55 protein-coding genes, 1 tRNA gene and 2 pseudogenes (2 of these 58 only partly in view) are annotated in these 55,497 nt (G+C 58.5%); 30 read left to right on the forward strand and 28 right to left on the reverse strand.

Translation table 11 applies throughout. The features are described from left to right. From recJ to ACL2XM_RS26595, 5 genes and pseudogenes are all read left to right on the forward strand, one after another. On the forward strand, positions 1-1,145 hold the 3' portion of the coding sequence (gene recJ / locus ACL2XM_RS26575) for a single-stranded-DNA-specific exonuclease RecJ (protein ID WP_413731982.1). It extends 592 nt beyond the left edge of the window; 1,145 of the gene's 1,737 nt are visible here — the last part of the coding sequence; its start codon lies off the left edge, out of view; it ends in the stop codon at positions 1,143-1,145. Positions 1,146-1,230: 85 nt separating this feature from the next. After that, a protein-coding gene (gene prfB / locus ACL2XM_RS26580) for a peptide chain release factor 2 (RefSeq protein WP_410013617.1) occupies positions 1,231-2,329 on the forward strand; the annotation gives its coding sequence in 2 pieces (ribosomal slippage) (positions 1,231-1,305 and positions 1,307-2,329; 1,098 coding nt in all). A gap of 9 nt (positions 2,330-2,338) precedes the next feature. Continuing rightward, complete coding sequence (gene lysS / locus ACL2XM_RS26585; RefSeq protein WP_413731983.1) at positions 2,339-3,859, forward strand: lysine--tRNA ligase; 1,521 nt, start codon at positions 2,339-2,341, stop codon at positions 3,857-3,859. Positions 3,860-4,082: 223 nt separating this feature from the next. Beyond that, positions 4,083-4,156, forward strand: a tRNA-Gly gene (locus tag ACL2XM_RS26590). An 87-nt stretch (positions 4,157-4,243) separates the two neighbouring features. Then, positions 4,244-4,435 (forward strand): annotated as a pseudogene (locus ACL2XM_RS26595) (DUF6538 domain-containing protein); the annotation flags it as partial. A gap of 43 nt (positions 4,436-4,478) precedes the next feature. Here ACL2XM_RS26595 and ACL2XM_RS26600 read toward each other — a convergent pair. Then, a complete protein-coding gene (locus ACL2XM_RS26600; RefSeq protein WP_413731984.1) occupies positions 4,479-4,796 on the reverse strand; it encodes a hypothetical protein in 318 nt (105 codons plus the stop codon). 411 nt (positions 4,797-5,207) lie between these two features. Next, positions 5,208-5,426: a hypothetical protein gene (locus tag ACL2XM_RS26605; RefSeq protein WP_413731986.1), complete on the reverse strand. Its 219-nt coding sequence runs from the start codon at positions 5,424-5,426 to the stop codon at positions 5,208-5,210. An 82-nt stretch (positions 5,427-5,508) separates the two neighbouring features. Here ACL2XM_RS26605 and ACL2XM_RS26610 point away from each other — a divergent pair, with 82 nt between their 5' ends. After that, positions 5,509-5,703 (forward strand): damage-inducible protein J, encoded by a 195-nt coding sequence (locus tag ACL2XM_RS26610; RefSeq protein WP_413731987.1) that lies wholly within the window; start codon positions 5,509-5,511, stop codon positions 5,701-5,703. Between the two features lie 2 nt (positions 5,704-5,705). On the opposite strand, the gene ACL2XM_RS26615 is transcribed toward ACL2XM_RS26610, so the two are convergent. The 7 genes from ACL2XM_RS26615 to ACL2XM_RS26645 all read right to left on the reverse strand — a co-directional run bounded on the left by ACL2XM_RS26615 (position 5,706) and on the right by ACL2XM_RS26645 (position 10,666). Continuing rightward, positions 5,706-5,966, reverse strand: coding sequence for a hypothetical protein (locus ACL2XM_RS26615; protein ID WP_413731988.1), 261 nt, complete (start codon positions 5,964-5,966; stop codon positions 5,706-5,708). Positions 5,967-6,229: 263 nt separating this feature from the next. Further along, positions 6,230-6,745 carry a ClbS/DfsB family four-helix bundle protein gene (locus ACL2XM_RS26620; RefSeq protein ID WP_410013622.1) on the reverse strand — a complete coding sequence of 172 codons (516 nt, stop codon included), beginning with the start codon at positions 6,743-6,745 and terminating at the stop codon, positions 6,230-6,232. Between the two features lie 152 nt (positions 6,746-6,897). After that, positions 6,898-8,070, reverse strand: coding sequence for a TCR/Tet family MFS transporter (locus ACL2XM_RS26625; protein WP_413731991.1), 1,173 nt, complete (start codon positions 8,068-8,070; stop codon positions 6,898-6,900). Positions 8,071-8,109: 39 nt separating this feature from the next. Next, the gene (locus ACL2XM_RS26630; RefSeq protein ID WP_413731992.1) at positions 8,110-8,751 is read right to left on the reverse strand and encodes a TetR/AcrR family transcriptional regulator; all 642 of its coding nucleotides are present in this window, start codon (positions 8,749-8,751) and stop codon (positions 8,110-8,112) included. A 232-nt stretch (positions 8,752-8,983) separates the two neighbouring features. Beyond that, positions 8,984-9,616 carry a TetR/AcrR family transcriptional regulator gene (locus ACL2XM_RS26635; protein ID WP_410013625.1) on the reverse strand — a complete coding sequence of 211 codons (633 nt, stop codon included), beginning with the start codon at positions 9,614-9,616 and terminating at the stop codon, positions 8,984-8,986. 124 nt (positions 9,617-9,740) lie between these two features. After that, positions 9,741-10,301: an RNA polymerase sigma factor gene (locus ACL2XM_RS26640; protein WP_410013626.1), complete on the reverse strand. Its 561-nt coding sequence runs from the start codon at positions 10,299-10,301 to the stop codon at positions 9,741-9,743. Then, on the reverse strand, positions 10,301-10,666 hold the full coding sequence (locus ACL2XM_RS26645; protein WP_410013627.1) for a hypothetical protein: 366 nt from the start codon (positions 10,664-10,666) through the stop codon (positions 10,301-10,303). Before ACL2XM_RS26645 ends, ACL2XM_RS26640 begins: the two co-directional genes overlap by 1 nt. Positions 10,667-10,814: 148 nt before the next feature. Here ACL2XM_RS26645 and ACL2XM_RS26650 point away from each other — a divergent pair, with 148 nt between their 5' ends. Then, positions 10,815-11,300: an RcnB family protein gene (locus ACL2XM_RS26650; protein WP_413721383.1), complete on the forward strand. Its 486-nt coding sequence runs from the start codon at positions 10,815-10,817 to the stop codon at positions 11,298-11,300. On the opposite strand, the gene ACL2XM_RS26655 is transcribed toward ACL2XM_RS26650, so the two are convergent. After that, a complete protein-coding gene (locus ACL2XM_RS26655) occupies positions 11,301-12,209 on the reverse strand; it encodes a cupin domain-containing protein (protein ID WP_413731993.1) in 909 nt (302 codons plus the stop codon). A 141-nt stretch (positions 12,210-12,350) separates the two neighbouring features. Here ACL2XM_RS26655 and ACL2XM_RS26660 point away from each other — a divergent pair. Then, positions 12,351-13,089: pseudogene (locus tag ACL2XM_RS26660) on the forward strand (SDR family oxidoreductase). A 15-nt stretch (positions 13,090-13,104) separates the two neighbouring features. On the opposite strand, the gene ACL2XM_RS26665 reads toward ACL2XM_RS26660, so the two are convergent. Beyond that, entirely contained in the window at positions 13,105-14,931 is a 1,827-nt protein-coding gene (locus ACL2XM_RS26665) for a methyl-accepting chemotaxis protein (protein WP_413731995.1), read from the reverse strand. A 570-nt stretch (positions 14,932-15,501) separates the two neighbouring features. On the opposite strand from ACL2XM_RS26665, the gene ACL2XM_RS26670 reads away from it, so the two are divergent. Together ACL2XM_RS26670 and psiE are read left to right on the forward strand one after the other, a co-directional pair. Then, entirely contained in the window at positions 15,502-15,933 is a 432-nt protein-coding gene (locus tag ACL2XM_RS26670; protein WP_413721380.1) for an OsmC family protein, read from the forward strand. Between the two features lie 248 nt (positions 15,934-16,181). Further along, positions 16,182-16,580 carry a phosphate-starvation-inducible protein PsiE gene (psiE, locus tag ACL2XM_RS26675; RefSeq protein WP_410013632.1) on the forward strand — a complete coding sequence of 133 codons (399 nt, stop codon included), beginning with the start codon at positions 16,182-16,184 and terminating at the stop codon, positions 16,578-16,580. A gap of 160 nt (positions 16,581-16,740) precedes the next feature. Here psiE and ACL2XM_RS26680 read toward each other — a convergent pair whose 3' ends face one another. Further along, complete coding sequence (locus tag ACL2XM_RS26680; protein WP_413731996.1) at positions 16,741-17,589, reverse strand: hypothetical protein; 849 nt, start codon at positions 17,587-17,589, stop codon at positions 16,741-16,743. A gap of 204 nt (positions 17,590-17,793) precedes the next feature. Beyond that, on the reverse strand, positions 17,794-18,759 hold the full coding sequence (locus ACL2XM_RS26685; RefSeq protein ID WP_413731997.1) for a GlxA family transcriptional regulator: 966 nt from the start codon (positions 18,757-18,759) through the stop codon (positions 17,794-17,796). 135 nt (positions 18,760-18,894) lie between these two features. Here ACL2XM_RS26685 and ACL2XM_RS26690 point away from each other — a divergent pair, with 135 nt between their 5' ends. Then, positions 18,895-19,536 (forward strand): HD domain-containing protein, encoded by a 642-nt coding sequence (locus ACL2XM_RS26690; RefSeq protein ID WP_410013635.1) that lies wholly within the window; start codon positions 18,895-18,897, stop codon positions 19,534-19,536. A gap of 24 nt (positions 19,537-19,560) precedes the next feature. Here ACL2XM_RS26690 and ACL2XM_RS26695 read toward each other — a convergent pair whose 3' ends face one another. From ACL2XM_RS26695 to ACL2XM_RS26720, 6 genes are all read right to left on the reverse strand, one after another. After that, positions 19,561-20,877, reverse strand: a complete 1,317-nt coding sequence (locus ACL2XM_RS26695) for an acyl-CoA thioester hydrolase/BAAT C-terminal domain-containing protein (RefSeq protein ID WP_413731998.1) — start codon at positions 20,875-20,877, stop codon at positions 19,561-19,563. Next, complete coding sequence (locus ACL2XM_RS26700; protein WP_413732000.1) at positions 20,877-21,962, reverse strand: ABC transporter substrate-binding protein; 1,086 nt, start codon at positions 21,960-21,962, stop codon at positions 20,877-20,879. The genes ACL2XM_RS26695 and ACL2XM_RS26700 overlap by 1 nt, the downstream gene beginning before the upstream one ends. Positions 21,963-21,999: 37 nt before the next feature. Next, entirely contained in the window at positions 22,000-22,782 is a 783-nt protein-coding gene (locus ACL2XM_RS26705; protein WP_410013638.1) for an ABC transporter permease, read from the reverse strand. Further along, positions 22,779-23,630 (reverse strand): ABC transporter ATP-binding protein, encoded by an 852-nt coding sequence (locus ACL2XM_RS26710; RefSeq protein WP_413732001.1) that lies wholly within the window; start codon positions 23,628-23,630, stop codon positions 22,779-22,781. Before ACL2XM_RS26710 ends, ACL2XM_RS26705 begins: the two co-directional genes overlap by 4 nt. Positions 23,631-23,835: 205 nt before the next feature. Further along, complete coding sequence (locus tag ACL2XM_RS26715) at positions 23,836-24,720, reverse strand: hypothetical protein (protein ID WP_413732002.1); 885 nt, start codon at positions 24,718-24,720, stop codon at positions 23,836-23,838. A 363-nt stretch (positions 24,721-25,083) separates the two neighbouring features. Beyond that, positions 25,084-25,974 (reverse strand): LysR family transcriptional regulator, encoded by an 891-nt coding sequence (locus ACL2XM_RS26720; protein WP_413721373.1) that lies wholly within the window; start codon positions 25,972-25,974, stop codon positions 25,084-25,086. A 117-nt stretch (positions 25,975-26,091) separates the two neighbouring features. Between ACL2XM_RS26720 and ACL2XM_RS26725 the strand changes: the two genes are divergently transcribed. The 3 genes from ACL2XM_RS26725 to ACL2XM_RS26735 all read left to right on the forward strand — a co-directional run bounded on the left by ACL2XM_RS26725 (position 26,092) and on the right by ACL2XM_RS26735 (position 28,052). Next, on the forward strand, positions 26,092-26,922 hold the full coding sequence (locus tag ACL2XM_RS26725) for an SDR family oxidoreductase (protein ID WP_410013642.1): 831 nt from the start codon (positions 26,092-26,094) through the stop codon (positions 26,920-26,922). A 262-nt stretch (positions 26,923-27,184) separates the two neighbouring features. Beyond that, positions 27,185-27,361: a DUF3606 domain-containing protein gene (locus ACL2XM_RS26730; protein ID WP_410013643.1), complete on the forward strand. Its 177-nt coding sequence runs from the start codon at positions 27,185-27,187 to the stop codon at positions 27,359-27,361. A gap of 145 nt (positions 27,362-27,506) precedes the next feature. Further along, positions 27,507-28,052, forward strand: coding sequence for a YfaZ family outer membrane protein (locus ACL2XM_RS26735; protein WP_410013644.1), 546 nt, complete (start codon positions 27,507-27,509; stop codon positions 28,050-28,052). 210 nt (positions 28,053-28,262) lie between these two features. Here the strand turns inward: ACL2XM_RS26735 and ACL2XM_RS26740 are convergent, their stop codons facing one another. The 4 genes from ACL2XM_RS26740 to umuD all read right to left on the reverse strand — a co-directional run bounded on the left by ACL2XM_RS26740 (position 28,263) and on the right by umuD (position 33,328). Further along, positions 28,263-30,113 carry a DUF3413 domain-containing protein gene (locus ACL2XM_RS26740; RefSeq protein WP_413732004.1) on the reverse strand — a complete coding sequence of 617 codons (1,851 nt, stop codon included), beginning with the start codon at positions 30,111-30,113 and terminating at the stop codon, positions 28,263-28,265. Between the two features lie 396 nt (positions 30,114-30,509). Further along, positions 30,510-31,436, reverse strand: coding sequence for a ketopantoate/pantoate/pantothenate transporter PanS (gene panS, locus ACL2XM_RS26745; protein ID WP_413732006.1), 927 nt, complete (start codon positions 31,434-31,436; stop codon positions 30,510-30,512). Positions 31,437-31,625: 189 nt separating this feature from the next. Continuing rightward, positions 31,626-32,894, reverse strand: a complete 1,269-nt coding sequence (gene umuC / locus ACL2XM_RS26750) for a translesion error-prone DNA polymerase V subunit UmuC (protein ID WP_413732008.1) — start codon at positions 32,892-32,894, stop codon at positions 31,626-31,628. Positions 32,895-32,896: 2 nt separating this feature from the next. Further along, complete coding sequence (umuD, locus tag ACL2XM_RS26755; RefSeq protein ID WP_410013648.1) at positions 32,897-33,328, reverse strand: translesion error-prone DNA polymerase V autoproteolytic subunit; 432 nt, start codon at positions 33,326-33,328, stop codon at positions 32,897-32,899. Positions 33,329-33,904: 576 nt separating this feature from the next. On the opposite strand from umuD, the gene ACL2XM_RS26760 reads away from it, so the two are divergent. The 4 genes from ACL2XM_RS26760 to ACL2XM_RS26775 all read left to right on the forward strand — a co-directional run bounded on the left by ACL2XM_RS26760 (position 33,905) and on the right by ACL2XM_RS26775 (position 37,602). After that, positions 33,905-34,570: a GntR family transcriptional regulator gene (locus ACL2XM_RS26760; protein ID WP_413721367.1), complete on the forward strand. Its 666-nt coding sequence runs from the start codon at positions 33,905-33,907 to the stop codon at positions 34,568-34,570. A gap of 47 nt (positions 34,571-34,617) precedes the next feature. Then, positions 34,618-35,319, forward strand: a complete 702-nt coding sequence (locus ACL2XM_RS26765; protein ID WP_413721366.1) for a type 1 glutamine amidotransferase — start codon at positions 34,618-34,620, stop codon at positions 35,317-35,319. Between the two features lie 72 nt (positions 35,320-35,391). Then, positions 35,392-36,450 carry an ABC transporter substrate-binding protein gene (locus ACL2XM_RS26770; RefSeq protein WP_410013651.1) on the forward strand — a complete coding sequence of 353 codons (1,059 nt, stop codon included), beginning with the start codon at positions 35,392-35,394 and terminating at the stop codon, positions 36,448-36,450. An 18-nt stretch (positions 36,451-36,468) separates the two neighbouring features. After that, a complete protein-coding gene (locus ACL2XM_RS26775) occupies positions 36,469-37,602 on the forward strand; it encodes a M24 family metallopeptidase (protein WP_413732010.1) in 1,134 nt (377 codons plus the stop codon). Here the strand turns inward: ACL2XM_RS26775 and ACL2XM_RS26780 are convergent. Beyond that, positions 37,599-38,807, reverse strand: coding sequence for a pyridoxal phosphate-dependent aminotransferase (locus ACL2XM_RS26780; RefSeq protein WP_413732011.1), 1,209 nt, complete (start codon positions 38,805-38,807; stop codon positions 37,599-37,601). The two genes, ACL2XM_RS26775 and ACL2XM_RS26780, sit on opposite strands and share 4 nt — an antisense overlap. Positions 38,808-39,301: 494 nt before the next feature. Between ACL2XM_RS26780 and ACL2XM_RS26785 the strand changes: the two genes are divergently transcribed. The 6 genes from ACL2XM_RS26785 to ACL2XM_RS26810 all read left to right on the forward strand — a co-directional run bounded on the left by ACL2XM_RS26785 (position 39,302) and on the right by ACL2XM_RS26810 (position 46,312). Next, on the forward strand, positions 39,302-41,005 hold the full coding sequence (locus ACL2XM_RS26785; protein ID WP_413721362.1) for an ABC transporter permease subunit: 1,704 nt from the start codon (positions 39,302-39,304) through the stop codon (positions 41,003-41,005). After that, the gene (locus tag ACL2XM_RS26790; RefSeq protein WP_413721361.1) at positions 40,986-41,993 is read left to right on the forward strand and encodes an ABC transporter ATP-binding protein; all 1,008 of its coding nucleotides are present in this window, start codon (positions 40,986-40,988) and stop codon (positions 41,991-41,993) included. Before ACL2XM_RS26785 ends, ACL2XM_RS26790 begins: the two co-directional genes overlap by 20 nt. 66 nt (positions 41,994-42,059) lie before the next feature. Beyond that, the gene (locus ACL2XM_RS26795) at positions 42,060-43,007 is read left to right on the forward strand and encodes a dihydrodipicolinate synthase family protein (RefSeq protein ID WP_413732013.1); all 948 of its coding nucleotides are present in this window, start codon (positions 42,060-42,062) and stop codon (positions 43,005-43,007) included. A gap of 93 nt (positions 43,008-43,100) precedes the next feature. Continuing rightward, positions 43,101-44,138 (forward strand): NAD(P)H-quinone oxidoreductase, encoded by a 1,038-nt coding sequence (locus ACL2XM_RS26800; RefSeq protein ID WP_413721359.1) that lies wholly within the window; start codon positions 43,101-43,103, stop codon positions 44,136-44,138. A 115-nt stretch (positions 44,139-44,253) separates the two neighbouring features. Then, positions 44,254-44,976, forward strand: coding sequence for a tetratricopeptide repeat protein (locus ACL2XM_RS26805; protein WP_413721358.1), 723 nt, complete (start codon positions 44,254-44,256; stop codon positions 44,974-44,976). A gap of 178 nt (positions 44,977-45,154) precedes the next feature. Continuing rightward, entirely contained in the window at positions 45,155-46,312 is a 1,158-nt protein-coding gene (locus tag ACL2XM_RS26810) for an MFS transporter (protein WP_410013659.1), read from the forward strand. A 42-nt stretch (positions 46,313-46,354) separates the two neighbouring features. Here ACL2XM_RS26810 and ACL2XM_RS26815 read toward each other — a convergent pair whose 3' ends face one another. Further along, on the reverse strand, positions 46,355-47,281 hold the full coding sequence (locus tag ACL2XM_RS26815) for a LysR family transcriptional regulator (protein WP_413732015.1): 927 nt from the start codon (positions 47,279-47,281) through the stop codon (positions 46,355-46,357). Positions 47,282-47,403: 122 nt separating this feature from the next. Here ACL2XM_RS26815 and lysA point away from each other — a divergent pair, with 122 nt between their 5' ends. Next, positions 47,404-48,666, forward strand: coding sequence for a diaminopimelate decarboxylase (gene lysA / locus ACL2XM_RS26820; RefSeq protein WP_410013661.1), 1,263 nt, complete (start codon positions 47,404-47,406; stop codon positions 48,664-48,666). 47 nt (positions 48,667-48,713) lie between these two features. Here lysA and ACL2XM_RS26825 read toward each other — a convergent pair whose 3' ends face one another. Beyond that, entirely contained in the window at positions 48,714-49,532 is an 819-nt protein-coding gene (locus tag ACL2XM_RS26825) for a formate/nitrite transporter family protein (protein ID WP_413732016.1), read from the reverse strand. 178 nt (positions 49,533-49,710) lie between these two features. Continuing rightward, a complete protein-coding gene (locus ACL2XM_RS26830) occupies positions 49,711-50,034 on the reverse strand; it encodes a PTS lactose/cellobiose transporter subunit IIA (RefSeq protein WP_413732017.1) in 324 nt (107 codons plus the stop codon). A gap of 195 nt (positions 50,035-50,229) precedes the next feature. Here ACL2XM_RS26830 and ACL2XM_RS26835 point away from each other — a divergent pair, with 195 nt between their 5' ends. The 5 genes from ACL2XM_RS26835 (at position 50,230) to ACL2XM_RS26855 (ending at position 54,674) form a co-directional block, all read left to right on the forward strand. Further along, positions 50,230-51,582 carry a PTS sugar transporter subunit IIC gene (locus tag ACL2XM_RS26835; RefSeq protein WP_410013664.1) on the forward strand — a complete coding sequence of 451 codons (1,353 nt, stop codon included), beginning with the start codon at positions 50,230-50,232 and terminating at the stop codon, positions 51,580-51,582. 8 nt (positions 51,583-51,590) lie between these two features. Continuing rightward, on the forward strand, positions 51,591-53,027 hold the full coding sequence (locus ACL2XM_RS26840; RefSeq protein WP_413732019.1) for a glycoside hydrolase family 1 protein: 1,437 nt from the start codon (positions 51,591-51,593) through the stop codon (positions 53,025-53,027). Positions 53,028-53,038: 11 nt separating this feature from the next. Continuing rightward, positions 53,039-53,356: a PTS sugar transporter subunit IIB gene (locus ACL2XM_RS26845; protein ID WP_413721351.1), complete on the forward strand. Its 318-nt coding sequence runs from the start codon at positions 53,039-53,041 to the stop codon at positions 53,354-53,356. 98 nt (positions 53,357-53,454) lie between these two features. Beyond that, on the forward strand, positions 53,455-54,210 hold the full coding sequence (locus ACL2XM_RS26850) for a GntR family transcriptional regulator (protein WP_413729515.1): 756 nt from the start codon (positions 53,455-53,457) through the stop codon (positions 54,208-54,210). Next, positions 54,210-54,674 carry a GNAT family N-acetyltransferase gene (locus ACL2XM_RS26855; RefSeq protein WP_413721350.1) on the forward strand — a complete coding sequence of 155 codons (465 nt, stop codon included), beginning with the start codon at positions 54,210-54,212 and terminating at the stop codon, positions 54,672-54,674. Before ACL2XM_RS26850 ends, ACL2XM_RS26855 begins: the two co-directional genes overlap by 1 nt. A gap of 15 nt (positions 54,675-54,689) precedes the next feature. Here ACL2XM_RS26855 and galR read toward each other — a convergent pair whose 3' ends face one another. Continuing rightward, on the reverse strand, positions 54,690-55,497 hold the 3' portion of the coding sequence (gene galR / locus ACL2XM_RS26860; protein ID WP_410013669.1) for an HTH-type transcriptional regulator GalR. It continues 194 nt past the right edge of the window; only the last 808 of its 1,002 coding nucleotides appear in the window; its start codon lies off the right edge, out of view; the stop codon is at positions 54,690-54,692.

Here is a 55,497-nt window from a genome sequence, read left to right on the forward strand (position 1 = left end):
ACCTGATGCTGGCGCTGCGCGCCCGGCTTAACGACAGCGGCTGGTTTGCGCAAAAAAATATCCCGGTGCCCAAGCTTGCCGAACTGCTGGATCTGGTGGCGCTGGGCACCGTTGCCGACGTGGTGCCGCTGGACGCCAATAATCGCATTCTCGTGCACCAGGGCATCAGCCGCATCCGCGCCGGCCGCTGCCGTCCCGGTATCCGGGCGCTGGCGGAGGTCGCCAACCGCGATACCGCCAGGCTCAGCGCCGGCGATCTGGGTTTTGCCCTCGGGCCGCGGCTTAACGCCGCCGGCCGGCTGGACGATATGTCGGTGGGCGTGGCGCTGCTGCTGACCGACGACCTGGCGCAGGCGCGCGGGCTTGCCGGTGAACTGGACGCCCTTAACCAGACCCGGCGCGAAATCGAGCAGGGCATGGAAGTGGAGGCGCTGGCGCTGTGCGGCCAGATGGAGCTGAACCAAAACGAAATGCCCTATGGCCTGGCTATCTACCACGCCGAATGGCACCAGGGCGTGGTGGGCATCCTGGCCTCGCGCATCAAGGAGCGTTTCCACCGCCCGGTCATCGCCTTCGCCCCGGCGGGCGACGGCATCCTGAAAGGCTCGGGCCGCTCGGTGGCGGGCCTGCATATGCGCGACCTGCTCGAAAGACTCGATACGCTGCATCCCGGCATGATCATGAAATTCGGCGGCCATGCCATGGCGGCCGGCCTGTCCCTGGACGCCTCGCAGTTTGAGCCTTTTCGCCTGCGTTTTGCCGAACTGGTCAACGAATGGCTGGATCCGGCGCTGCTTGACGGCATTATCTGGTCCGACGGCGAACTGGGCGGCGGCGAACTGTCCCTGGCCACCGCCGAAATCCTGCGCGACGGCGGCCCCTGGGGCCAGGCTTTTCCGGAACCGCTGTTCGACGGCAAATTCCGCGTGCTGCAACAAAAGCTGGTGGGAGACAAGCACCTGAAGCTGATGGTCGAACCGGTGGCCGGCGGTCCGCTGCTGGACGGCATTGCCTTTAATGTCGATAACACCCTCTGGCCCGACAACAGCGTGCGTCTGGTGGAACTCGCCTACAAGCTGGACGTGAACGAATATCGCGGCAACCGCACGGTGCAATTATTAATCCAGCATCTCTGGCCGCTGTAAGCGCAATATGCTACACACCGGGGTGCGGATCCGTTAGAATACCGGGCTTATATGCCTATCTTTTCTTTACGAGCTAACTGAACTCATGTTTGAAATTAATCCGGTAAAAAACCGCATCCAGGACCTGTCTGAACGGACGGAAGTTCTCAGGGGGTATCTTTGACTACGATCTCAAGCGCGAACGCCTGGAAGAAGTCAACGCCGACCTGGAACAGCCCGATGTCTGGAACGACCCCGAGCGCGCCCAGGCCTTAGGCAAGGAACGCGCCTCCCTTGAAGCCATCGTCGACACCATCGATCAGATGACCCGCGGACTGGATGACGTGTCCGGCCTGCTGGAACTGGCGGTGGAGGAAGACGACGAGGAAACCCTTAACGACACTATCGCCGAGCTCGATCAGCTGGAGGCCAAACTGGCCCAGCTGGAGTTCCGCCGCATGTTCTCGGGCGAATACGACAGCGCCAACTGCTACCTGGATATCCAGGCCGGATCCGGCGGCACCGAAGCCCAGGACTGGGCCAGCATGCTGCTGCGCATGTACCTGCGCTGGGCCGAGGCCCGCGGCTTTAAAACCGAAATTATCGAACAATCCGATGGCGAAGTGGCCGGCATTAAATCGGTCACCATCAAGGTCATCGGCGAATACGCCTTCGGCTGGCTGCGCACCGAAACCGGCGTGCACCGCCTGGTGCGCAAAAGCCCGTTCGACTCCGGCGGCCGCCGCCATACCTCGTTCAGCTCCGCCTTTGCCTACCCGGAAGTGGATGACGATATCGATATCGAAATCAATCCGGCGGATCTGCGCATCGACGTCTACCGCGCCTCCGGCGCCGGCGGCCAGCATGTAAACCGCACCGAGTCCGCGGTGCGTATTACCCATTTGCCGACCAATATCGTCACCCAGTGCCAGAACGACCGCTCGCAGCATAAAAATAAAGAACAGGCGATGAAGCAGTTAAAGGCCAAGCTGTACGAGTTTGAACTGCAGAAGAAAAATGCCGAAAAGCAGGCGCTGGAAGACACCAAGTCCGATATCGGCTGGGGTAGCCAGATCCGCTCTTACGTCCTGGACGATTCCCGTATCAAGGATTTGCGCACCGGCGTGGAAACACGCAATACGCAGGCGGTACTGGATGGCGATCTGGATAAATTTATCGAAGCAAGCCTTAAAGCCGGGCTATGAGGAACCAAGATGTCTGAATCACAATCACAGGGCGGTGCCCCGCAGGCGACGGATGTCAATAACGAACTCGCGGCGCGCCGTGAAAAACTGGCGCTGCTGCGGGCGCAGGGCAATGCTTTTCCCAACGATTTTCGCCGCGACGCCACGTCCGATACGCTGCATGCCGCCTATGACGAACACAGCAACGAACAACTACAGGAACTGGGCCGCGAGGTCAGCATCGCCGGGCGCATGATGACCCGCCGTATCATGGGCAAGGCGTCTTTTGTGACCCTGCAGGACGTCGGCGGCACCATCCAGCTGTACGTCGCCCGCGACGAACTCCCCGAGGGCCTGTATAACGACCAGTTCAAAAAATGGGACCTGGGTGATATTCTCGGCGCGCGCGGCAAAGTCTTCAAGACCAAGACCGGCGAACTGTCGATCCACTGCACCGAACTGCGCCTGCTGACCAAGGCCCTGCGCCCGCTGCCGGATAAATTCCACGGCCTGGTGGATCAGGAAAGCCGTTATCGCCAGCGCTACCTAGACCTTATCGCCAACGACGAATCCCGCCACACCTTTAAAGTGCGCTCGCAGATCATGGCGGAAATCCGCCGCTTTATGGTGGATAAAGGCTTTATGGAAGTGGAAACGCCGATGATGCAAAGCATCCCCGGCGGCGCCGCCGCCCGGCCGTTTGTTACCCACCATAATGCGCTGGATATAGATATGTTCCTGCGCATCGCGCCTGAACTGTACCTCAAGCGCCTGGTGGTCGGCGGGTTTGAACGGGTGTTCGAGATCAACCGCAACTTCCGCAACGAGGGCATTTCGCCGCGCCATAATCCCGAGTTCACCATGATGGAACTCTATATGGCCTATGCGGATTATCGCGATCTCATCGTGCTGGTGGAAGAGCTGTTCCGCACCCTGACCGAGCGGGTATTGGGCACAAGCGTCATACAGTATGGCGACCAGACCTTTGATTTCGGCAAACCCTTTACCCAGATGACCATGCGCGAAGCCATCTGCCATTACCGCCCGGAAACCGTTGCCGCCCATCTGGACAATTTGGAACAGGCCAGCGCCATCGCCGCGTCGCTCGGCATCAAGATCGAAAAAAGCTGGGGCCTGGGCCGTATCCAGACCGAGATTTTTGAAGAAACCGCCGAAAGCCACCTGATCCAGCCGACCTTTATCACCGAATACCCGGCCGAGGTCTCGCCGCTGGCGCGCCGTAACGATGAAAACCCGTTCTTCACCGACCGGTTTGAGTTCTTTATCGGCGGCCGCGAAATCGGCAACGGCTTCTCGGAGCTGAACGACGCCGAAGACCAGGCGGCGCGTTTTGCCGAACAGGCCAGCGCCAAGGATGCCGGCGACGACGAAGCCATGTTCTACGACGAGGACTACGTTATCGCCCTCGAACACGGCATGCCGCCGACGGCGGGACTGGGCGTGGGTATCGACCGCATGATGATGCTGTTTACCAACAGCCACACCATCCGCGACGTGATCCTGTTCCCGGCGCTGCGCCCGCAGAAATAACGGGCCGGTACCCCAGCCGGTCAATGACCTGGGCCGGCGGGCTTAACGCCCCGCAGGCAGCAGCTAAACGGCGCCTTGAATGTTGGTTGCGCGCCAATATTCCGGGGCGCCGTTTTTTATTAGGGGATAACCGCTTAAAACTCACGCAGTTAATCGCCGCACCGCTTGCCAGGCACCGGCATAAGGTTATAATGCCTCTCGCGCTTTCCCCGAGCGCGGCCGTGCGGGTGTAGTTCAATGGTAGAACGGCAGCTTCCCAAGCTGCATACGAGGGTTCGATTCCCTTCACCCGCTCCAAAACTTCCTTAACGTATTAATTCGTCTTGCTTTTTCAATCATACGTGATGAGACTCGTGATCCTCCTACAACGGAGTGATACAGCCAATGGCTCAGCGTGATAATCTCTATCGACGTTCCAGCGAGATCTACGTTCTAAGAATAACCGTTCCTGCTCGTTACCGTGCCCTGATAGGGCAGCGCGAAATTCATGCGTCTACCCGCACAACCCGCCTCGCAAATGCCAGAACGATCGCCACGCGTTTGCTGGAGAAGTGGTATGCGTCTCTGGAAGAGTTCAGCGTTCATATTTTGAAAGCACTACATGTAACGTTTGAGGTCGCTATGCATTGTTAAGGGCAACAGAACCTGATAGCTCTCCCTCGATTTCCCATCTGGTTGAATTTTCAGTCCAAATCAACTCGATAAAGTTTTCATCCAGCGATGTAATTGTTATGTGTGCTTTTACTGGTTCCGGTTGCGGGCTGGTTTGATAATAGTAACACTTTGAATTAGTTGGGTTCGAAAGATCACAATTAAGATCATGTTTTCCAAATGGTTGAGCATTGGCAGAGATGATGAGAACTTTGCCAGCAAGCCTCCCTGTTCCTTGATAACACGCTTTTGTGTCAATTCCGTTAACGTAGAATATTCCAGCCATAAAGCATCTCGTTGGTGAGTTGATATGCTGAGAATAATCAATCTAATGCCAACAAACCACCGTTTTCCGGCACCCCCCTTCTGGCAGGGTAGTTGACACCCCATACTGAAAATCCCAAGGGGGGCAACGGAGCCTGATATGAAACGCTATTCACCGGAACGTAAAGCCGCAGTTTTGGCCAAGTTACTTCCTCCTTACAACATGACCGTCACCGCACTTGCACAATAGGAATGGATATCGGAAGTTATCCTTTATAATTGGCGAAACCAAGCCAGAATAGAGGGAAGACCGGAGCCGGAGGCAATAAAAACACCGACCAATGGTCGATAGCGATGCTGAATCCGGATAAGCCAGAAACCGGGCTGAAAACTGCGGCATAAAAACGAATAAGGGTGTCGACTTCGTTGACAGCTACCGGGGGCGTTGCAGGCGGTGCATGCGGCGACGCACCCGGCGGAGCAGGCGAACGGCGATCCGCCTGAGGCTGATGAAGACACCGGGCTGCTGGTCGACTTGCTTGATGATGACGCGGGCGGCAAGTAAGAAAATGACACCGAAAGGGGTCGTGTACACAATGACAACACAAATGACACCATAGATGACGCCATGCGAGGGGGTCACAATGAGCACAATCCACTTCCGGATAGATGACGATACCAAGCGTCTGGCGACGCAGGCGGCGTAAAGACATAAAGTGAGTCTGACGGAGCTGATGCGTCAACGCGCGGAAGAACTGGCGGAGGAAGAGCGTGAGTATCAGAGCCATGAACATGAATACTGCCATGAGAAGCAAATAGAAGAGGCGTTCGACAGTTATGAAGCCGGTCAAGTCGAGTTCATCAGTAATGAAGAAATGCATGCTCGAATGGACAAACTCAAACAACTAGCCATGCAGGGAAAGCTGTGACATCAGTGGCGCAATAGGGAAAACAAGCACAGGCAGATCGGGAAGCTATCTATGCCTACCTCTACCGGGAAGCCGGAATGGACGTTGCCACCATAGTAGATGAAAGGTTCACTGCCATGGCAACGTTGTTGGAATAAACGCCACTGGCAGGGGTGCTGGCGGGAAAAAAAGACAATCAGCGCAAACTTATCATGCCAAGGCTGCCGTTTATTATGGTGTATGCCGTCGAAATCAAAATCGTGCTTATCTTGCGTGTTCTGCATATGTCACCAAAGATAACGAGTCGATATCAACAACATTAGCCCGCTCTCTGCAGTCCGGCGCACTCCGGTGAAGGACAAGAGGCGCGCCGGCTTAAGTGCACTATGCGGGGCCGGCGGCAGATTATGGCGTTCCGAAGTCAACAATAACGCCCGTATAAGAACTGATTTGCCGTCGCCGACGTTTTTAAACGCTATGGCTGAGAGGGACGCTGCCAAACCTGGGACTGTTGCTTTTTCGCAGTCAATTTTTCCGCCAGCTTCCCTCACAGCTTAAGGTTATTTTCCTTTGCCCATTTTCTTAACCTGCCGCAGGCGTTGGCGTAGGGTGAAGACGTATTGAGAGAAATCATTCTTCCCATTGTCCATTTGCCATACCACGCTTTTCCATACAGATCATCGTCAGATCGCTTATTGATAGATTCAACGATTTCGTTTTTAGCTTCCTGCAGTTGGTTTTTTAGCGAGTCTAAATCCACATCGCCATAGTCGTGATAAAACTTTTGGGCGAGAAGACCAAGCTGGTTCCACTGGTAACCTTTTTCCGGGAAATCGACGGGCTGTCCTGCTTCATCACGCGTTATCCATTTGATAACTAATCTATTCCAGCCAACTAGGTAGGCGACAAGATTGCAAACACTCATAACAGAGCCTTTTGCATGCCCTTCCATGGATGCCTCCGAGGCTAATTCTGGCGGAATGGATGCGAGGTAACCTGATAATTTATTGTAGTTTTTGTCGATGGCTAACAGAAGTTCCGATTTAGTTTGCGGCACACCCATCAGAATTCCCTCTCCGGTTGTTGGGGTATCGAGGTAGTTTGGCAAAGGCGGGGGTACTTATGCGAACACTTTCGAGGAAAGAGTGGGTAAATCTTATTGTTAAGCTGATCAATTCTTATTTTGCAGTGTCGGTCGCTGGCCACACGCTTACGTTATGTGCGGGCGCAGCGATATATCAAAGATACCGCGAACGCATAAATGATAATGACTGAAATCCAGATGGCGCCGGGCCACCATGTCCGGACCAGAAAGTATAAGGTCGAGAAAATCAGCGGAGCCACAATAGACGCCAGGCTGACAGCCGAGGCCAATATGCCCTGAAGCTGTCCTTGTTGGCCAGCGTTAACCTGATGGGTAGCCAATGCCTGGAGGGCTGGCATGCCGATGCCGCCAAGGGCCACAAGCGGCATAATCGCGAACACCATCCAACTCTGGTTACTTATGGACAGGATAATCAATGCCAGGCATGAGCAGGCAATGCCGGCCAGGATAGTGCCGCGTTCACCAAGCCGCCGGCTGGCAGGGCCGGGCAAAAGTGCTTGCGCCAGTGTCTGGCATACTCCGAACGTGCCCAGGGACAGGCCAATCCACAACCCATTCCAGTGAAACATATCCTGCCCCCACAGCGCCCAACAGGTTCCATAAACCTCGCCGGTGGCGCTTAAGAAAAAGAAAACCAGCGTGACAATCAAAAGCCCTTTAGAGGCGGATAACCAGCGCAACGGCTTGAGTGGATTAAATTCAGACAAATTCATTTTCCGGTTTGCCGGGATGCGGGACTCTTTCAGGACGGTTAACGCCAGCAGAAAGTTACCGGTGTTCAGTCCGGCGGCAACGAGGAAGGGGAGCCGTAATCCGTAGTCGCCGAGCCACCCGCCAAGAACCGGCCCGATGATGAAGCCAGCGCCAAACATGGCATTAAATAACCCAAAACGCCGGGCGCGTTTGTGTTGCGGGGTTATATCAGTCAGCCAGGCCATAGCGACCGCTATATTCGCGCTAGTGAGGCCGGCTATCGCCCGCCCGGCCAGCAGCATCCAAAGCTGGGTGGAGAAAGCCATTATCAAGTAGTTGACCACCGCGCCGGAAAGAGAAATCAGCAATATCCGGCGCCTGCCGAAATTATCGCTTAATGCGCCGAGCAAGGGGGCGAAAATAAACTGCATAAGCGCATAAAGCGCCGCCATAATGCCGATGTAAGGCGAGATGTCCGCCGTATGCATGACATCTTCGAGAAGGCGCGGAAGAATAGGAAATATGATGCCGATGCCAATAGCGTCAAGCCAAATGGTAATAAAAATAACGCTCAGCGTTTGCTTCACCATGGCGGCAACATCAGGCTGGCAAGCGCCGTTCCCCACGGTTTACACATAGGGGGTTCCCTGTGCAGCCGCTTCGGCGGCATGAAAGCCGTGCTCAAGAAGACCAAGGAATACCTGCCGCCTATCTTTGATTGATAACGTTGTTTGGTGGCTCAGCGCTTCCTGGAATGCGATACGCCAGGTATTCAGCACGATGACGGCGATAAGGCTGGCCGCGGGATCATTATTTTGCGCGTTGATGCGCGAGGACAGGATATTGCTCAGCGTCAGTACCAGTATTTCAAACTGCTCAAGCGCATAAACGCGCAGTGATGGGCTTTCCGCGACCACCCTCCAAAAGTCGGCAACACCCTTATCCATCCTGACTAACGGATGTTTCTGTTCGACCAGTTCAGCGGCCAGGGTTCGTAATGCCGCCACCGGCGAAAGCGCGTGATGGCGGTCGATAGCGCTTTGTAATAATTGATGGATCTCGTCAATGCGATCGAAATAAAGCGCCTCCTTGCGCGGGAAGTAGTTAAATACCGTCATCTTAGAAACGTTTGCAGCGATGGCAATATCCGTAATAGTGACATTATCAAAACCATGTTTAATAAAGAGTTCCGTCGCGGTGTTTGATAGCTGCTGGCGTGTGATGCGTTTTTTTTGCTCACGCAACCCTTCCGCTTTACCGTTGATGTTCACTTGTCCGCTCCCGGATGGTCGTGTCGCTATTATTGTGGCATATTTTTATGTCTGGTAAAATTTTATGATCATAATAAAATTAAGTCCAGTAAAATTTTTAATCACGTCCATTTTTGGCGGCCGACAGCGCGGAGGGGCGATTGGGGCGGCGGCCCCCGCAGCGGCGGAACGACGGGAGGTTATTATATGACGGGCCACCGGTGAATGTAGCGGGCAGGGAGCAGCCGTTCGCTCAGGCGTAAGGCGTGCCCGCCATGGCGGCGTTCAGGCCGAGGGTACCCCGATCGATAAGAGCGAGAAAGGCGGCCTGCGCTTCCTCTGCGTCCCGATGGTGGCGAAAGACCCGGTGAGCCTGGATGAAGGCCACGGTCCAGGTGGCCAGGAGCAGGCCGGCCGCCAGATGAGCGGCGGGATCGGCGGGGTCCCGCCCCACGCATGCGCATAGCGCTTGCGTCACCACCTGCGCTATCTCGTCGCGTATTCCGCGCGCCCGGGCCTTAAGGGTTTCGCTGCCCTCGATGGTCGCCATGAAGCGTTCGCTCCCGGCGGAAAATTCGACATAGGGGCTTTGTTCCGCCACCAGCCGGTGCGCGAGCAGGCGCAGCGCCTCGATGGGAGAGACTTGGGGATCGCGGCGCCGCAAAGCGTCGCGCAAGAGTTCACGGCCCTCCTCGTCGCGATCGAAGAACATGTCCTCCTTGCGGGGAAAGTGATTGAACACGGTCATCCTCCCGACGTCGGCGGCCGAGGCGATCTCATCCACCGTCACCCGATCGAAGCCCCGTTCCATGAAGAGGCGCGTGGCGGCATTGGAGATGGCTTGCCGCATGGCAAGGCGCTTACGGGAACGACGGTCGGATGGCATTGGCGAATGGACCTTATCAGCGTATGTATATGTACTGAGTATACCTCGAGCCGCGGCAGAGAGGGACAACGCCTTGAGATCCGGGCGCCGGAGAGACCATAACGGCAGGCTATTTTCAGCCTGCTCAGGCACCGGTTACCGCTTCATAAAGCACCTGCAGGCGCAGGCGCAGGAACAGCACCGCCTGGTGTTTGCGCGACAGCAGGGTTTCGACGGCGATCCCGGTCTCATCGGCCAGCTGCTTAAAGGAGTAGCCCTGAAGTTCGGTCTTTTCAAACGCCTCGCGCTGCTGGGGCGGCATATCCGCCAGCGCCAGTTCCAACTCCTGCCATACCAGCTCGCGCAGATAGGTGTCCTCGGCGCCGCTTTGCGCATTAAACAGCAGTTCGCCCAGTTCCTCGCCGGCGGGCCATTCCTGGTCCATATCGTCGGATAGCAATAATTCGCGCTTTTTACGCGACCGGTCGATAAGCTCATTGCGCGCGGCGCGATACAGCCAGGCGGCGACCTGCTCGATGGGATGAAGATAGCTATCGGCCTTGATCAGCTGATAGCTTATCTCCTGGAACACATCTTCCGCATCGGCGACGTTACCGGTGCGCCCGGCAATAAACGCCCGCAGCCGCTGCTGGCAGCCGCGCAGCGCGGCCAGCAGATCGTGGCGCCGGTCCGCGGCGTTAGTCATTATGCCTGGCCGTTATCGTCGGCGCGCGGTTCATTGCCCCGATCCCTAGGATGGCAGTGGCCATGCCAGGGACCCTGCCGGTGGCCCATGCCGCGCTGTTTAATAAACGCCTCGCGTTCCTCGGGGCTCATCGCCATCCAGCGCGCACGCATTTCCTGGCCCCGGCGGCCGAACATGCCCCGGCCGCCAAAACCGCCAAACAGGATTTTGCAGAGGATAAGCAGCCCCAGCGCCTGGAAAAAGCCAATGCTCTTTACGCCGAATATTACCGGCAGCAGCGCGTTCCACAGCAGCATGACCAGCGTGGTAACCGCGAGGATAGCCACAACGGCCATAACCAATATCTTTAACTTACGATCTCTCATGTTGTCTACTCCACATTGTTCAGATACAGAGGTAGACGAATCAGCGGCGAAAATATTTGCCGTGCGCGACCCATGTACGGAACAACACTACCTTCCGTATTGTCTGTAGTGTAAGTATTTTGATAAAACAGCATTTACAGCGGGAGATATGATGCGCAGCAGGACTCAAGTTTTACTCTTTACGGCGGGATTACTGGCCGGCAGCCTCAGCCTGGTTTCCCCCGTACGGGCGGAAGGCGAGCAGGATGCCGTTGCGCCGCAGCAGGAACAGGTACAACCGCAGCAGGAGCCGGCGCAGCCTGAACAGGCGCCGGCACCCGCGCAACCGGATTCGGCGCAGCCGCAGCTTACGCAACCCCAACCGGAGCTTACGCAGCCCCAGCCCGCCGCGCCCCCGTCCTACGAGCTCAATAAAATCATTATCGATGATAAAGAGCATCAAATCGGCGATACGGTACCGGCTAAATACCTCACCAAGCAGTATGAAATTGTCGAATGGCAAAAGCGCCATTTGCCCGCCCCGGTAGAGAATAGCCATTGGACCTATGCCAGCGGCAATTACCTTCTGATCACCAATGACACCGGCAAAATTCTCAAAGCCGAATCGGGCGATATCTTTTTCAGTAATAACTGACTACCTTTGTGCCCGGTAACGCCCCGGCCTTTGGCCGGTGGTGCGCGTAAACGCCGCACTAAATGCCGTATCGGAACCGTAACCGACGCTTTCCGCCACCGCCGCCAGACTTTTGCCGGCCCGCAGGGCGTCGCCCGCCACCGCCATGCGCCACTCGATAAGATATTGCAGCGGCGGCACCCCGACCAGCCGCCTGAAATGCTGCGAGAACGTGGTGCGCGACATGGCGACCCTGGCCGCCAGTTCCCCCACGGTCCAGCGGCGGGCGATATCGGCGTGCATCAGGCCCAGCGCCGCGCCGATATGCGGATCGGCCAGGGCGCCCAGCCAGCCGGGCGCTTGCATACCCGACCCCAGGTGCGCCCGCAGGATCTGGATGAGCACCATATTGGCGAGATTGGTAGCCACCACCGCGGCCCCCGGGCGTGAGGCTCCGGTCTCGATGCGCAGCAGTTCCAGCACCGCGCGCAGCGGCGCGGCGCTGGCTGACGCCGCCGGCACATGAACCACCGGCGGCAGTAGCTTCAATAACAGGGTGCCGGAGTCGTGCGCAAAAATAAAACGTCCGCCCGCCGCGCTCACCTTCTCGCCGCTGTCGCCATAACGCGCAATACCGTCTGTGCCAAGGTTTTTCGCCAGGGCCTCCCGGCCATCAACCGGCGCCAGAGTGGGATCGCTGCCGGTGCAATAGTCCTGGCCGCGCGTCAGCAAATAAAAATCACCGGTCATGATATGCACGGGCGGCATGCCGTCTTCACTCCACAGCCAGAATGATCCTTCCAACACGCCGGCGAATTTGATATGGCTCAGGCCGGAGAAACGCATCGCCCAGGGACCGTGCACCTCAATGCGCGCCGACAACAGGCTTTTAGCTTTCAACAGGGAAAACACATCCGACAACGGGTCCATAACATTCCGTACGATCGATGATAAATAGCGGGGAATTGATTATAGATTAATCGGCAGGCGGGCGCCATGATGCCTTCTGTCCCCGGCGTGGCCCGGCAAGGCCGCGCCGATTTTGATGGCGAATTAGGTGGAGGCGTATTCATGTCGCAAATCAACGGTAAAGTGGTAATTATTACCGGCGCGGGCAGCGGTATCGGCGCGGCGACCGCGCTGCTGCTGGCGTCGCGCGGCGCTAAAGTGGTGCTGGGCGCGCGCAGGCCGGAGCGGCTGGCGGCGCTGGCAACCCGTATACGAACCGAGGGGGGGGGACGCGGCCTGTTTGCAAACCGATGTCACCCGGCGCGACGATGTGGCGCGTATTGTCGACCTGGCGTGCGAACGGTATGGCAAGCTGGATGTTTTGATCGGCAACGCCGGCGTGGGCCCGATTTCACCTCTCGACGAACTGAAGGTAGACGACTGGGAGGCGATGATCGATATTAATATCAAGGGCGTGTTGTATGGTATTGCCGCCGCGCTGCCGGTGTTCCGCGCCCAGGGTTTCGGCCATTTTGTCCACACCGCGTCCACCGCCGCGCATCGTATCGTACCGACCATGGCGGTCTATGCCGGCACGAAAATGGCAGTGCGCGCCATCTCCGAAGGGCTGCGGCAAGAGGCGGGGGAAACGCTGCGGGTCACGGTCATCTCTCCCGGTATGACGCGTACCGACTTTGCGCAGACCATCACCGATCCGGCCGTCAAGGCCCGGATCGAAGAGTCCATGAACACGTTCGGCATTGCGCCTGAGGCGATAGCGCGCGCCATCGCCTTTGCCATTGAACAGCCCGCCGATGTGGATGTGGGCGAGATTATCGTGCGTCCCACCGCGCAGGGTTAACCCGCAAGGCGGCCGCTATAAACGGAAGCTGGCAACCAGTTCCTCCAGCACCGCCGACTGATCTTCGAGCGTGTTGGCGGCAAGGGAGGACTCGGTGACCAGCGCGGCGTTCTGCTGGGTCGTGGTATCCAGCTCGCTGATCGCCCGGGCGATTTGTTCGATGCCGTGGCTTTGCTCTTCCGAGGCCGAGGAAATCTCGCCCATGATGTCGTTGACGCGCGAAACCGAGGCGACGATTTGCTCCATGGTATCGCCGGCCTGGGCCACCAGTTTGGTGCCCACGTCAATGCGCGAGACGGACTCGCCTATTAAGGTGGCGATCTCTTTCGCCGCCTGCGAACTGCGTTGCGACAAATTGCGTACTTCGCTGGCCACCACCGCGAACCCACGGCCCTGCTCGCCGGCGCGCGCCGCTTCCACCGCCGCGTTAAGCGCCAGGATATTGGTCTGGAAAGCGATGCTGTTGATGACGGCGGTAATATCGGTGATTTTTTTCGAACTCAGGGAGATGTCGTCCATGGTCCTGACGACATTTTTCATCACTTCGCCGCCTTGATGGGCATTGTGGGTGGCTTCGCCGGCGATCTGGCTGGCATGTCTGGCGTTGTCGGCGTTGTTTTTCACCGTTGAGGTAAGCTCTTCCATGCTGGCGGCGGTCTCGACCACGGCGGCGGCCTGTTGCTCGGTGCGGGAAGACAGGTCGGTATTGCCCGTGGCGATTTTGGCCGCCGACGAGGCCACGGTGCCGACGCTGTCGCGCACATCGGAAATGATGGTGCGCAGTTTGGCGTTCATGCGCGCCATGGCGGCGGTAAGCTGGCCCAGTTCATCATGACTTTCAGGCGTTATCGACGCGGTGAGATCGCCGTCGGCAATGCGCTCGGCAACCGCGAGATTTTTCAGCACCGGCCGGGTAATCTGCCGGGTGATATACCAGGAGACGAGAATACCGAAGACCACCGCAATCAGGCCGATGATAATGGTAATGCTTGAAGAACCATACGCCAGCGCGTCATTTTTTTCTTTCACGATATTAATAATGACTTTGACCGCGGCGCTGCTCTTATCGCCGGCAAGTTTTACGCCGTTTTCCGCCGCATTTAAATCCTTATAATCGGCATAGTAGTTCTGGCTTATATCCTTATATTTGCCAAAGTAGCTCCAAAAAGCATCAAGGGCTGGCTTGTTTTCTGGTGCGAGGCTGACCGCCAAATCGTTATATTTTTTCTCTGCATCCGCATAATTCTTTTGCAGCAAGGCTAATGCCTCATCGGTGCCTTTTAATTGCAAATTAAAGGAGTTGTCTTTAATTAAAATAAAGGCCAATACAAAATCATTGAGTTGATTATCCATATCGGTGCCAAACGTCTGGTTTAGCAAGGCGGTTTTAAAGGGGCCTATGGCGTCCTGGTTATGGAGATCGTCCAACTGGGCGCGGATGGCAACCATCTTTTTGGAAAAAACACTCATGTTTTCCAGAGATTTATTAAAATCTCCCAGATAAAGGGCAATGCTATCCAGGCTTGCCATCGATTCTTTATCCCATGACAGTGCCTGGGCTTGGTGGGTGAGCGCGGCGGCGTCATCGATAAAGCCGGCCATGACTTTACGCACCGCGTCGTCGGACGAGTAAAGGTATTTAACGCGGTTGACTTTAACCTGGAAAACATCAATATTTATATTATATACCAGATTGGTCTTTTCATAAATATCGCGAATTTCCTTGAAGCGTTGAACACTAAGGCCTGATGCAATAACGACCAGTAATAAGACAATGCCGAAGCCTAAAAAAAGTTTATGTGACACTTTAATGCTATTTATTTTACTTATTAAACTTGTCATTTCTGTTTCCCATATAAATGTCACAAATCAAACTGTGTAATACCTGAGATAAATGTCCTGCCTAGCTATCGGCAAATTTTTCCGCTTCTTTAGGTTATTTTCCGCGGAATGAGCGAATGGGCAGTAAAAATATCGATGCGGAGTGGTGCGGCGGCGGTAGGGCGGTTGTTGTGGAAATTATGGGGATTCGCTCATGCCACCCTGTGCTATGCGTGATGGCGTTAAGCCCAAATTTTGTCTTTTGCCCGTGCTGATATGCGGATGCCTGAAAAAAATAGTGCAACTGTCCAAGAGATGATGATGACTCAATCGTGACGGGTAATGCCTCGGCTTACCGAATGCAAATGAACGTTGGGAAATAATTACCGCTATTTTTTTAATAAAATAACAGGGCATATATTTTCCGCCAGCCGCTTAGCGGAAATAGAATAGCCGCTTTAACAAAAGAGCGAAAAAAATAAACCGGGTTGCTGTCACGTCGCCTACCCGGCCGCATTGGCCTGGGATTTCCCCACCTCCGGCAAGAGTAGCTATACTAAAAGCCTATGGGTAACAAACAGGAGGATGCAGATGACTATTCATAAACACGGACAGGCACATTGGGAAGGCGATATCAAGCAGGGTAAGGGCACCATCTCCACGGAAAGCGGCGCCTTAAGCCAGCAACCCTATGGCTTCAATACCCGCTTTGAAGGTAAACCCGGCACCAATCCCGAAGAGCTTATCGGCGCCGCCCACTCGGCCTGTTTTTCCATGGCGCTATCCTTGATGCTGGGCGAGAAGGGATATACCCCGCAGAGCATTGATACCAAAGCCGATGTTTCCCTTGATAAGGTGGGCGGCGGCTACGGCATCACTAAAATCGCCCTGGACAGCAGCGTGGTAGTGCCCGGGATCGATAAACAGGAATTTGACGCCATTATCCAGCAGGCAAAAGAAAACTGCCCGGTGTCCAAGGTGCTTAAGGCTGAGATTACGCTGACCTACCAGTTAAAAAACTGAATTGGCAGCACGACCTGATCCGCACCCCGTCTATCAGGGCGGGGCTTGCGCCACCCCTTTACCACGCTGCGGGTTTCCCCGCCCTACGCCGCATACCGCGTTTCGCCGCGCCGCCAAAGCCCTTGCTCTTCCTTTACCCGCCTGAAGGCAAGTACCCGGATGCGCTGGTTTAATGTGATATTCATCACAAAAATCATGCTATGCTTACCGGTCTTTCCGTAAGGAAACTATCACGACGAGGTATGGGTATGATTACCGGTATGCGTATAGCGACCGTGCTGCAAATGATCCTGAATATCGGCCTGCTGTTCCTGGCGGCGATCCTGATCGTTTTTATGGGTAAGGAAACCGTTCTTCTGGCCAGGGTGTTGCTGGTAAACGGCGAACTGGCGTCTTACTACCAGATGATTGAAGGCATCGTCATTTATTTTCTGTATTTTGAGTTTATCGCCCTGATTGTGAAGTATTTCCAGTCCGGGTATCACTTTCCGCTGCGCTACTTTGTCTATATCGGCATCACGGCGATTATCCGCCTGATTATCGTCGATCATAAAGATCCGCAGGACACGCTGTATTATTCGGCCGCCATATTAATCCTGGTGGTAACGCTGTGGCTGGTCAACAGTAACCGGCTTAAGCGCGAATAGCCCCGTCAGTGATGCGGACTGCCCATGATTAGCGCTTCCCCCAAGCCTGGCGATCGTCGCCTGGATGAAAACGTGCCGGCGCCGGACATCATCCGGCCTGCTTTTACATGATAAAAACGCGCCATGGCGCATTGGTGGGCGAGGGTAGGGCAAGGAGCCTTCAGTAATAGGCCGCTAAGCATTGCAAAATCCCCTTGCCGCTATTGGCCAATGACGGATATCCCTGCAATAATTTGTCAATAACATCATGATTAAGCTCAGGCAAGCCGGCGTGCTTTAGATAGTTACTTAAATGCATTATAACCAATGAAATATAAAATTTTTTATTGATCGATGCGGCATTAAATACCGTATTTGCGCATTCCAACGTCAGATAAAAATTTTCCCCCGTAAAATTTTTCTTAGGGAATATCAGTTTATACATTTTTTGCTTTTTATTTGGCTCACAATAATAAGATGCATAGAAATTATTACCTAATATAGGATAATGCATATTTATTTGGTCCATCAGTTTTAACGGGATATCGTTAAATTCATTATCATCTTTATCTGTGACAGTGGTGATGGACAGCCTGCCGGATGCCGCGTGAAAGTTTAAAGCAGGGTTATCACTATCATCGATAAGGTTGGTATTTTTGAGCAGTTCTATCGTCCCGCTATCGCCGTCGAGCAAAATCGGCAGATAAAGGTGTTTTTCATGCGGCAGCAAAACGCTTATATCATAATATTTTTTATGCAGTTCTTGTTTTAAACATTCATATGAACGACAGGCGAAACCTGGGTTTCCCTTGCCGGGGGTATTATCGCCATCGGCGAAGTTTGGTTTATGGATTTTTGCCGGGGGGCCTTCCTGGTGGCGGAGTATGGGGCTGCGCATTGCGGTAAAGGGCCGCGGGACATTGGTTACGCTTAAGCCGAATGCCGGATTGAACGGCCCGGTTTGCCGAGCGGCGGCGACATCATTTATGGCGGTATCGGAGGTAGAGGATGTTGAATTGATATTGTTCATGCGCCCGCCGTTGAGTTTCACCTGATAAAAAGAGTGTGGGTATAATAAATCACCGGTGTCTTTGATAAAGCGCTTAATCAGTACAGAGATTGAACGCTATTCTTTGAAATTTTGTAGGAGATTGCCCCGGAGGACTTGCCAGGCGTGTTGATTAGGCGGTAGCGACGTTGGTGTGGCCGCGCGCAGGCGGGTTTGCCCTTGCGCTCAATCAAGGCCGATATAATAGCGGCGATATTGCGTGGGCGTGGTTTTCAGCCGCCGTAAAAAGGCGCGCCGCAGAATATCCACGCTGGAAAAACCGCAGGCGGCGGCGATTTCCTTCGGCGCCAGACGGCTGGATTCAAGCAGGTCGCGCGCTTTGGCCACCCGCTCCTGCTCCAGCCAGCGCGCCGGCGCCACTCCCAGCGCCTCCTGGAAGAGACGCGTAAAATGCCGGGTACTGAGCTGCATATGATCGGCCAGGGTTTTCACCTTTTTCACCTCATCGAGATGGGCGACGGCCCAGCGCTGCATATCCTGCAAGGACGATCTGCCGGCCAGCGAGGCGCGGCCGCTGCGGCTGAAATGCCCTTGGCCGACCGGGCGGGTGAAAAACATCACCAGGTTGGCGGCGATCGCCAGCGCCACCTCGCGGCCCAGATCCTCTTCCACCATCCGCAGCGCCAGATCCAGACCGGACGTTACGCCCGCCGCCGTGCGCAGCGGGCCGTCGCAGATATAGATTTCATCGCCATTGACCCGCACGCCGGGGTAGCGGCGCGCCAGTTCCCCGCATACCGCCCAATGGGTGGTGACCCGGAAGCCATCCATTAATCCGGTAGCCGCCAGCACCAGCGCGCCGGTGCATACCGAGCCATAACGCTGGCTTTGCCGGCAGCAGGCCGCCAGCGCCGCCAGGCTGTGCGCATCCAGATTAACGCCCGCCGCCGCCGGCGCGCCCGCCACCAGAAAGCTATCCAGCGGCCCGGTAAGCGTCTCCCGCAACGACAGGTCGGGGACGATTTTTACCCCCGAGGATGAGGTAATGATCTGCTGATCCAGCCCCATGACCCGCATACGGTAAACCACGCGCCCCAGGATGGCGTTCGCCTCGGCAAACACGTCCAGCGGCCCGGAAATATCCAGCAGCTGCGCGCCGGGCAGCGCGAGGCAGACTATTTCTTTACGCATATCCTATTCCGTACCTCAATGGGTTATTGCATGGCGCCGGTCAGCGTTTTGTCTCAAATCGTCGTAATGCGGTGATTGAAGACACCGAGCATGAGCCATTACCCTGGTCAGGTCAATTAACCGGAGGTAATCACCATGGCTTTCAGCATCAACGGTATCAGCGTGCCCGACAGCAAAATGGCGCGCGAAGCAACGGAGCTGGTGCGCGACACCGAATCCGATCTGCTGTTTCATCATTCCAGCCGCACCTATTATTGGGGGGCGCTGGCCGGGCGGCAGCGCGGCCTTCGCGTCGATCAAGAATTGTTGTATATCGGCTGCCTGTTCCACGACATGGGGCTGACCCGGGAGCACTGCAGCTGCGATAAGCGTTTTGAGGTGGATGGCGCCGATGCGGCGCGCGATTTCCTGCGCCGGTACGGTGTCGGCCAGGCGGATATCGATAAGGTCTGGACCGCCATCGCCCTGCATACCACGCCGGGGGTGCCGGAGTTTATGGCGCCGGAAATCGCCCTGGTCACCGCCGGCGTGGAGATGGATGTACTGGGCATTAACTATGCGTCCTACCCGGAAGACGTGCGGGAACAGGTGGTGGCCGAGCATCCGCGTACGCCGGCGTTTAAAGAAGACATTATCCAGGCGTTTTATGACGGCATTAAGCATAAGCCGGACACCACCTTCGGCAATGTTAAAGCCGATGTGATTGCCGATAAGGAACCGGGTTTTATGCCCGGCGACTTTTGCGCGCTTATCCGCGCGTCGCGCTGGAAAGGGTAACCGCCGCGCAAGGCGGCGAGTTGATCAGCGGCTTTGCGTCAGTTTTGCCATAAACGCCAGGCTCTGGCGCCACGAATCCGCCGAGGCGTGGGCATTGGCGGCGGGCGTGCCGCCGGCGGCCATGATAATGCCCGATACCGCATGGGGCTTATCGATAACCGTGGCCGGCACATACGGCGTGGCGATGGCGTGGCCGGCGTCGGGATAATCCAGGTGCTGAACGGGGTAAGGATAGGCGTGATCGTTAAGCGTCCTGGTCACATGGCGGCAGTAGTCGGTGGACGGCCAGAATCCATCGTCGCCGCCGGAAATCAACAGCACCGGGCAGCGCATATTTTCCACCTGGATGCGCGCGGCTTCCACCGCGGCGGTATTCCGCTGGGCGTGGACAAACGCCGCCGCCTGGCGCCGCGGCTGCGGGGCGTTGTCAATTTCGCGCCAGCATGCCTTTGCGTCGTTTCCATGCCAGACAATCGGCAGCGGCTTGCCCTGGTAAATCCAGCAGGGCGCGAAGCGGCTTTCACCCGGGCGTCCCGCCGCCAGTACGCCGTGCGTTACCGAACTGGGAACATAGGCGATCACGGCGGACACCCGTTCGGGAAAGGTGGCGGCCAGCAGCAGGGATAATTCCCCGCCGCGCGACTGCCCGCTGACCGCGACAAAACCCTTGCGCGGCCGCAGCCGATCGTGTACCCAGGCCAGGGCGTCGGCGAAATATTCCAGCGGCGTGGCGGAGATATGCGACGGCAGGCCCGGCGCGCCGAAGTACCCCAATGCCAGCGCCGCATAGCCGCGGGAAGCCCATAACGCGGCGCGCTGATGATTGATGCCGCCGCCGGATCCGTTGAGGTAGATAACCACCGGATGCGGCCCCGGCGTGCCAGGCGTATAGAGCGCGCCCACCAGGCCCTGCTCTTCAATCGGCCGATAGGCGACGTTATCGGCGCTAAACTGTTGCACCATTTGCGCGTCGGCATGGACAGGCGCGGCATCCACCCCGGCGCAGCGTCCCGTTGCGCGCAGATTCACGGTGACCGGCGCGATAACCGCCGGATGACCGGCGGCGCCGGTCGGCGGGGAAACCTGCCGCTGCGACCACAGTAATCCCTGGCCGTCGACGCCCCGGTAATCACCGGCAACCGGCGCATCACGCTGCAAATCCACCGTGCCGTCATCCGCCGCGATAAATTGCGCGTAACTGCGCCAGGCCGCGCCATCGCCGGTGCGGGATGTGGCTTCAATCTCAACCGTGGCGCCGGGGCGCAGGCCCTGGAGACGGATGCGGCGCGGTTCATCCACCAAGGCGATGGCCGGGGTAACGGTCAGTGTCAGCGGCATCATCAATTCTCCTCCATTTTGGCCACGCGGGCCTGTTGCTGTACGGCCTGTTTATCGAAATGATTAATATCGCCGACCAGCGCGTTGGTGAAAATCTTATCCAGCGGTACGCTGGCCACGTCCAGTTCACCGGCGTCATGCATCAAGGCGACATAGCGGGCAATGGCGTCGATATCGTATCGTCCCGGCACCACCGGCTGACCCTCAGGTGTGTAAAGGGTGCGTTTTAACCGGCGTTCCAACAGGAATACCGCGTCTTTCAGCCTGGCCTGGTAGACCTCGGCGCCCGGTTTTAATTCCGGCTTCGCCTGCCAGAATGTCTGGACGCAGAAGCCGGGATTGGCCTCACACGCCAGTGTGGCCTTGGTGATGGCGCGGCCAAAACCCACCAGCATGGCGCGGCGATCGCGCAGGGTATCGTTATGGGCGATAAAGCCATTGCCCACCATCGCGGAAAATTCGGCCGGATAGGACAACCGGCGGATTTTAGTGCCGCTTTGCTCCAGCATGTCGTGCCAGCTCTGGTTAAAGTTCAGCGCGTCGACGCGGCCTTCCTTTAACGCCAGGAAGCCGGCGCCGAGCGCGCCGGTGGCCACGATCTGCACGTCTTTATCCGGATTCAGTCCCTGGTTGGCCAGCACGGCGCGGGTTTGCGGAATCGAAGCCCAGGTCAGCGCGCCGACGCCGATTTTTTTCCCTTTCAGGTCGGCCAGGGTCTTGATGGGCGAACTGTCCAATACCGCCAGCTCCATGCCGCCGGAAGGCCGGGCGTTATAGAAAAACTGTACCGGCAAGGGTTGTTTGCCGGGGGCATAGGACGCCAGCACCGGCTCCGGCATCGGAAAGCCGATATCGATTTTTTTGCTGTTAACCTGCGGCAGCAGGGCGCCGGCGCCCTGGAAAACGATGGTTTTCACCGCCAGGTTTTCCGCGCGGAAGTAACCCAGCTTATCGGCGGCGCTATAAATACTGCCGTCGACCACGGTTTGGGGAATATTCAATCCCACGATAATCTGTTCTTCAGCCTTGGCCGCCGCACTTAGCGCCAGGCAAAAAAAAGTGCTGAATAAATAACCACGTTGTGTCATGAAATAGCGAGCCTCGTTAATGTCATCAAACCTGGGGTTAGCGCACCGTGCGGGTATCATCGGCCCGGGGTGTTTCCCAAAAAACCAGGCGCCGGTGCAGCCAGCGCACGCTTTGCGCCCCGATAAGCCCTATCACCGCCAGCAGGAATACGCCGGCAAACATCGTGCTGACGTTTAAATTCGCCGCGGCGGCGCCAATCATGTAACCGAGCCCGGCTTCCGACGACACCAGTTCGCCCACCACGGCGCCAATCAGCGCCAGCGCAATGCCTATCTGCAGACCGGCAAAAATATCCCCGGCCACCGACGGCAGCTTAACGTGGCGGAAGATATACCAGCGGGAGGCGGAAAAGGCCCGGCAGGCGTCAATCAGGTCGGCATCTACCCGCTTAAATCCCACCAGAGTATTGATAAACAGCGGGAAAAAGCATAACAGCACCACCAGCACCACCTTGGAGGCGATGCCGAAACCAAACCAGACCAGGATCAGCGGCGCCAGGGCCACTTTAGGCGTGGATTGGATAGCCACCAGCAGCGGGTAAACGAATTTTTCGAAGGTGGCGGATTCCGCCAGCGCGGCGCCGGCGATCAGGGCAAAGCCGCTGCCCAGCGCATACCCGATAAGCGTGGCCGACAGGGTATAGCCGATATGCTTCCAGATAACGCCCTGGCGGAACAGATCCAGCAGGGTGGTCCACACCGCGGTGGGGGCGGGTAAAATATATTCCGGAATATTCAGCAGGCTGACGGCCAGTTGCCATGCCAGCAACAATACCGTAAGCGTTATCAGCGGATAAATCACCGATAGGATCCGGTTCATTGCGCGTGCTCCATAAAATGCCGGCGCAGGTGCCGGCATGCCTCGCTGAACGGGGGCGAGGAGAGGGTCTCAGGCGATCGGGGCCGCGGCAGGGTTATCCGGTAGTCTTCGATAAGGGTTCCCGGGCGGGCGGACATGACCAGGACGCGGTCCGACAGGAACACCGCCTCCGGGATGCTATGGGTAATAAACAGCACGGATTTCCGGTCTTGCAGCCAGACGCGCTGCAGTTCCAGGGTCAGGGTTTCCCGGGTCATGGCATCCAGCGCCGCGAAGGGCTCATCCATCAATAACAGTTTGGGATCCCCCAGCAGCATGCGCGCCAGCCCGACTCTCTGCTGCATGCCCCCGGACAGTTCATTAGGGTAGTTGTGGCTGAATTCGCTCAGTCCCACCAGCGCGAGCAGCTCCAGGGCGCGGGCATGCGCCCGGGTTAAATCCAGCTTAAGCGTATGCGCCGGCATGAGGATATTTTCCAGCACGGTTTTCCAGGGCATCAGGGTGGGTTTCTGGAACGCCACGCCGATATTGCGGTTAGGGCCGTGGGACGGCTTGCCGGCAATGGCAATTTGCCCCGCGGAGGGACGCAGCAGCCCGGCGGCGATTTTCAGCAGCGTCGATTTTCCGCAGCCGGACGGCCCCAGCAGCGTGACGAACTCGCCCGTGCCGATGCGCAGGCTGACCTGTTTCAGCGCTTCTATTATCCCACGACGGGTACGGTAGGTGACCGAAATACCTTCGGCGTTAAGCATCGGGTCAGCCGGGGCAATGCCCGGCGGCGAAGAAAGCGTATCGCCCGGCGCGCCCCGGACAATAGCCCCCGTAAAGCGGGGTGAAACGGCAACCATAAAATGATCCTTAATGCATATTGTGAGCAGCTCACCGCGGGTGTCTGGGGTGATTTGACATGGCTCAGTATGTGAGGAAAATAATGGAAGCTCTAATAAATAAACCGGGATTAAATATGAGTTAAATGCATCGGCTGAGCTGCTTAAGGATCAGCGCCGGCCAGGTGCAGAAGGCGTATTGGTGGTGCTGATGACGCGGGGTTGATCAGAAGCTGTCGATGATTTTCGCTACTTCATCCGCGCTATTATTCGTGCAAAACAAAGTGATTTGCTGCTTTTCATTATCTTTATTATATTTTGTTGCCATATAGTCGACGAAATGTATGCCGGAGGCTGCCGCGGAAAGCGCCTTTGTCCCACCGGAATAAACAATATCATTTTTAATATCATAATAGCAAAAATGGCCGGCGCTGTAGCTGCTGGTCAGAAAAATACAGTGGTCGCCAAAGTTGGCGGCAAGGAAATGCCGGATCTCCGCCGCGTGGTTAAATAAATCCCGGGGGCGGACATTCGCCTGCAGGCTGGTTTTCTGATTATCATGGCGCGTGAGGGTAAAATCGACGCCATGGCGCTCCTGGCTGATATCGTTACCGTCCAGCATGCATAAGCCGATGTCGAACTGCCCGCCTTGCCTGAGCGGCGCCAGGATCGACGCCGGTACGGAAAAGTCGAAAGGACTGATGGATCTGTGCGCCATCATATACGCGGCGGCAATAAAACAGGGCTGGGGAATGTCGTGGTATATATTATGCAGGATATCGATTTTTTTATGGATATCGATTTTATCGGTATCGTCGCTCAGCGCTGTCTGCATCAGGATAAAATCCGCCAGCAGCGTATTATCGTAGGCGGCGGGATGATCATGGTAATCGCTTATGATTAAATTCGTTAATAATTCGATAGTAATATTAGACAGCTCAAAAACTTTCTCGCCATAGGCTATTACCAATCCGCCATCGCAGTCGAGCAGCGAAAGGGTGAATGCGTTGTCGAATCGGATGTCCTGAACGTTTTTTTTATCACGGGTAGCGGTATACGTTTTAACGAAAATCTCATTAAAAAAATCGATATTATTGCTATCTATAGTCACATCCCCTATTTCTGCGGGAAGCGGCGTTGCGGCGTAGCCGGTTTTTTTTAACAATGCAATTAAAAGGTCACCGGCAAGATGGTGGTCGTGCGCGGTGCTGCTATGGCCGGCGGTAAGGGATGGCTGATTTTGCGGTGCCGAGGCGAGTGTTACATTTAAAGGCATATAGTAGAAACCTAATGGATAATGATGTCGATGGGAGTGAGCATTATATTGATGGCATAAGTGCCGAAGCATAGTGCGCAATAAGTAATGCGCTGCGCAGTTTACGCGAACAGGTAATAGCATTGCAATGCGCGGTGCTATTGAATTTAATTAATGCCAGATATTAATTTATTTGAAAAAATAATATCTACGAATAAACTAATCAACTTCTTTCAATACGGCAATAAATGCCCTCAGCCCCAACGGCACATGGCGATTGCCGGGATAATATAAAAATAACCCGGGTATCGGCGGGCACCACTCCTCAAGCACCCGGATAAGTTTACCCTGGTCGATATAGGGCTGGGCCACCGGCGCGGGTAAGTAGGCGATGCCCAGTCCGGCGGCGGCGGATTCCGCCATCAGGCCCAGGTGGTCCAGGGTCAGAGCGCCGGGCACGTCGAGGGCGATTTCCTGGCCGTTGCGGGCAAATTCCCAGCGGAAAATCTTGCCGCTGGGCAGGCGCAGGCGGATGCATTCATGTCCTTTCAAGTCGTCCGGCGTCTGCGGCGGCCTGCGGCCCGCCAGATAGGCGGGAGCGGCCACCGTCACAAAACGTACCTCGCCGCCGAAACGCACGGCAATCATATCCTGCGGCAGCGCCTCGCCCAGGCGAACGCCGGCGTCAAAACCGCCGGCGACGATATCCACCAGCCGGTTCTCCGTCACCAGATCGAGGGACATTTCCGGGTAGCGCGCCAGAAACGCCGGCACCACCCGCGCCAGCAGTTGCCGGGCCGCCGGCTCGCTGGCGTTAATGCGTAATATGCCGCTGGGCCGGTCGCGGAATTCGTTGACATCCTCCAGCGCCGAATCCAGATCCCTGAGCAACGGGCGCAGACGGGACACCAGCCGCTCGCCGGCCTCGGTGGGCGCCACGCTGCGGGTGGTCCGGTGCAGCAGCCGCACCCCCATATTCTGCTCCAGCACCCGCATCATATGGCTGAGGGTGGAGGGGGACAGGCCTAGCTCGTCCGCCGCCTTGCGAAAGCTGCGATGGGCGACTATCGCGGCGAAAGCGGTTAAATCCGCTAAATCGGGTTTTTTCATTGCTGGGTTTATTTCACTTCTTCATGCGATATTGTACGGATAGTAGCATGGATCTGCGGGCCTTATACTCAGTTAACGCGCCATCATAGCGGCGCCTTAACAATAAGGAGACAGCGTATGTCTAGAACGTGGTTTATTACCGGCACGTCCTCGGGACTTGGCCGGGAACTGACGGAAAAACTCCTGGCGCGCGGCGATCGCGTCGCGGCAACCTTGCGCAAGACCGGCGCGCTTGACGATCTGCTGGCGCGGTATGGCGACCGTCTGTGGGTGGCGTCGTTGGACGTTACCGATACGCAGCAGGTGCACCGTGTTTTCGATCAGGCCGTCGCGCATTGGGGCCGTATCGACATCGTGGTGAGCAATGCCGGTTATGCGGTGTTCGGCGCGGGCGAGGAGGCGAGCGATGAGCAGATCCGTCATCAGATCGATACCAATCTCATCGGCTCGATCCAGCTTATCCGCGTCGCCTTGCCGCACCTGCGCCGCCAGGGCGGCGGGCGGATCCTGCAGATATCCTCGGAGGGCGGCCAAACCGCCTATCCCAATTTCAGCCTGTATCATGCCACTAAATGGGGTATCGAGGGATTCGTCGAGGCGGTGGCCCAGGAAGTGGCGCCGTTCAATATCGAGTTTACCCTGGTGGAACCGGGACCGGCGAAAACAGGCTTCGGCGGCGCGCTGATCACCCCGCCGCCGATGGCGGAGTATGACGCCACCCCGGCGGGGGATATGCGTCGCGCGCTGGCCGCTGAGGCTTTCCCGATCCTGGGGGACCCGGTAAAGATGGTCCGGGAAATCATGGCCAGCGTGGAGCGCAGCCCCGCTCCCCGGCGGCTGACGCTGGGCAGCCAGGCTTATGATCATCTCCACGCGACGCTGACGCAGCGGCTGGCCGCGCTGGAAGCGCAAAAAGACATTGCTTTATCGACCGATATTGACCAGTGAAAGACAAGATATCGCGCAGGGCGGCGGGAATGATTCCGGGTGCCGATCCTCTGCGCGATGATTAATTTAGTAATTTACCGGGCGGCGACATTTCCCGCAGACAATAAAAGTTACTGCGATCCTTTTCACGTTTTGCAGATAAACGGCTTTATTCGGTCAGGGTCATGATCCAGCCCCAAAAGTTAAATAATCCCTGTTGCTATTCAGTTATATAAACTTATAACTGGTATGGGGCTATTCCCATCAGCAGGGACACGACGAAATGAGTGAACAAATTCATCTTCAAGAGCCGAAAGATAAAAATTTTATCAGCCTGCGGGAACCGTGGGAAGTGGAGTACTGGACGCAAACCTTAGGAATCACCAAACAAAAACTCTCCGCCGCCATCAGGGCGGTCGGCAATGGCACGAAAGACGTGAAGGAGCATTGTGGTAAATAATGCGCCGGCGGCGGGGCGCGCCAATCAGGGTGAATGCTTGTATCTGAAATTTATATAATTAACCTCATTACACTTTCAACTCTTTGCGTTAAACTTCCTGCGGTGGAATGTTTCCCGACCATTTTGATGATTCAGGAAGAAAACAATGAAGACGTTTTTTATTGCTGGCGCCGCCGCCAGCCTGTTACTGGCCGCCGCATCCGCCAATGCCGTAAGCGTAACCGGTGAAGTCGGCGAACATTATACCAACGTAGGCGTTGGTTTCGGGACCACTACGCCGGGCATTGCCGTCAGCGGCAATTGGGCGCATAACGATGACAACGGCGATGTCGCCGGTCTCGGCCTCGGTTACAATATTCCCCTCGGCCCGTTTATGGGCACCGTGGGCGGCAAGGGACTGTATGTGGGGCCAAAAGACGGCGATGAAGGTTATGCCATTGCCGTGGGCGGAGGCCTGCAGTTGCCGGTGGGCAGCCTGTTCAGCCTGTATGGCGATTATTACTACTCGCCGGATTCCCTTTCCAGCGGCGTGGAAAACTATACCGAAGCCAATGCCGGCGTCAGGTTGACCGCCATCCCGCTGGTAACCGTCAGCGTCGGTTACCGCTATATGGCGATGGACGGCAAGGACGGCGACCGCGACAATATCCTGGCCGACGGCCCGTATATCGGCGGCGCGTTTAACTTCTGAGGGGCGTCCTCGTCCTCCCGTCATCATGCCTGCGATTTCATTTGATCGAAACAAGACCGCCCGGCGGCGGTCTTGTTGAGTTTGATGGCAACGTCGTGCGCGCCATCCCTGGTGCGCTACGCTTTACTGAGCCTACCCATCATACCCACCGCTAGCTCATGTGCACGCTTGTCAGCAGTCTGAACAAGACCGCCGCCGGGCGGTGGCGTTTTATTTATTAAACCGCGACATCAGCCCGATAATATTACGCAGGCGCTCGCCCTGCAGCAGATGCTGCTTGCTGGGCTGCAGGTCCGGCGTAAAGGTCTCGAAGATCCCGCCCGGGTAGACGACGTCAATCTGATCGGGGGACACCACCGCGTAATTGTAATAACTGCCGACAATGATATCGTCGGAACGCGGCGCGTCGGGCTGCAATAAATTGCGTCCCACGCTGTAGTCGCCCACCGGGGTCGTGACGCCCGCAATGGTTTGCATCAGCGTCGGCACCACATCGAAATGGCTGGTGCGCCGGTTGATATCGCCGCTTTCGCCGCCCGGCAGCTTCATAAACATCGGCACATGGATTTGCACGTCGCTAAAGTTGCTGCCGTGACCCCAGTAGTTCTTTTTATGATCGTTAAACTCTTCGCCGTGATCGGAGGTAATCACCACCAGGGTATTGTTGTCCAGCCCCGCCTGCGCCAGTTTGGCCAACACCTCGCCTATCAGGCTATCGTCATAATACAGCGCGTCCCGGTAGCGGTTATGGTATTCGGTCGGGTCAAAATCGTTGTTGAGCTTAATGTGATCCACGCGTTCCCAATAGGGCTTGAACGGCGTCGCCGCGTCGGGCGGCAGGTCGTAGCCGTGGGCCGCGTCATAAAACAGAAAATCGAAAAACGGCTTTTTAGCGTCCCGCTTATCGATAAACTGCTTAAAGGCATCGGTGATCTGCCGGTCGCGCCGGGCGGGAGACGGTTCGCTGTTGCTGATGGTCAAATCGGGAATATGGGAAAATACCGTGCGGTCAAACGGCGGATGGTTGAGATCCGCCGACCCGTGAATGGAAAATTGATATCCCTCGTCGGCCAGGGTTTGCATCAGCACCGGGCGCTGGCCGCTGTTACGCACCGCCAGCCAGTAGGTATCCGGCAGGCTGTAGAACAAACTGAATATGCCCGGCTCGGTAGAGTTGCCGCCGCTGCGATGCTGATGGAAACGCAGCGCCTGCTGCGCGAACCGGCTGACGTTGGGGGTCACCCGGTCATTGGCGTCGTCGTAGCGCCAGGCGTCGATCAGGATAAACAGCACATTGGGCTGCTGGGCCGGCTTGGCATAGGCGATAGGGTGCAGGGGGTAATGCAATGTCCCTTCCGGCTCGGCCTGTAGATTGTTCTCTTTATTCAATGCCAGGGAGGGATCCACCAGTCCCCAGGCGACCAGCCTGGACTTGGCCGTCAGAGGGTAATAAAGCGGAAAATCATGGGTATAACTTGGGATCTGGGTTCTATAGTTGGCGTCATCCCAGGCGTGCATACCCTGGCTGACCAGGATACTGAGCGCCATCAGGCTGTAGCCGGGCGTCCTGAGCGTGCTTAGACGGCGTACGGCGCGCGCCAGGCGGTTAAACAGCAGTTGCAGCGCCAGCAGCGCCAGCCCCATGCCCGCGCCCACCAGCCAGGTGTACCATGAGAGGTCGACCACGTCGCGCCCCTCGAACAGCATTTCGAGCACGACGCCGTTAAGGTGAAAGCGGTATTGGGCGAACACCAGGGTATCGACAACCAGCACCGCAACGGCGCAGAACCCCAGCAGGATGCCGATGCCCCGGAACAGCCGGCCGGGCAACAGGCACAACAGGCAATTCAGCGCCAGGCCCAGCAGGCAGATGGTGCCGAACAGGGCGTATTGGGCGGTAAGCAAATAGATAACCGAACGGTAATCCCCCGCCGGAATGCTGATCCATTGCCAATAGCGGAAACTTACCGCCGTCAGTAACACAGCGTTTAATAACCAGAACACCGTTGCCCATCTTACATTGGGTTTAAATGAACTAAAGGCATTCAATCTAAGCGTCATCTTCAGTAATCCTGTATGGCAAATAGAGCGGCGAGCTGAGAGGCGGTGAGATTTAACACCCAAATTGTGTTTAACCGGCTATCTATTTTAGTAAACAACTGTAACGCGCCGCTCATTATCAGCCGGTTATAGGATGGCTTTATCGATTAACTTGGCTTAAGCATAGCGAGCGGGTGAGAACATGGGGAAAACGACAGGCGCCGTCGTCAACGGCGCCAGAGGAGGCCATGGCCACATCAGCGCGAAAAGCCGTCGATGGGCGACGGTGGAATCACCGCGGTTTTATTTATCAAACGGGCGCGCCGCGCGGACGTATTCCGTTAAGCTTTCTGATACGTTAACCGCCGGCGCAACCTCTGCGCCGGACGGCATGGCGTCATTGATAGCGTAGCGCCGTTATTTTGGCTTCACGTTCTTGATCGGACGGCCGGACCAGTAGCCGGCCAGCACCGAACCGGACAGGTTGTGCCATACCGAGAACAGCGCGCCGGGCAGCGCGGCCAGGGGGGAGAAATAAATCTTGCCCAGGGTGGCCGCCAGACCGGAGTTTTGCATGCCGACCTCCATGGCCAGCGTGCGGCAGGTGGTTTCGTCAAAGCCGAACAGTTTTCCGCCCCAGTAGCCGCTCAGCAGGCCGATGCCGTTATGCAGGATCACCGCCGCGATCACCACCAGCCCCACCGAGCCGATAAATCCCTGGCTGCCGCCCACCACCGCGCTGATAATCGCCAGGATGCAGATCATTGAAAACGCCGGCAGCCAAGGCTCCACGCGCTTAACGGCGCGGGTAAACAGATGATGGATAACCAGGCCGGCAAAGATCGGGATAACCACAATCTGCAAAATGCTCAGCAGCATGCCCGCCACATCGACCTTGATCTGCGCATCCACATACAGCCGGGTCAGCAGCGGCGTGGCGAAAACCCCCACCAGGGTGGACACGGCGGAAATGGTCACCGACAGCGCCACATCGCCTTTCGCCAGGTAAATCATCACATTGGAGGCCGTGCCGCTGGCGACGCTGCCCACCAGGATCATGCCCGCCGACAGATCGGGCGGCATCTGGAACAGCTTGGCCAGTATCCAGGCGGCCAGCGGCATCACCAGGTAGTGCAGGAAGGTGGCGGCGATAACCGGCGCCGGGCGGGAGAGGACGCGTTTAAAATCAGCCACCCGGAGCGTGACGCCCATGGCGAACATAATCAGCATCAGCAGGATGCTCACATAGGGCCCGATGCGGATAAAGGTGGTCGGGGAATAGTACGCGGCGATGGACAGCAAAACAGCCCACAGCGGGAACAGGCGGGTAATCTTGGCTAACATGTGAGGTGTGTCCTTATTATCTTATTTTAATAGGTAAATTGTGTTGCCGGGAGCTGATACGGCCCCCGCGCTTGCCATAGCGGCTTTATTTGTACCGTCAATCCGGATGGGTGGCAATATATTACCGTCAATAAAGCGCGTTGCCGGCTGTGCCGGCCTTGCCCGCGCGGCTTTTTTAACCCCGCGTCTTCAGATTATCCTGGCGACGGGCAATTGCCCCCAGCGCGTGGTATAAGCCGGCGATAGCATCTCGCGCTTCATCGCCCAGGCGGGGGCGATGCCCTGGCCCGCAAACCCGATATGGCCGATACCGGTCTGGTTGATGCGGTCGAGCACCGCCATCAGCTCACGGCTGGACGGACGGGGAGGATGGTCGTCAAACAGCTGGAACTGGGCCTGGCGGGTGGGAGAAAAATCATTCAGCATTACCCCCGCCTTGGCGTAACGGGGGCCGTCGCGCCAGATGCGCTCCAGGCCGCGCACGGCGGCCGCCATAATATCCCGGGTATCCTGGGTGGCGGTGAGCAGCGTTTCGCTGGCGCCGTTGGCATAATAAGGCTCATTGATGGCGTAGGGGGATGAGCGGATAAATACCGCTATCTGGCGGCAATACTGTTTTTCCTGGCGCAGTTTTTCCGCCGCGCGCCCGGCGTAGCGGCAGACCGCCTGGCGCATGGCGGCAAGATCGGTGACCCGGCCGCCAAACGAGCGGCTGCAGACGATCTGCTGCTTGGCCGGCGGCTGCTGCTCCAGACTGAGGCAGGATTCGCCGCGCAGCTCCCGTACCGTGCGCTCCAGCACCACGCCGAAGGTTTTGCGGATAAAATGGATATTGGCGTCGGCCAGCTGCAGCGTGGTTTGCATGCCCATGGCGGTGAGTTTTTTGCCGATACGCCGCCCAACGCCCCACACATCCTCAACCGGCGTCAACGCCATCAGCCTGCGCAGCCGGATCGGATCGTCAAGCGCCACCACGCCGCCGGTGGCCGGCCACCGCTTGGCCGCATGATTGCACAGTTTGGCCAGGGTTTTGGTGCGGGCAATGCCTACCCCCACCGTCAATCCGGTCACCTCCCGCACCGCCGCCCGCACCTGCTGGCCGAACCGATCGTAGGGCACGCTGGCATTTATGCCGGCGACATCCATCCAGGCTTCGTCGATGGAGTACACCTCGGTACGGGGCGCCAGGGCTTCAAGCGTCGCCATCACCCGCGCCGACATATCGGCGTACAGGGCGTAGTTCGAGGAAAACACGGCGATGCGCTGCCGGCGCAATAACGCTTCCAGTTGAAAATAGGGCAGGCCCATTTTCACCCCGAGTTTTTTCGCCTCCGCCGATCGGGCAATCACGCAGCCGTCGTTATTGCTCAGCACCACGATCGGCACGCCGCGCAGATCCGGACGGAACAGGCCTTCGCATGAGGCGTAGAAGCTGTTGACGTCGGCCAGGGCAAACATGATCAATTGCGGGTGTCGTGAACGGCGAACAGCACCACGCCGAAGATTTCCAGCGTGTCGGGGTCGGGAAACAGTTCGGGGAACGCCGGATTCATCGGCTGCAGCGCCAGGCGCGGCCGCAGGCAGAGCCGTTTGACGGTAAATTCGCCGTCGACGGCGGCAATGACGATATCGCCGTGGCCGGCTTTTTCCGCCCGGTCCACCACCAGCAGATCGCCGTCGCCGATACCCGCGTCGGTCATGGAATCGCCGCTGGCGCGGACAAAATAGGTGGCGCTGGGATGGCGGATACAGTATTCGTTCAGGTCGAGGGTCTTTTCGACATAATCCTGGGCCGGCGAGGGAAAACCCGCCCGGCACCGGTCGGCGAACAGCGGCAGGGACAGCACCGGCAACAGGCCGGCGGGCGCAAAAAATGTCGTGATAATCTTCATGCTGATAAATCCATTAATACTGTTTATGTGTCCAGTATAAATAAATCAGGCGGTTTGAAAAGACGCCGAAGCGGGACAGCGGCCTAAAAAGCGATTAGCTGGCTGATAAATAAGGATCAAAAAATTTAACCGGCAGTGCATGGGCGTTATCTCGCTCATGTATATAATTTATATAGCTAATTATTAGTTAGGATATGTTATTGGTTTCATGCGGCAACCTTATGTTGCCCCAGGGCGCGGGCGCGGGAAAAACACCGCCATACGGATAACCTATCTCTGCGCGCCAGCCAGATCAAAAATGACTGCATTACTATTTCGCTTGCCGCCCCGCCGCTCTTTCTTCTGCCCCTGCTCAGCCCGCGCAATGCCTGCTACGGGCCTTGGCGGGATACTTGCGCCCGGCGCCGGACGCGTCCGCAGCCGGTCAAGAAATAAGATTTGCTTATTTTACTGCAATTCGCCGCCTGTTATCAGACGTTCAGGGCATTTAAGCGGCGGATGTTGCGGTAGACAAATGGTATACAAATAGAATACAAAATGAGGGCAGGGTAAAAATCATGCAGTACGGAGGCAATAATGAAAGCAACGGAATTAACCCCACCGCACGATCAATCGTTAACGCAAAATGCCTTTGACGCCGTGCTGCGCATGATCCAGGCCGGCGCCCTGGCCAATGGCGACGTGGTAAACGAACGCCGGCTGGCGGAACAGCTGGGCCTGTCGCGTACGCCGGTGCGCGAGGCGCTCGGCCGGTTGGAAGGCAGCCATTATCTGCGCCGATCGGGGCGGACGCTGCTGGTTAACGGCGTGGAATTAAGCGAAATTTTAGAAATCATGTCGGTGCGCATGCTGCTGGAAGCCGACGCCGCCCGCAGCGCCGCCGGCAAGATGTCGGCGGCGAAGCTGGGCGCCATCCGCCAGCGGCTGATGGCGATGGCCGGTCCCGATCAGGTTACGGCCGGCCATCATTGGGAAGTCGACGACTTCCTGCATCTCAGTATCGCCGAGACCAGCGGCAATAAGCTCTTGCTGCGCCTGATAGGCGAGCTGCGCACCCGCACCCGGATGTTTGGCAAAGAGACCGTGCCCTCGCGTTTTGAACCGGGGCGCAACGAGCACCTGGCGATCGTCGACGCCATTGAGGCGGGCGACGGCGAGCGGGCGGCGCAGGCGATGGTGCGGCATATCGAGGGCGCGCGCAACGCCATATTCCAGTCGGTCACCGGCGGCGGTTCGCGCTAACTACCGGCCGCCGACAGCGGTCCGTTAACGAATATCAGGAGGGCCCAATGGGTCGCAAGCGTCTGCTGTATCTTCACAACGGTCAATCGCAACAGACGATCGCCCGCCTGGACGATCGTTTTGAGTCATGGGGGCTGGAGGTTGACCGCCACTGGGCCTACCAGAACCAATTTCCGGCCGACCTGACCGGTTATGACGGCATTTTTCTTTCAGGCAGTCCGCACGGCGCTTATGAAGATATTCCCTTTATCCACCGTGAACACCAGTTGATCACGCAAGCCGCCGGCCTGGGCATCCCCATGCTGGGGATCTGTTTCGGTAGCCAGATCCTCGCCTCGGCGTTGTGCGGGCGGGATCAGGTGTTCCGGCGCCCCACGTGCGAAATCGGCAATAAATGGCTGCAGGCGACACCCGCGGCCGCCGGCGATGCCATCGCCTCCGGCATCGTGCCGCAGGTGTATATGTTTGTCTGGCACAACGATGAAGTGCGCGCCACCCATCCCGACATGACCATCCTCGCGGCCAGCGATCAATGCCCCAACCAAATTTGGCGTTATAAAGATCAGCCAATCTGGGGTATCCAGGGCCATCCGGAAATTACGCTGCGGCAGGCGCCGCTGTGGTTTGAGCAAAACCGCGCCACCATGGAGCGCGACGGGGCGGATATCGGGCATCTTATCGCTACCGCCGACGAAGCCGCGGCGGCCAAATCCATGCTGACCCGCTTTGCGGCGTTTATCGCAAGCTAACGGCTTATCGCCCGGCGCGGGGCAGGGTTTCGTGCCGGGAACGATGTTTCCAGTGATGAAGGGAGAGAAGTGATGACAAGATTGCGCATAAAACTGCTCGGCGCGTTTGCCGCCGCCACGGTCGTTGCCGCGTCGGCGCTGCCGTTAAACGCCGCCGCAGCCGATGAAATGACGTTTGCCAGTTGGGGCGGCGCATACCAGGATGGCATTCGCGCGGCCTGGATGAAACCTTTTACCCAGGAAACCGGCATTGAGGTTATCGAGGATACCAATCCGGTTATCGCGCGTATCAAGGCGATGGTGGATACCCATAAAGTCGAGTGGGACGTGGTGACCGCCGGCGGCGCCAGCCTGATGCAGGGGGCGAAAAGCGGCCTGTTTGAAAAAATCACGCCGGATATGGTCGATGAAAGCAATGTGCTGCCCCAGGCCCGCAACGACTACGGCGTACCGTCGGAAATCTTTTCCACGGTAATCGGCTATTCGACCAAGGCTTTCCCCAACGGCGGACCGAAAACGTTCTCCGACTTCTGGGACGTGAAGAAATTCCCCGGTAAGCGCACGCTGCCGGATAAGCCGGACACCGTGCTGGAAGCGGCGCTGCTGGCCGACGGCGTCGCGCCCGCCGATGTGTATAAAACCCTTGATACTCCCGCCGGCATGGAGCGCGCGTTGAATAAGATCCGCCAGATCAAGCCCTATGTCGCCATGTGGTGGTCATCTGGCGCGCAGCCGGTACAGGCGCTGGGCAGCGGCGAAGTGGTCATGGCGCTGGGCTGGAACGGCCGTTTCCAGGCGGGCATTGACGACGGTCTGCCGATTGCCATGGCCTGGGATCAATCAGTGGCCCAGGTAGGCTATTTTATGATTGTCAAAGACGCCCCCAACAAGGCGCAGGCAGTTAAATTCCTCAACTACATCATTCGCCCGGAGGTGCAGGCGCGTTTCAGCCAATATGTGGCCTACGGTCCGGTAACGCCTAAGTCAATCCCGCTGATTGATAAATCGCGCCTGGGGCGGCTGCCCTCGACGCCTGAACGCCTGGCCAATGCGTTGTTTATGAATATCGACTGGTGGGCGGCCCATTCCCTGGCGGCGGGTGAAGCCTACAACACCGCCATGCAACAGTAATTCACAAATAGGGTATCAATGATGGTGGAAACCAATTACTGGTTTGAAAAAGCGGAATATGACCAACGCCTGGCGCGGGTGCGGCAACAACTGGTGGCAAAAGGCTATGATGCCCTGCTGGCGTTTATGCCGGAAAGCGTAACCTGGCTGACGGGATTCTTTACCCGCGCCTACTCGTCGTTCCAGTTTGCCATTATTCCGGCGAACGGCGATCCGACGGTGATTTGCCGTGACGTGGAAGCATATTATCTCGACAGCACCTGCCTGTTCCCCGATCGGGAGATGTGGAGCGACAGCGACGATAAAACCGCCGTCGCGGTGCAGGCGATTCGCTCGCGGCTCGGCAGTTCGCCCCGGCTGGCGGTGGAAATGGGGGCATGGCCGCTGTCGGTGGCGCGGTTTAACGGCCTCCGGGCCGGCCTGCCGGATGCGCTGATGCTCGATGAAAGCCAATTGGTTACGGAGATGCGCTTTATTAAGTCCCCGGCGGAAATCAGCTATCAACGCAGGGCGGCGCGGGCGGCCGAGGCCGGCATGGCGGCGGCGATCGGGGCGGCCAGGCCCGGCGTCAGCGAACGGGACATGGCGGCGGAAATCTGTAGCGCCATGATCCGCGCCGGCAGTGATTTGCCGGGGCCGGGGGTCATGTCGTCGGGGGAGCGTGCTTACCATTTGCACGGCGGTTACAGCGATCGGGTGCTGGCGCACGGCGATATCGTACAGATTGAAACCACGCCCAACGTACGGCATTACCATGCGCGCTTTATGCGCCCGATCCGCGTCGGCCAGGCCAGCGATGAGGACCGCCGCACGGTGGAGCAGTTGATTGCCATACAGGATGCGGCGCTGGCGGAAGTGCGGCCCGGCGTGGCGGCCACCGTGCCGGACGCGGTCTATCGCGAGGGCGTGCTGGCGGCGGGACTGCGCGAGACCTACACCAATAAAACCTTCTATTCGGTCGGCCTGCTGCTGGCGCCGAGCGGCGGCGAGCCGCTGGAAGCGGCGCCGGGCTGCGCCTGGCATTTTGTCCCGGGCATGACGTTTCATACCTATGTACTGGCGCGTGGTTTCGGCATGTCCGAAACCATCGCGATTACCGACAGCGGCTATGAGCGGTTAACCCAGTTCCCGCGCCAGTTGTTTATCAGTTAGCGCAGCCGGGCGCAGGCCTGTTTAATGCGTTCGCAGGCTTCAGACAGGCGTTGGTCGTCGAGGGCATAGGCGATGCGGATATAGGGCGACATGCCGAATGCCGCGCCTTGCAGCGTCGCCACCCGGGCGCTGCGCGCCAGATAGTCGGCCACGTCGCCATCGGTTGCCAGCAAAGCGCCGTCGGGCGCGCGTTTACCCAGCAGTCCGCAGCAGCAGGCAAAGACATAGAAGGCGCCGGGGGGAGTTTGGGCGCTGAGTCCCTCCACCTGGTCAATCATCGCCATGACTATCGCCCGCCGCGCCGCAAGCCGGGCCAGCCAGCCGGCGGTAAAATCGTCGGGCGCGGTCAGCGCGGTCAGCGCCGCCGCCTGGGATACCGAACTGGGATTGGAGGTGCTCTGCGATTGCAACACCTGCATGGCGGTAATCAGCCAGCCCGGCCCGCCTGCATAGCCCAGCCGCCAGCCGGTCATGGAGAACCCTTTTGATAACCCGTTAACCGTCAGCGTCCGATCCCGCAGGCGCGGCTCAACCGCCGCCAGCGTGGCAAACGGCTCGTCCTGGTGGCGCAGGCGTTCGTAGATATCATCAGATAGCACCAGTACCTGCGGCGCATCGACCAGCACGGCGGCCAGCGCCGCCAGTTCCTGATGGCAATAGACCGCCCCGGTGGGGTTGTTGGGGGAGTTGAGCACCAGCCAGCGGGTGCGCGGGGTAATGGCCGCCCTCAGATCCTCGGGCTGTAGCTTCCAGCCCGACGCTTCGCTACAGGCCACTATTCGCGTCTCGCCCTCGGCCAGCGCCACCATATCCGGATAGGAGACCCAATAGGGCGCCGGAATAATCACTTCATCTCCCGGCGACAGGGTGGCCATAAAGGCGTTGAAAATAAGCTGCTTGGCGCCGGTGCCGGCGATGATCTCCGCCGGCCGGTAGGATAGCCCGTTATCTCGTTGGAACTTATCGGCGATCGCCTGCCTCAGCGCCAATGTGCCGGCCACGGCGGTATATTTGGTGTCGCCGTGCACTATGGCATCGATCCCGGCTTGGCCGATGGCCGGCGGCGTGGCGAAATCCAGCTCGCCCAGGCCCAGGTTTATTACATCAAGGCCCGCTTCCTCCATGGCGCGCACGGTATCGGCTATGGCCCCGGTTGGCGAGGGGCGTACGCGTTTCATACGCCGGGCAATAAATTTTTCTGACATGTCATCCCCTTGAATAATGTGGTGCCATTAAGGTTTCTGGGCGGCGATAAAGGCCTTATCCTTTGCCCCGTTGCACCCGCCTGGGGCCTGATGCCCCATAAACGAACGCCGCCGGCTGGCGCAGGCCCCGTCTGTACCGATATCTATGCAGCTTAGAAATACCCGTACCGCCATGATATGCGGGGCGATGTTCGCTCTGCGCGCGCCGACGGGGCCGGGGAAGAATGAAATTTTTCCGACGCTGCATTTCGGGTCTGCTTCTTGCATAAGATTTCAGCGTTACTCTTGGTATACCAGAAGTATGCAAAAAGAATGCCGGACGAGGCCTTCCCCGGCAAGCATGCGCCGGCGCGGTCAAGGTTGCGTGCAAGCTGCGGAGGCAAAGTGAAAACATCATTCCTATCATGGATCAACGCGGCCGACGCTTATCGTCAAAACCGCAGTCAGCCCCAGGCTGGCGGCGGTCTGCGCAAGTTCGGCCCCATGGAGAATCTATGTCGACCATAACACTGAGCGCGGCAGGCCGGGACAAGGAGACGCGGCGTTTTTCCCGCCTGTGCCTGCTGGCCCTGCCGCTGCTGGTTTTCCTGGCGCTGTTTTTTATCTGGCCGATTCTGGGCCTGCTTAAACAGGGCTTGTACAGCCAGGGCGCGCTGTCGGCGGATAATTATCTGCGCCTGCTGCAGGTGCCGATCTACCGCATCGTGCTGCAAAACACCTTTGTCATCGCCACCGTGGTGACCGGCAGCTGCGTGATCATGAGTTATCCGCTGGCTTACCTGATGGCATCGGTCAGGCCGGCGCTGTCGAAACTGCTGTTTTTTGCCGTGCTGCTGCCATTCTGGTCCAGCGCGCTGGTGCGCACATCGGCCTGGATCGCGCTGTTGCAGCAAAACGGGCCGCTGAATACGCTGCTTATCACCACCAGCCTTATCGATCATCCGATCGCCTTTCTCTATAACTTTACCGGTGTGCTGATCGGCATGACCCATGTACTGATGCCGTTCGTGGTATTACCGCTGTACGCTTCGTTCCGGGCGCTGGATAACTCGCTTATCCTGGCGGCCCAAGGCATGGGCGCCGATTCTATCGGCATATTCACCCGGGTGATTTTGCCGCTGACGCGCCCCGGCATGGTGGCGGGAGCCATTATCGTGTTTATGAACGCGGTGGGGTACTACATCACGCCTTCGCTGATGGGCGGCCCGGCGCAGCGCATGATTGCCGAGCTTATCTCGCACAATATCAGCGATGAGCTGAACTGGGGCATCGCCGCCGCGCTGGCGGGAGTATTGCTGGTGACCACGCTGTTCGCGCTGTGGCTGTTCAATCGCCTGTTCGGACTGGATAAACTCATGAGCGGCCAGGCGGGCAAGGGCAGCCAGATGAGCAGCGCCCGGCGGACGGGCGGCGGACGTATCGGCGCGCTGGCGGGCGTATTGTGCGCGGCGTTCCTGCTGTTGCCGATCCTGGTGGTGATCCCGATGAGCTTCGGCACCGGCAGCTTTCCGACCTTTCCGCCGCCGGAATACGGCGTCCGCTGGTATCGCAATTTCTTCCAGGATCCCAAATGGATGGCCGCGCTATGGCAAAGCGTCAAGGTCGGCGCGATGGTCACCGCCGCCTCGATGGCGCTGGGGGCCGCCGCCGCGCTGGGCGTCTATAAGATGCGCCCGGGCCGTAAAGGCTTGCTGGAAACGTTGTTTATTATCCCGATGTCGGTGCCGGCGATTATCACCGCCGTGGCGCTGTATTATCTGTGTGGTCCGCGCGGCTTGATCAGTAACTCGGTGGCGCTGGTTATCGGCCATACGGTGCTGGCCACCCCCTATGTCTATATTACCCTGCGCGCGGCGCTGCAAAGCTTTGATCCCAACCTGGAGCTGGCGGCGCTCAGCCTGGGCGCGAGTTGGCCGCGGATGTTCCGGCGGGTGATGCTGCCGGCCCTGCTGCCGGGCATCATCGGCGGGGCGGTGTTTGCGTTTATTACCTCGTTCGACGATGTGGTGATGGCGCTGTTCCTGACAACCCTGCGCAACCGCACGCTGCCAAAACTGATGTATGAGGGCTTGTCATTTGACTTCGACCCGACGGTCATTTCCGCGTCCTGCGTGCTGATCGCCGCCACCGCGCTGATTTTAATCGCCCACAGCCTGTTCGGTCGCCATGGAGAAAAGCATGCAACAGCTACAAGGTAAAGACGTCGCACTCAAGGGGATCCGCAAAACCTACGGTGGCGTCATTGCCCTGCCGAACGTGGACCTTGCGGTGCGGCGCGGCGAGTTTTGCACCTTACTGGGCGCCTCAGGCTCCGGCAAGACCACCTTACTGAAAATTATCGCCGGGTTTGAAATGCCGGATCGCGGCAGCGTGCACATCGCCGGAAAAAATGTCAGCAGCACGCCGATTGCCGATCGCAATATCGGCATGGTATTCCAGAACTACGCGCTGTTTCCGCATATGTCGGTGTTTGAAAATGTCGCCTTTCCGCTGCGCATGCGGCGCATGGCCAAAGCGGATATAGAACGCAAGGTGGCGGAGGCCCTGGCGCTGGTCAGCCTTGACGAGTACCGCGCGCGCATGCCGGGGGAACTGTCCGGCGGCCAGCAGCAGCGCACCGCGCTGGCGCGGGCGCTGGTATTCAATCCGGATATCCTGCTGATGGATGAGCCGCTGGGGGCGCTGGATAAAAACCTGCGCCAGACCATACAGCTGCAGATTAAACAACTGCACCGGGAACTGGGCCTGACCGTGGTGTTTGTCACCCACGATCAGGAGGAGGCGATGAATCTCTCCGATACCATCGTGATCATGGAAAACGGCGGCATTGTGGAGTCCGGCGCGCCGGAAACCTTGTACCGCCGGCCGGGCAGTCCTTTTGTCGCCGGATTTCTGGGGGAATGTAATTTTATCCAACAGGACGGCGGCGCCCGACTTGGCATCCGCCCGGAACATCTGCTGGTGGGCGACCCGGGCCGCCGGGCGGCGGTGCGCCACCGGGGCGAAATTCAGGCGGCGACCTTTTGCGGCATGCACTGGAAGCTGTTTATCGCCTCGCTGGGACAAACCATTATCGCCTATGCGCCGCCGGATATCCCAACCCTTGAGCGTACGCCCGGTCACATCGTCGACTGGGGGTTCCAGCCGGGGGACGCCATGGTATTTCACCAGGACCCGCGTGCCTGAGGGACCGCCCTCCGCCGCCGCGTCCTGGCGGACGAGACACATTTTATTCAGCAAGGTAGGGTAGATATGACCGATAAACTCAATGAACAGGCGCGCGGCGTCTATATCATTTCAGCCACCCCCTTTACCGATGACGGCGGGCTGGATTTGGACAGCGCCGATCGCCTGACCGATTTTTATTTGCAGCAGGGCGTCAGCGGTATCACCATTCTCGGCATGATGGGGGAGGCGCCCAAGCTGACGGACGACGAATCGCTGCTGTTTATGCGCCGGGTGCTGACGCGTGTCAATGGGCGGGTGCCGGTGGTGGTCGGCGTCAGCCACGCGTCCCACCGTCACGTACAGCGGCTAAGCCATACCGCCATGGAGCTGGGCGCCGCCGGCGTGATGCTGGCGCCGGTGGCCAATCTTAAAACCGACGATCAAATAAGCCAATATTATTTGACGGTGGCGGGATTGCTGGGGGGCGATGTGCCCATCTGCCTGCAGGATTTTCCCCAGTCCACCGGCGTGCATACGTCGGTGGCGGTTATCCTTCGCTTGATTGAGGCGCTGCCGCAGTTGGTGATGCTGAAACATGAAGATTTGCCGGGATTGCGCAAGCTGAGCCAGGTACGGGGGCAAAGCGCGGCGCGCGGCCTGCGGCGCATCAGTATCCTGGCCGGCAACGGCGGTCTGTTTTTACCGCAGGAAATGCGGCGCGGCGCGGACGGGGCGATGACCGGATTCGCCTATCCGGAAATGCTGGTGCGGGTCTGCGCGCTGTTCCAGGCAGGCAGGGCCGAGCAGGCCGAGGATGTATTTGATGTCTATCTGCCGCTGCTGCGCCACGAATTCCAGTACGGCATCGGCCTGGCGCTGCGCAAGGAAACACTGCGCCGCCGGGGGGTGATCCGCAGTGCGGCGGTGCGGCAACCCGGCCCGGTGCTGGACGGTGACGATATGCGCGAACTGGGGCAGTTAATCGCACGACTTGAAACGCGATTACGCGAACATAGCACGGCGGATAGCTGAGCCGCGGCGCAAAATAGGCTAGGCTATCTTGCATCGGATCGTTAATTCTTTATCCCGACCCGGGATTGAAGACTTTGTTACAGGACGCTAGCTATGACTTTATCCACCGTTCCCGCCACCATGCAAGCCGTCAGGATTAAACAACCCGGCGGCCCCGAACAACTGATTGCGGCCGAGCTGCCGGTACCCCGTCCCGGTCCCGGCTACCTGCTGGTCAAGGTTGCCGCGGCGGGCGTTAACCGTCCCGACGTGTTGCAGCGTAAAGGCAGTTATCCGCCGCCCGCGGGCGCCTCCGAGCTGCCGGGGCTTGAGTTCGCGGGGGTCGTGGCGGCGCTGGGCGACGGCGCCGGGCGTTTTGCCGTTGGCGACGAGGTGTGCGGCCTGGTGGCCGGCGGCGGTTACGCCGAATATTGCGTGGTGCATGAAAGCAACGCGCTGCCGGTGCCGCAGGGCCTGTCGCTGCTGGAGGCCGCGGCGCTGCCGGAGACCTTTTTCACCGTCTGGGTTAACGTTTTCCAGCGCGGTAAGCTGAAAGCAGGGGAGATCCTGCTGGTGCACGGCGGCACCTCCGGTATCGGCACCGTCGCCATTATGCTGGCGAAGGCCTTTGGCGCCACGGTGCTGACCACCGTCGGCTCCGAAGAGAAATGCGCGGCGGCGCGCAAGCTGGGCGCCGATCATGCCATTAACTACCGTACCGAGGATTTTGTCGCACAGACGGAACGACTGACCGGCGGGCATGGCGCGGATGTGATTGTCGATCTGATTGCCGGCGACTATGTGGCGCGTAACTATGCGGCGGCGGCGATGGACGGGCGCATTGTGCAAATCGGCGTACAGGATGGCCCGGCAAAAGAGCTCAATCTGATGAAGATGCTGGCCAAGCGCCTGATCCATACCGGCTCGACGCTGCGGCCGCGTCCGGTGGCGGACAAGGCCGCCATTGCCGCCGACTTGCAGCAGCAGGTTTGGCCGCTGCTGGCGGCGGGTAAGATCCGGCCGCTGATCGAACGGGCTTTTCCGTTGCGCCAGGCCGCCGAGGCCCATGCGCTGATGGAAGGGAGCACCCATATCGGTAAAATCATGCTGGTAACCGACGCCTATGCGGATTTACTGGACGGCAACGGCTGACCGGCGGCCGTTTTTTTCGCCCGGCGGGATTCACCTTGCCGGCTTCATCTTTACTTATCGCCGCCGGCGCTTCATTATCGCGGGAGATACGGGGCGGCAGCGATATGGGCAGGGGATGGACAGGATACTGAAAACCGGGGCGTTCGCCCTGGGATTGTATAGCGCGTTGAGCTATGCGACGCCAAAAGACGAACAGATCAAAACCGATTGCGCGCGCCTTGACGACTATGCCCAGGCGGGCAATACGGCTTATCAGCAGGGCCATATGGCGCGCGCGGCGGATGAGTTTACCGCCCAGGCCGCCTGGAGTGAATTTTGCCGTTTGCCCGCCGCGGCCATCGCGACCGCCTATAACAACGTGGCGCTGGCGCTGATCCACGCCGGCGAGCCGTTAAAGGCCGCGGCGTGGCTTTCCCTGGCGCCGGATGACGACAAAACCCGCACCAACCTGGCGCTGATCCAGCCGGTGCTTGACCGCCTGCGCCCGGCACTGGCCGCCACCCCCATGGGCACCTACTGGCGCTACGCCGGTAAAGGGGTATGGAGCACCGTTTCGGTACAGCCCGAGGGCGAGGCGTGGAAAATCAGCTTTAACGGCTTTTATATGCCGGTGATGGGGATGTACTACGGCCCGAATATGGGCGAGTTTTCGGTGGTGCAATCACTTGACGGCGGCCATGGCGTTTATCGCCAGGACGCGCAGGCAGACGGGTCATCCTGTCAGGTCAACATGACCTTTACGGCTAATGCGGCGCACCTGGAGACCGTCTCGGGCGACTGCGGGTTCGGCATGAACGTGCGGGCGGACGGCGATTTTCAGCGGGTCTCGCTCTACTGAGCACACAGCGGTATTGGCGCCGGCCGCGGCGCGTGTTATTTTAACAATATTATAACGATTAGCCCGGCAATAACATTACGGCCCTTTGGCCGCGCCCCTCTTTTCCCTACCGTACCGTCCTCATTATCGCTACATAACCTTTCCGGCCCGCGGGCGGGATGATGTATAGGAGTCTGTTATGCCTGTTGCTCTTCTGGCCCTGGCGCTGAGCGCGTTCGCCATCGGGACGACTGAATTCGTCATTATGGGCCTGTTGCCGCAAGTGGCGGAAAGCCTGGCGGTATCGCTGCCGGACGCCGGCTGGCTTATCAGCGGTTACGCCATCGGCGTGGCGGCGGGTGCGCCCATCATGGCGATGCTGACCGCCCGGCTGCCACGCAAAACCTGCCTGGCGCTGCTGATGGTGATATTTATTATCGGCAATGCCCTGTGCGCCTGGTCCTACGATTACGGTCTGCTGATGCTGGCCAGGGTGATCACGGCGCTGAGCCACGGCGCCTTTTTTGGCATCGGCGCGGTGGTGGCCGCCGGGCTGGTGCCGCCGCACCGGCGGGCGTCGGCGGTGGCGCTGATGTTTACCGGTTTGACGCTTGCCAATGTGCTGGGGGTGCCCGCCGGCACCTGGCTTGGGCAGCTGTACGGCTGGCGCGCGACGTTCTGGGGCGTCTCGCTCCTGGGCATCGTGGGATTTGTCGCCCTGCTGGCCAGCCTGCCGCCGCAGCGCGATGCGGCGCCCGCCGACCTGGCCCGGGAATTCGCCGCGCTGCGCAATGGCCGCCTGCTACTGTCGCTGCTGATGACGGTGTGTTTCGCCGCCGCCATGTTTACGCTGTTCAGCTATATTGCGCCGCTGTTGCTGCAGGTGACCGGAGTCAGCGATCGGGGGGTCAGCTGGACGCTGTTTTTAATCGGTGCGGGTTTAACGCTGGGCAACCTGATTGGCGGCCGTCTGGCCGACTGGCGGGTCTCCTTCAGCCTGATACTGAGTTTTGCCCTGATCGCGGTGTTCTCGGTGATGTTTTACTGGACCAGCCGCGCGCTGCTGCCGGCGGAAATCACCCTGTTCTTTTGGGCGCTGGCCACCTTCAGCACCATCCCGGCGCTGCAGATTAACGTGGTGGCGCACGGCGACGACGCGCCCAACCTGGTATCGACGCTGAATATCTCCGCGTTCAATATCGGCAATGCGTTTGGCGCCTGGGCCGGCGGCAAGGTGATCGCCACCGGCCTGGGACTGACCGCGGTGCCGCTGGCCGCGGCGGCGATGGCGCTGTGCGGGCTGCTGGTGTGCCTGCTGACCTTCGCTCGTTCTCCCGGCCGGCCGGTGGCCGCATAACGTGGCCGGCGGCGGCCCCCCGGCGAATGAACGGGGACCGGGTTACGACTGTGCCAGCGCGGCGTCCAGCCGGGCGGGAACGGCGGCGGCAAACGTATGCAGGTAATCGATAAAATGGCTGACCAGGGCCGATGCCGGACGGTGCAGCGGCCGGATCAGGCTGACCGTGAACGGCACCTGATGACTGAAGGGGCGTAATACCACGCCGCCGGCGGCGTAATCCAGCGCGGTCAGCGGATTGACAATGGAAATGCCGACCCCGGCGCGTACCATCGCGCACACCGACGCGGCGCTATGGGTCTCCACCACCATGCCGCGCTCCACGCCTTCCTGGCTGAACAGCCGATCCAGCAGCTGGCGGTAGCTGTCGGTGGCCGACAGGCTGATATACGGCAGACGGTGAAAATCCCGCGGGGTCAGGCGCTCCCGCCGGGTCAACTGGTGGCCGGCGGGCAGCACGCACACCTCGTTAAGGGTCATCAGGGTCTCGCGCCCGGTGCCCGCGGGGGTAAAGGTATTTTCCGTCAGGCCGATATCGTGGCGCTGGGCGGAGAGCCATTCCTCCAGCAGCGGCGACTCCTGCGGCACCACGCTCAGGCTGACCGCCGGATGACGGTCGAAAAAATCCCGGCATACCAGCGGCAGCAGCGATTGGGAAAACACCGGCAGGCAGGCCACCGACAGCTGCGCCTGGCGGAACTCGCGAATGGCCTGGGCGGCGCTGACAATGCGATCCAGCCCGTAATAGGAGCGCTGCACCTCTTCAAATAGGCGCAACCCTTCGCCGGTGGGTTTCAGCCGGCCTTTAATCCGCTCGAACAGCGTCATGCGCAGCAAATGCTCGAAGCGCGCCAGCTCCCGGCTGACCGTGGGCTGCGAGGTATGGAGCAGCGCCGCCGCCTCGGTAAGATTGCCGGTGGTCATCACCGCGTGAAAGATATCGATATGTCGCAACGAAATTGCCGCCATAATACCGCTCCCGGCCCCTAAACCCATATCATAGGTGAATAGCTGACGCTAAAATAGATATTTTATCGATAGCCAGTAATAGATAAAAATAGGCTCAAAGCGGTAACACCGACGGGAACCCCATGCCACATAACCTTTTTCACACCCAAAGCGCGCTTAACGCGGTCAATTTGCGGCAACTGGCCCGGCAATACGGCGGCCCGGTGTGGGCCTATGAAGCCGAAGTGATTAGCGAGCGCATCCGCCAGCTGCGGCAGTTCGACGTCATTCGTTTTGCCCAGAAGGCCTGCTCCAACATCCATATCCTGAGCCTGATGCGCGAGCAGGGGGTAAAGGTCGATGCCGTGTCCCTGGGTGAAATCGAGCGGGCGCTGGCGGCGGGCTACCGCCCGGGACAACAGCCGGCTGATATGGTGTTCACCGCCGATGTCTTTGACCGCCCGACCCTGCAGCGGGTGGTGGAGCTCGCCATCCCGGTCAACGCCGGTTCGGTGGATATGCTGGAACAACTGGGGCGGCATTCGCCCGGGCATGCGGTATGGCTGCGCATTAACCCCGGCTTCGGCCACGGCCATAGCCAGAAAACCAATACCGGCGGCGAAAACAGCAAGCACGGGATCTGGTATGCCGACCTGCCGCTGGCCATCGCGCAAATCCGGCGCTACGGCTTAAAGCTCGTCGGCCTGCATATGCATATCGGATCTGGCGTAGATTATGACCATTTGCGCCAGGTCTGCGCGGCGATGGTGCGGGAAGTTATCGCCTCCGGCCAGGATGTCCACGCCATTTCCGCCGGCGGCGGGCTGTCGGTGCCGTACCGGTTTGGCGAGGAGGCGATCAACACCGGGCATTACTTTGGCCTGTGGGATGCCGCGCGCCGTGAAATCAGCGACCATCTGGGCCATCCGGTGACGCTGGAAATCGAGCCGGGGCGTTTCCTGGTGGCGGAATCCGGCGCGCTGGTGGCGCAGGTGCAGGCGGTCAAGGAGATGGGCAGTCGCCATTTCGTGCTGGTGGACGCCGGTTTCAACGATCTGATGCGCCCGGCGATGTACGGCAGCTATCACCATATTTCGCTGATCCCGGCCGACGGCGGCGAGCCGGACGGCCGGGCGGAAATAGCGACGGTGGTGGGCGGCCCGCTGTGCGAATCGGGGGATGTGTTTACCCAGCTGGCCGGCGGCGGCATCGAGCCGCGGCCATTGCCCGCCGCCCGGGTGGGGGATTACCTGGTGTTCCATGATACCGGCGCCTACGGCGCCTCAATGTCGTCCAATTACAATACCCGCCCGCTGCTGCCCGAAGTCTTGTTCACGCAGGGCCGCCCGCGCCTGATCCGCCGCCGCCAGACGCTGGACGAGCTGCTGGCGCTGGAACGCTTGTAACCCAAAACGGCGGGGTCTTCGCCGGCGGCGCGGCGGTACCCGGGAACTCAGGCTTTGCTGCGCCCGGCCGCCGGCAACGGCGCCGCGGCCGCGGTGTCGGACGCCATGGGGCGATAGGCAATATAATAGACCAGCGCGACAAAGATGGCGCCGCCGGCGGCGTTGCCCAGGAACACGCCGGGGAAGTTGCCCCAGTACTGCGCCCAGGTCGCCTGCCCGGCAAAAATCGCCGCCGGAATCACGAACATATTGGCCACCACGTGCTGGAAGCCGAGATCGACAAACGCCATGATCGGAAACCAGATACCCAGGATCTTACTGGCCACATCCTTGCCGCTGTATGCCAGCCATACCGCCAGGCTCACCAGCCAGTTGCAGCCGATGCCGGAAATAAAGGCGTGCAGGAAATCGGCGGAAATCTTTGCCTGGGCGGTGGCCGCGGTTTTGGCCAGGAACGCGCCTTCGGTCAGGCCGAGCACGTGGCCGAAAAACCACGCAATCAAAATGCTGCCGGCGAAGTTGGCGACGGTAATCCAGAACCAGTTGCGCATCAGCGACATAAAAGAGATTTGCCGCGCCAGCCAGGCAATAGGCAGCGTCATCATATTGCCGGTCAGGAGTTCTCCTCCGGCGATAAGCGTCAGCACCAGCCCCACCGGGAACACCGCCGCCCCTAAAAAGACGCCGAACGACCCCCAGTCGGCGGGCAGGCTGGCGGTCACATGGATATCCAGCATAAAACCTATCGCGATATACGCACCGGCCAGACAGCCGAGCACCAGTAAATAGGGGAGCGGCGCGCGGCTTTTGGTGGCGCCCGTTTGCACAGCGATTGCTGCGACTTCTTTAGGAGAATGAAACGACATGGTAGTTTATATGTTAAAAGAAAGTGGTGATTCGCATCATATCCTCCCCCCGCAGCGAAGCCAACGGTTGGCCGCTAAAAGAGTGTTAAAAATTAAAACACCGTTCTGCACCGACATGGCCGCGGGCTTCAGGCCGCGCCGGCCATTCGCCGCCGGCGCGGCTTAAGGCCCGTGCGGATCAGCGCGCGGCCAGGTCCGCCAGCTCGCGGCGCATCAGGATAAATTCCTGCGCCAGATCCTGGCACAGCATGGCGGTCATCAAATGATCCTGCGCGTGGACCATGATTAAATTGACCGGCACCTTGCCCGTCCCCTCATCCAGCCCGATAAGCCGCGTCTGGATGGCGTGGGCGCGGCGCGAGGCCTGGCGCGCCGCGTCCATCCTCTCCCGCGCCTCGTCCCAGTTGCGTTCCCGCGCCGACTGGATGGCGCTCATGCTCTCGGAACGGGCTTCGCCGGCGTTAATCAGCAATTCCATTACGGTTTGTTCAAAATCTTCCATTCGCCACCTCTATTGGTATACCAAATTTGGTAATTTCATCATATTGGAATTCCAATGTTGGCTTGTGAGAGCATGATCACAGAAAATAAATTCAGTTACGCTAGTTTTTGGTATGCCAAACCCACAATAAAACCTGCCGGCTACCGGCAAACGTGCATATCAATAGGCTTAACTCACTGATGATGAGGTGGTGTCATGTCATTTAAGGATCGTATGATCGATTCTCTGGGATCGTTTGCCACTAAATTTAATAGCTTTCGCTATATTATGGCGATCAAGGCGGCATTTATTACCTTAATGCCGGTCATCATTGTCGGCGCGTTTTCGGTGTTGATCTCCAATATGGTGCTCGATCCGGTTAACGGCCTCGCCAGTTTTAGTTTCTTCGCGCCGCTGGCGACGCTCAAGCCTATTATGAGCAGTATTAACTACGCCACCCTGAATTTTTTAACCATCGGCGCGGTATTCCTAATCGGTATCGAGCTGGGCCGGCTTAATGGGTCACGCACCTTATTTCCCGGGCTGCTGGCGGTAATTTGTTTTATCGCCGTCACGCCGACCACGCTGCAGTTAATGGTCGGCGACCAGATGATGGTGGTCAAGGACGTGCTGGCGCGGCAGTTTTCGGATACCAAGAGCCTGTTCCTCGGCATGTTTATGGCGATTTTATCGGTGGAGGTTTATTCGCGCCTGGAAAAGGTGGATAAATTCCGCATCAAGATGCCGGATACCGTGCCGCCCAATGTGTCCGCGTCTTTTACCGCCCTGATCCCGGCCATTATCACCGTGCTGCTGCTGGCGACCTTTGGGTTCGTCTTCCAGCGCGTGACCGGCATGTATCTGTACGATGCGGTATATAAGGTGGTACAGCAGCCGCTGGAATCGGTGGTGCAAAGCCTGCCGGGCATCCTGGTGCTGATGTTCGTCGCCCAGATGTTCTGGGTCATCGGCATTCACGGCAACCAAATGATTAAGCCGATTCGCGAACCTTTATTGCTCGGCGCCATTACCGTCAATATGACCGCGTTTGAACAGGGCAAGGATATTCCCAATATCATTACCATGCCGTTTTGGGATGTGTATATGAGCATCGGCGGTTCCGGCCTGACCATCGGTTTATTAATGGCGGTATTGTTTACGTCCAAGCGCAAGGAGATGAAAGAAATCGCTAAATTATCCCTTGGCCCCTCGGTGTTTAATATTAACGAACCGGTGATCTTCGGCATGCCGATCATGCTTAATCCGATCCTGGCCATTCCTTTTATTATTACGCCGCTGGTCACCGGCACCATCGGCTATTTCGCCACCAGCCTGGGTTTTGCCGACAAGGCGGTGGTGATGGTGCCCTGGACCACGCCGCCGCTGATTAACGCCTGGCTGTCCACCGCCGGATCGATGGGCGCGGTGATTACGCAGCTGTGCTGCATCGTGGTGTCGTTCCTGATCTATCTGCCTTTTGTCCAGGTGGCGTCGCGCCGCGCGGACCAGGCGCAGCTGGCGGCGGAAATGAGCGAAGCATCCCGCGCGCAAACCCTTAAGTCATCGTGAGGACGGACATGAGCAAGGTTAGCATCGCCATCCCGGCGGATTTTATCCTGGGCGCCGCGGCGTCCGCCTGGCAAACCGAGGGCTGGAGCGGCAAGAAGCCGGGCCAGGATTCTTATCTCGACCTGTGGTACCAGCAGGACCGCCACGTCTGGCATAACGGCTATGGTCCGGCGGTGGCCACCGATTTTATCCATCGCTACGCCGAAGACGTGGCGCTGATGAAGCAGGCCGGGCTGACGCATTACCGCACCTCGATCAACTGGTCGCGTTTCCTGGTGGATCACGAGCAGGTGATTGTCGATGAAGACTATGCGGCCTATATCGATAATTTTCTTGATGTGATGATCAGGCAGGGTATTGAGCCGATGATCTGCCTGGAGCATTACGAACTGCCGGCCTGCCTGTTGGAACACTATGGCGGCTGGCAGTCGAAGCGGGTGGTGGAACTGTTTGTCCGTTACGCGGAAAAAGTGTTCGCGCGTTATGCCGGCAAGGTGAAGCGCTGGTTTTCCTTTAACGAGCCGATCGTGGTGCAGACCCGGGTTTACCTGGATGCCCTGCGTTATCCCTATGAACAGAATACCCATAAATGGATGCAGTGGAACCATCATAAAATCCTCGCCACCGCCCGGCTGGTACAGTTGTTTGAAGAACAAGGCTACCGGCGCGGCGGCGGATCGCTCGGGGTTATCCTTAATCCGGAGGTGACCTATGCCCGTTCCAGCGCTCCCCATGACCAGCGGGCGGCGCATCTCTACGATCTGTTTTATAACCGGGTATTCCTCGATCCGCTGCTGCTGGGCGTCTATCCACCGGAGTTAATGGAACTGCTGCGCCGCCATGGGGTCGAGTGGCAGTACGACGCGCAGGAACTGGATATTATCCGCCGTTATCCGGTGCATGAGGTGGGGATTAATCTTTATTATCCCCATCGGGTCAAGGCCCCCAGCCGCCAGTGGAATGACAATACCCCGTTCCATCCGGCATATTATTATGAGCCGTTCGAGCTGCCGGGACGGCGGATGAATCCCTCGCGCGGCTGGGAAATCCATCCCCGGATTGTCTATGACATGGCGCAGCGGATGAACCGCGATTATCCGGATATGCCCTGGTTTATCGCCGAAAACGGCATGGGCGTTGAACATGAGGAACGCTTTAAAGACCCCGCCGGCGTGATCCAGGATGATTACCGCATCGACTTTATCGCCGAACATCTGTACTGGGCGTTAAAAGCCCGGGAGGAGGGCGCGCGCTGCCTGGGTTATATGCTCTGGGCGTTTACCGATAATGTTTCGCCGATGAACGCGTTTAAAAACCGCTATGGTCTGATTGAAATCGACCTGCAGCAACAGTTGCGCCGGCAGCCGAAAAAATCCGCCGCCTGGTTCGCCCGCTTAAGCGCTACCCGCACCCTGGCGTTAACGCTCGATGACGAAGATAAATAAGAGGAATACCTATGAAACGTATCGTCCTGGCCTGTTCCGCGGGCATGTCCACCTCGCTGGTGGTGACCAAAATGGAAAAGGAAGCGGCCAGCCGCTCCCTGGAATACAAGATTTACGCCATCCCCGAACAAAACCTGCGCGATGAGCTGCAAACGTTCGGCAACGATATCCTGGTCGTGTTGCTGGGGCCGCAGGTGCGTTTTAAGCTGGCGGAAAACAAAAAGCTGACCGATGAATACCAGATCCCCATCGCGGTAATCGATTCGGTGGCCTATGGCACTTTAAACGGCGCGAAAGTACTCGATCAGGCCCTGGGTTTGTTACACTAGCCCGCGCGCCGGCAAACGGCAGGAAGCAAGCCTGCCGTCCTGTCGCGGGCATATCGTGTTTCAGGCTACGCGTTAACGGGCGAGGGGAAGAAGGTGTGATGTTGCAGGAAAAAAAACAGTATCAGGAAATTGGCCGGGATCTGCGGCAGAAGATCCAGTCAGGTCATTACCCGATCGGTACGCGTTTGCCCCCGGAGCGTAATATTGCGGAAACCTACGGCGTCAGCCGCACCATTATCCGCGAGGCCCTGCTGATGCTGGAGCTGGAGGGGGTGGTGGATATCCGCCAGGGATCCGGCGTATATGTGATACGCATTCCGGGCGCGGACACCGAGGGAACCCATTACCTTGAAAGCGAGGTGGGGCCGTTTGAACTGCTGCAGGCCCGCCAGCTTCTGGAGAGCAATATCGCCGCGTTCGCCGCCAAAATGGCCACCAAAATGGACATTGAAAACCTGCGCCGGACGCTGGAGCAGGAGCAGCGCGATATCATTACCAACGAGCGCAGCGAGAACAACGATAAGCTGTTTCACGAGCTGATTGCCGGCGCCACGCAAAACCAGATGCTGCTGGAAACGGTAAAATCCATCTGGCTGCGGCAGGAATCCAGCGCGTTGTGGCAGCAGCTCTACAGCCATATTGATACACGGTCCCTGCGGCTGCGCTGGCTGGCGGATCATCAGAATATCCTGGTGGCCCTGCGCCGGCGCGACGTGATGGCCTCCTACCAGTGCATGTGGCAGCATATGGAAAGCGTCAAAAACACCCTGATGGAAATTTCCGATGCCGATGCGCCGGAATTCGACGGCTTTTTGTTTGAATCGGTGCCCATTTTCCAGGGAAAACTGGTCTGATGCCGGTGGTGATTGCCCCGCTGGCGGACCATGCCCGGCATAAAGAACAGGTGACCGACTGGTTATGGCGCGCTTTCGGCCACGGCGCCGGCCGGGGGTTCTATGCCGCCATCGTCGACAATGGCATGCGCCGGGACGGCCTGCCGATCACCTTTATCGCCCTTGACGACGGCCGCCCGGTGGGCACCGTGGGCCTGTGGCGCAGCGATCTGTTGAGCCGCCAGGACCTCACCCCCTGGCTGGCGGCGCTGTATGTCGATGAAGCATACCGGGGGCGGGGCCTGGGACGGCAACTGCAGGCGTTTGTGCAGGATTTCAGCCGCCGGGCCGGTTTCGGTTCCCTGTATTTGTATGCCACCTTTACCGGCTATTATGAACGCCACGGCTGGGACTATATCGGCGACGGGATCGAATATCCCGATATGCCGGTGCATCTCTATCAGCTGCGCGCGGACGCGCGGTAAATCCGCGGTCGCCGCTTAAGGCGGCGGCGCGACCGAGTGACGCCTTACCAGGGTCGGGCTGAAGGTATTGGTCACCTCCGGCAGCGGGTCCCCGTTCGCCAGCGCCAGCGCCAGCTGCGCCGCCTGGGTGGCCATCGCCACCACCGGATAGCGGATAGTGGTCAGGCGCGGTCGCAGGTAACGTGAAATCAGCACATCGTCAAAGCCGACCAGCGAGATTTGCTCCGGCACGTCGATACCGTTATCGCTGAGGACCGCCAGCGCGCCGGCGGCCATGGAATCGTTGTAACAGGCGATGGCGGTAAAATTACGCCCGCGCCCCAGCAGGCTGGTAATGGCCTGCTCGCCGCCCACCTCGTCGGGTTCGCCGTAGGCGATAAGCTTCTCATCCACCTCGATATCATGATCCTTCAGCGCATCCAGATAGCCCTGCAATCGATCGGTGCTGTCGGAAATGGGATGGCTTGAACAGATAAACGCAATGCGCCGGTGGCCCTGCTGAATCAGGTGGCGGGTGGCCAGCCAGGCGCCATAACGGTCGTCGAGGGCCACGCAGCGGCTGGCATAGGCCGGCAGAATACGGTTAATCAGCACCATGCCCGGAATATGCGCCATCAGGGCGTTAAGCTCCTCTTCGGGGATCATCTGCGCATGAACCACCAGCGCAGCGCAGCGGTGGCGGATCAACTGCTCGATGGCCTGCCGTTCCTGCTCCAGGATATGGTAGCCGTTGCCAATCAGCAGAAAGTTACCGGTGCGATAGGCTACCTGCTCCACCGCCTTGACCATGGCGCCGAAAAAAGGATCGGATACGTCCGAGACG

Source organism: Sodalis sp. RH20 (assembly GCF_047324205.1).
GTDB lineage: Bacteria > Pseudomonadota > Gammaproteobacteria > Enterobacterales > Enterobacteriaceae > Acerihabitans.

Bases quoted from the DNA above. Each gene is read 5' to 3' on its own strand.
- lysS (WP_413731983.1), top strand. From the start codon at position 2,339: ATGTCTGAATCACAATCACAGGGCGGTGCCCCGCAGGCGACGGATGTC.
- ACL2XM_RS26600 (WP_413731984.1), bottom strand. From the start codon at position 4,796: ATGGCTGGAATATTCTACGTTAACGGAATTGACACAAAAGCGTGTTAT.
- ACL2XM_RS26610 (WP_413731987.1), top strand. From the start codon at position 5,509: ATGCGTCAACGCGCGGAAGAACTGGCGGAGGAAGAGCGTGAGTATCAG.
- ACL2XM_RS26615 (WP_413731988.1), bottom strand. From the start codon at position 5,966: ATGCAGAACACGCAAGATAAGCACGATTTTGATTTCGACGGCATACAC.
- ACL2XM_RS26620 (WP_410013622.1), bottom strand. From the start codon at position 6,745: ATGGGTGTGCCGCAAACTAAATCGGAACTTCTGTTAGCCATCGACAAA.
- ACL2XM_RS26625 (WP_413731991.1), bottom strand. From the start codon at position 8,070: ATGGTGAAGCAAACGCTGAGCGTTATTTTTATTACCATTTGGCTTGAC.
- ACL2XM_RS26635 (WP_410013625.1), bottom strand. From the start codon at position 9,616: ATGCCATCCGACCGTCGTTCCCGTAAGCGCCTTGCCATGCGGCAAGCC.
- ACL2XM_RS26640 (WP_410013626.1), bottom strand. From the start codon at position 10,301: ATGACTAACGCCGCGGACCGGCGCCACGATCTGCTGGCCGCGCTGCGC.
- ACL2XM_RS26645 (WP_410013627.1), bottom strand. From the start codon at position 10,666: ATGAGAGATCGTAAGTTAAAGATATTGGTTATGGCCGTTGTGGCTATC.
- ACL2XM_RS26650 (WP_413721383.1), top strand. From the start codon at position 10,815: ATGATGCGCAGCAGGACTCAAGTTTTACTCTTTACGGCGGGATTACTG.
- ACL2XM_RS26655 (WP_413731993.1), bottom strand. From the start codon at position 12,209: ATGGACCCGTTGTCGGATGTGTTTTCCCTGTTGAAAGCTAAAAGCCTG.
- ACL2XM_RS26665 (WP_413731995.1), bottom strand. From the start codon at position 14,931: ATGACAAGTTTAATAAGTAAAATAAATAGCATTAAAGTGTCACATAAA.
- ACL2XM_RS26670 (WP_413721380.1), top strand. From the start codon at position 15,502: ATGACTATTCATAAACACGGACAGGCACATTGGGAAGGCGATATCAAG.
- psiE (WP_410013632.1), top strand. From the start codon at position 16,182: ATGATTACCGGTATGCGTATAGCGACCGTGCTGCAAATGATCCTGAAT.
- ACL2XM_RS26680 (WP_413731996.1), bottom strand. From the start codon at position 17,589: ATGAACAATATCAATTCAACATCCTCTACCTCCGATACCGCCATAAAT.
- ACL2XM_RS26685 (WP_413731997.1), bottom strand. From the start codon at position 18,759: ATGCGTAAAGAAATAGTCTGCCTCGCGCTGCCCGGCGCGCAGCTGCTG.
- ACL2XM_RS26690 (WP_410013635.1), top strand. From the start codon at position 18,895: ATGGCTTTCAGCATCAACGGTATCAGCGTGCCCGACAGCAAAATGGCG.
- ACL2XM_RS26695 (WP_413731998.1), bottom strand. From the start codon at position 20,877: ATGATGCCGCTGACACTGACCGTTACCCCGGCCATCGCCTTGGTGGAT.
- ACL2XM_RS26700 (WP_413732000.1), bottom strand. From the start codon at position 21,962: ATGACACAACGTGGTTATTTATTCAGCACTTTTTTTTGCCTGGCGCTA.
- ACL2XM_RS26705 (WP_410013638.1), bottom strand. From the start codon at position 22,782: ATGAACCGGATCCTATCGGTGATTTATCCGCTGATAACGCTTACGGTA.
- ACL2XM_RS26710 (WP_413732001.1), bottom strand. From the start codon at position 23,630: ATGGTTGCCGTTTCACCCCGCTTTACGGGGGCTATTGTCCGGGGCGCG.
- ACL2XM_RS26720 (WP_413721373.1), bottom strand. From the start codon at position 25,974: ATGAAAAAACCCGATTTAGCGGATTTAACCGCTTTCGCCGCGATAGTC.
- ACL2XM_RS26725 (WP_410013642.1), top strand. From the start codon at position 26,092: ATGTCTAGAACGTGGTTTATTACCGGCACGTCCTCGGGACTTGGCCGG.
- ACL2XM_RS26730 (WP_410013643.1), top strand. From the start codon at position 27,185: ATGAGTGAACAAATTCATCTTCAAGAGCCGAAAGATAAAAATTTTATC.
- ACL2XM_RS26735 (WP_410013644.1), top strand. From the start codon at position 27,507: ATGAAGACGTTTTTTATTGCTGGCGCCGCCGCCAGCCTGTTACTGGCC.
- ACL2XM_RS26740 (WP_413732004.1), bottom strand. From the start codon at position 30,113: ATGACGCTTAGATTGAATGCCTTTAGTTCATTTAAACCCAATGTAAGA.
- panS (WP_413732006.1), bottom strand. From the start codon at position 31,436: ATGTTAGCCAAGATTACCCGCCTGTTCCCGCTGTGGGCTGTTTTGCTG.
- umuC (WP_413732008.1), bottom strand. From the start codon at position 32,894: ATGTTTGCCCTGGCCGACGTCAACAGCTTCTACGCCTCATGCGAAGGC.
- umuD (WP_410013648.1), bottom strand. From the start codon at position 33,328: ATGAAGATTATCACGACATTTTTTGCGCCCGCCGGCCTGTTGCCGGTG.
- ACL2XM_RS26760 (WP_413721367.1), top strand. From the start codon at position 33,905: ATGAAAGCAACGGAATTAACCCCACCGCACGATCAATCGTTAACGCAA.
- ACL2XM_RS26765 (WP_413721366.1), top strand. From the start codon at position 34,618: ATGGGTCGCAAGCGTCTGCTGTATCTTCACAACGGTCAATCGCAACAG.
- ACL2XM_RS26770 (WP_410013651.1), top strand. From the start codon at position 35,392: ATGACAAGATTGCGCATAAAACTGCTCGGCGCGTTTGCCGCCGCCACG.
- ACL2XM_RS26775 (WP_413732010.1), top strand. From the start codon at position 36,469: ATGATGGTGGAAACCAATTACTGGTTTGAAAAAGCGGAATATGACCAA.
- ACL2XM_RS26780 (WP_413732011.1), bottom strand. From the start codon at position 38,807: ATGTCAGAAAAATTTATTGCCCGGCGTATGAAACGCGTACGCCCCTCG.
- ACL2XM_RS26785 (WP_413721362.1), top strand. From the start codon at position 39,302: ATGTCGACCATAACACTGAGCGCGGCAGGCCGGGACAAGGAGACGCGG.
- ACL2XM_RS26790 (WP_413721361.1), top strand. From the start codon at position 40,986: ATGCAACAGCTACAAGGTAAAGACGTCGCACTCAAGGGGATCCGCAAA.
- ACL2XM_RS26795 (WP_413732013.1), top strand. From the start codon at position 42,060: ATGACCGATAAACTCAATGAACAGGCGCGCGGCGTCTATATCATTTCA.
- ACL2XM_RS26800 (WP_413721359.1), top strand. From the start codon at position 43,101: ATGACTTTATCCACCGTTCCCGCCACCATGCAAGCCGTCAGGATTAAA.
- ACL2XM_RS26805 (WP_413721358.1), top strand. From the start codon at position 44,254: ATGGACAGGATACTGAAAACCGGGGCGTTCGCCCTGGGATTGTATAGC.
- ACL2XM_RS26810 (WP_410013659.1), top strand. From the start codon at position 45,155: ATGCCTGTTGCTCTTCTGGCCCTGGCGCTGAGCGCGTTCGCCATCGGG.
- ACL2XM_RS26815 (WP_413732015.1), bottom strand. From the start codon at position 47,281: ATGGCGGCAATTTCGTTGCGACATATCGATATCTTTCACGCGGTGATG.
- lysA (WP_410013661.1), top strand. From the start codon at position 47,404: ATGCCACATAACCTTTTTCACACCCAAAGCGCGCTTAACGCGGTCAAT.
- ACL2XM_RS26825 (WP_413732016.1), bottom strand. From the start codon at position 49,532: ATGTCGTTTCATTCTCCTAAAGAAGTCGCAGCAATCGCTGTGCAAACG.
- ACL2XM_RS26830 (WP_413732017.1), bottom strand. From the start codon at position 50,034: ATGGAAGATTTTGAACAAACCGTAATGGAATTGCTGATTAACGCCGGC.
- ACL2XM_RS26835 (WP_410013664.1), top strand. From the start codon at position 50,230: ATGTCATTTAAGGATCGTATGATCGATTCTCTGGGATCGTTTGCCACT.
- ACL2XM_RS26840 (WP_413732019.1), top strand. From the start codon at position 51,591: ATGAGCAAGGTTAGCATCGCCATCCCGGCGGATTTTATCCTGGGCGCC.
- ACL2XM_RS26845 (WP_413721351.1), top strand. From the start codon at position 53,039: ATGAAACGTATCGTCCTGGCCTGTTCCGCGGGCATGTCCACCTCGCTG.
- ACL2XM_RS26850 (WP_413729515.1), top strand. From the start codon at position 53,455: ATGTTGCAGGAAAAAAAACAGTATCAGGAAATTGGCCGGGATCTGCGG.
- ACL2XM_RS26855 (WP_413721350.1), top strand. From the start codon at position 54,210: ATGCCGGTGGTGATTGCCCCGCTGGCGGACCATGCCCGGCATAAAGAA.